This is a genomic window from Streptomyces sp. CNS606 (genome assembly GCF_000426325.1).
Window position 1 is genome coordinate 1 of record NZ_AUFD01000018.1, and the last position, 57,671, is coordinate 57,671.

General features: G+C 73.9%; 37 protein-coding genes (1 of these 37 running past the window's edge). 11 read left to right on the forward strand and 26 right to left on the reverse strand.

Annotated elements, in window-relative coordinates:
- The 20 genes from K304_RS31710 to K304_RS0114165 all read right to left on the reverse strand — a co-directional run.
- Nucleotides 1-8,011, reverse strand: an 8,011-nt coding sequence (locus K304_RS31710) for a type I polyketide synthase (RefSeq protein WP_051308446.1), incomplete at its 3' end; no start/stop codon positions are given.
- A gap of 200 nt (nt 8,012-8,211) precedes the next feature.
- Nucleotides 8,212-9,855: a family 1 glycosylhydrolase gene (locus K304_RS0114075; protein WP_158687346.1), complete on the reverse strand. Its 1,644-nt coding sequence runs from the start codon at nt 9,853-9,855 to the stop codon at nt 8,212-8,214.
- Between the two features lie 183 nt (nt 9,856-10,038).
- Nucleotides 10,039-11,244, reverse strand: a complete 1,206-nt coding sequence (locus K304_RS0114080; protein ID WP_027764265.1) for a cytochrome P450 — start codon at nt 11,242-11,244, stop codon at nt 10,039-10,041.
- Between the two features lie 236 nt (nt 11,245-11,480).
- Nucleotides 11,481-12,659, reverse strand: coding sequence for a macrolide family glycosyltransferase (locus tag K304_RS0114085; protein WP_037790432.1), 1,179 nt, complete (start codon nt 12,657-12,659; stop codon nt 11,481-11,483).
- A gap of 124 nt (nt 12,660-12,783) precedes the next feature.
- Nucleotides 12,784-13,737, reverse strand: coding sequence for a 3-hydroxybutyryl-CoA dehydrogenase (locus K304_RS0114090; RefSeq protein ID WP_078529085.1), 954 nt, complete (start codon nt 13,735-13,737; stop codon nt 12,784-12,786).
- Complete coding sequence (locus tag K304_RS0114095) at nt 13,734-14,738, reverse strand: ketoacyl-ACP synthase III (protein WP_027764268.1); 1,005 nt, start codon at nt 14,736-14,738, stop codon at nt 13,734-13,736. The genes K304_RS0114090 and K304_RS0114095 overlap by 4 nt, the downstream gene beginning before the upstream one ends.
- Nucleotides 14,738-16,069, reverse strand: coding sequence for a crotonyl-CoA carboxylase/reductase (ccrA, locus tag K304_RS0114100; protein ID WP_027764269.1), 1,332 nt, complete (start codon nt 16,067-16,069; stop codon nt 14,738-14,740). Before ccrA ends, K304_RS0114095 begins: the two co-directional genes overlap by 1 nt.
- Nucleotides 16,070-16,101: 32 nt before the next feature.
- A complete protein-coding gene (locus tag K304_RS0114105; RefSeq protein ID WP_027764270.1) occupies nt 16,102-16,635 on the reverse strand; it encodes a DinB family protein in 534 nt (177 codons plus the stop codon).
- A 79-nt stretch (nt 16,636-16,714) separates the two neighbouring features.
- Nucleotides 16,715-17,218 carry a DUF3291 domain-containing protein gene (locus K304_RS0114110; RefSeq protein WP_027764271.1) on the reverse strand — a complete coding sequence of 168 codons (504 nt, stop codon included), beginning with the start codon at nt 17,216-17,218 and terminating at the stop codon, nt 16,715-16,717.
- Nucleotides 17,219-17,251: 33 nt separating this feature from the next.
- Complete coding sequence (locus K304_RS28990) at nt 17,252-18,550, reverse strand: cytochrome P450 (RefSeq protein WP_051308447.1); 1,299 nt, start codon at nt 18,548-18,550, stop codon at nt 17,252-17,254.
- Between the two features lie 17 nt (nt 18,551-18,567).
- Nucleotides 18,568-19,425, reverse strand: coding sequence for an alpha/beta fold hydrolase (locus K304_RS0114120; RefSeq protein WP_027764272.1), 858 nt, complete (start codon nt 19,423-19,425; stop codon nt 18,568-18,570).
- A complete protein-coding gene (locus K304_RS28995) occupies nt 19,418-31,198 on the reverse strand; it encodes a hybrid non-ribosomal peptide synthetase/type I polyketide synthase (protein ID WP_037790435.1) in 11,781 nt (3,926 codons plus the stop codon). Before K304_RS28995 ends, K304_RS0114120 begins: the two co-directional genes overlap by 8 nt.
- A 73-nt stretch (nt 31,199-31,271) precedes the next feature.
- Nucleotides 31,272-32,312 (reverse strand): HAD-IIIC family phosphatase, encoded by a 1,041-nt coding sequence (locus K304_RS0114130; RefSeq protein ID WP_027764273.1) that lies wholly within the window; start codon nt 32,310-32,312, stop codon nt 31,272-31,274.
- Complete coding sequence (locus K304_RS0114135; RefSeq protein ID WP_027764274.1) at nt 32,309-33,460, reverse strand: acyl-CoA dehydrogenase family protein; 1,152 nt, start codon at nt 33,458-33,460, stop codon at nt 32,309-32,311. The genes K304_RS0114130 and K304_RS0114135 overlap by 4 nt, the downstream gene beginning before the upstream one ends.
- A gap of 16 nt (nt 33,461-33,476) precedes the next feature.
- Complete coding sequence (locus K304_RS0114140; RefSeq protein WP_027764275.1) at nt 33,477-33,731, reverse strand: acyl carrier protein; 255 nt, start codon at nt 33,729-33,731, stop codon at nt 33,477-33,479.
- Nucleotides 33,732-33,831: 100 nt separating this feature from the next.
- Complete coding sequence (locus K304_RS0114145; RefSeq protein WP_027764276.1) at nt 33,832-34,683, reverse strand: 3-hydroxyacyl-CoA dehydrogenase NAD-binding domain-containing protein; 852 nt, start codon at nt 34,681-34,683, stop codon at nt 33,832-33,834.
- Nucleotides 34,684-34,700: 17 nt separating this feature from the next.
- Entirely contained in the window at nt 34,701-37,232 is a 2,532-nt protein-coding gene (locus tag K304_RS31715; RefSeq protein ID WP_051308448.1) for an FkbM family methyltransferase, read from the reverse strand.
- Between the two features lie 149 nt (nt 37,233-37,381).
- Nucleotides 37,382-38,344 carry an aromatase/cyclase gene (locus K304_RS0114155; RefSeq protein ID WP_486591660.1) on the reverse strand — a complete coding sequence of 321 codons (963 nt, stop codon included), beginning with the start codon at nt 38,342-38,344 and terminating at the stop codon, nt 37,382-37,384.
- Between the two features lie 111 nt (nt 38,345-38,455).
- A complete protein-coding gene (locus K304_RS29005; protein WP_078529109.1) occupies nt 38,456-39,223 on the reverse strand; it encodes a thioesterase domain-containing protein in 768 nt (255 codons plus the stop codon).
- Nucleotides 39,224-39,314: 91 nt separating this feature from the next.
- A complete protein-coding gene (locus tag K304_RS0114165) occupies nt 39,315-40,136 on the reverse strand; it encodes an AfsR/SARP family transcriptional regulator (protein ID WP_027764278.1) in 822 nt (273 codons plus the stop codon).
- Nucleotides 40,137-40,344: 208 nt separating this feature from the next.
- Here K304_RS0114165 and K304_RS29010 point away from each other — a divergent pair, with 208 nt between their 5' ends.
- Entirely contained in the window at nt 40,345-41,091 is a 747-nt protein-coding gene (locus tag K304_RS29010; RefSeq protein WP_051308450.1) for an alpha/beta fold hydrolase, read from the forward strand.
- 67 nt (nt 41,092-41,158) lie between these two features.
- Here K304_RS29010 and K304_RS29015 read toward each other — a convergent pair whose 3' ends face one another.
- Genes K304_RS29015 through K304_RS0114185 form a run of 3 tightly spaced genes read right to left on the reverse strand, consistent with a single transcriptional unit; the run spans nt 41,159 to nt 43,565 of the window.
- A complete protein-coding gene (locus tag K304_RS29015; RefSeq protein ID WP_051308451.1) occupies nt 41,159-42,052 on the reverse strand; it encodes a 4'-phosphopantetheinyl transferase superfamily protein in 894 nt (297 codons plus the stop codon).
- Nucleotides 42,049-42,687 (reverse strand): ScbR family autoregulator-binding transcription factor, encoded by a 639-nt coding sequence (locus tag K304_RS29020; RefSeq protein WP_051308452.1) that lies wholly within the window; start codon nt 42,685-42,687, stop codon nt 42,049-42,051. The genes K304_RS29015 and K304_RS29020 overlap by 4 nt, the downstream gene beginning before the upstream one ends.
- Nucleotides 42,688-42,734: 47 nt before the next feature.
- On the reverse strand, nt 42,735-43,565 hold the full coding sequence (locus K304_RS0114185) for an AfsR/SARP family transcriptional regulator (protein WP_027764279.1): 831 nt from the start codon (nt 43,563-43,565) through the stop codon (nt 42,735-42,737).
- A 429-nt stretch (nt 43,566-43,994) separates the two neighbouring features.
- On the opposite strand from K304_RS0114185, the gene K304_RS29025 reads away from it, so the two are divergent.
- Entirely contained in the window at nt 43,995-45,632 is a 1,638-nt protein-coding gene (locus tag K304_RS29025) for an FAD-dependent monooxygenase (protein ID WP_486591661.1), read from the forward strand.
- On the opposite strand, the gene K304_RS32165 is transcribed toward K304_RS29025, so the two are convergent.
- Nucleotides 45,524-46,171 carry a ScbR family autoregulator-binding transcription factor gene (locus tag K304_RS32165; RefSeq protein WP_078529091.1) on the reverse strand — a complete coding sequence of 216 codons (648 nt, stop codon included), beginning with the start codon at nt 46,169-46,171 and terminating at the stop codon, nt 45,524-45,526. The two genes, K304_RS29025 and K304_RS32165, sit on opposite strands and share 109 nt — an antisense overlap.
- Before the next feature lie 119 nt (nt 46,172-46,290).
- Between K304_RS32165 and K304_RS0114200 the strand changes: the two genes are divergently transcribed.
- Complete coding sequence (locus K304_RS0114200; RefSeq protein ID WP_027764281.1) at nt 46,291-47,148, forward strand: NAD(P)H-binding protein; 858 nt, start codon at nt 46,291-46,293, stop codon at nt 47,146-47,148.
- A gap of 101 nt (nt 47,149-47,249) precedes the next feature.
- Here K304_RS0114200 and K304_RS29030 read toward each other — a convergent pair whose 3' ends face one another.
- Complete coding sequence (locus K304_RS29030) at nt 47,250-48,230, reverse strand: ScbA/BarX family gamma-butyrolactone biosynthesis protein (protein WP_051308453.1); 981 nt, start codon at nt 48,228-48,230, stop codon at nt 47,250-47,252.
- 234 nt (nt 48,231-48,464) lie between these two features.
- Between K304_RS29030 and K304_RS0114210 the strand changes: the two genes are divergently transcribed.
- The 8 genes from K304_RS0114210 to K304_RS0114245 all read left to right on the forward strand — a co-directional run bounded on the left by K304_RS0114210 (nt 48,465) and on the right by K304_RS0114245 (nt 56,552).
- Nucleotides 48,465-48,701: a chaplin gene (locus K304_RS0114210; protein WP_027764282.1), complete on the forward strand. Its 237-nt coding sequence runs from the start codon at nt 48,465-48,467 to the stop codon at nt 48,699-48,701.
- A 112-nt stretch (nt 48,702-48,813) separates the two neighbouring features.
- Nucleotides 48,814-49,785: a hydrogen peroxide-inducible genes activator gene (locus K304_RS0114215; RefSeq protein ID WP_486591662.1), complete on the forward strand. Its 972-nt coding sequence runs from the start codon at nt 48,814-48,816 to the stop codon at nt 49,783-49,785.
- A gap of 248 nt (nt 49,786-50,033) precedes the next feature.
- Nucleotides 50,034-51,479: a catalase gene (locus tag K304_RS0114220; protein WP_027764284.1), complete on the forward strand. Its 1,446-nt coding sequence runs from the start codon at nt 50,034-50,036 to the stop codon at nt 51,477-51,479.
- A gap of 117 nt (nt 51,480-51,596) precedes the next feature.
- A complete protein-coding gene (locus K304_RS0114225; RefSeq protein ID WP_027764285.1) occupies nt 51,597-52,121 on the forward strand; it encodes a PadR family transcriptional regulator in 525 nt (174 codons plus the stop codon).
- Nucleotides 52,118-52,819: an ABC transporter ATP-binding protein gene (locus K304_RS0114230; RefSeq protein WP_027764286.1), complete on the forward strand. Its 702-nt coding sequence runs from the start codon at nt 52,118-52,120 to the stop codon at nt 52,817-52,819. The genes K304_RS0114225 and K304_RS0114230 overlap by 4 nt, the downstream gene beginning before the upstream one ends.
- Nucleotides 52,816-55,236: an FtsX-like permease family protein gene (locus tag K304_RS0114235; protein ID WP_078529093.1), complete on the forward strand. Its 2,421-nt coding sequence runs from the start codon at nt 52,816-52,818 to the stop codon at nt 55,234-55,236. Before K304_RS0114230 ends, K304_RS0114235 begins: the two co-directional genes overlap by 4 nt.
- Nucleotides 55,237-55,344: 108 nt before the next feature.
- Entirely contained in the window at nt 55,345-56,292 is a 948-nt protein-coding gene (locus K304_RS0114240; RefSeq protein ID WP_027764288.1) for an SPFH domain-containing protein, read from the forward strand.
- Nucleotides 56,289-56,552 (forward strand): hypothetical protein, encoded by a 264-nt coding sequence (locus tag K304_RS0114245; RefSeq protein WP_027764289.1) that lies wholly within the window; start codon nt 56,289-56,291, stop codon nt 56,550-56,552. Before K304_RS0114240 ends, K304_RS0114245 begins: the two co-directional genes overlap by 4 nt.
- 63 nt (nt 56,553-56,615) lie before the next feature.
- Here the strand turns inward: K304_RS0114245 and K304_RS29035 are convergent, their stop codons facing one another.
- Nucleotides 56,616-57,671, reverse strand: partial view of an AI-2E family transporter gene (locus K304_RS29035; protein ID WP_051308454.1) — the 3' portion only. It continues 543 nt past the right edge of the window; 1,056 of the gene's 1,599 nt are visible here — the last part of the coding sequence; its start codon lies off the right edge, out of view — the gene reads right to left on this strand; its stop codon occupies nt 56,616-56,618.

The window sequence follows — 57,671 nt, forward strand, 5'->3', positions numbered from 1 at the left end:
ACCAACCCGTCAACGGCAACAACACCGCATCACACGCACCAACCGCCTCCGCAAACACCTCACTGGACTCAAGAAGCTCACGCCCCATCCCCGCCCACTGCGAACCCTGACCCGGAAACACAAACACCGTCCGACCACGACGCGCCGCAACACCAGACACCACATCCGAAGGCGACTCACCCCCAGCCAGCCCACGCAAAGCCCCCACCAACTCCGACGAACACCCGGCCATCACCACCGCACGATGCTCGAAATGCGTCCGATGACGAGCCGCCGTCACCGCCACATCGGAAAGCGACACACCCGGCCGACTCCCGAGCCAAGCCGCCCAACGCCCCGCCTGATCGCGGACTGCAGCCTCGTCACGCCCCGACAGCACGACGGGCAGCACTCCGGAATCGGTCTCCACCGCGGGAGCCTCGGCCCGAACCGCCGGCGACTCCTCCAACACCACATGCGCATTCGTCCCGCTCAACCCGAACGACGACACACCCGCACGACGCGGACGGCCCTCGGTGTCGTGCTTCCAGGGCTCGAGGGTGTCGACCACGCGCACGGGCAGCTCGTCCCAGGCGATGTTCGGGTTGCGGGGGCTGCTGTGCAGGGTGGCGGGAAGGGCGTCGTTACGGAAGGAGGCCAGGACCTTGCACACGCCGGCGATACCTGCGGCCGATTCGAGGTGTCCGATGCCGGACTTCGCCGAGCCGATGCCCAACTCCCGTCCGGGAGTGCGGCCTTCGCCGAAGACGGCAGCGAGTGCCTGCACTTCGATCGGGTCGCCCAGCGACGTACCCGTGCCGTGGCACTCGACGTAGTCGATGTCGCCGGGTGCCAGCCCCGCCGAGCGGAGCGCGGCGCGGACCACCTGCTGCTGGGAGGTGCCGTTGGGGGCGGTGATGCCGCTGCTCGCACCGTCGTGGTTGACGGCGGTACCCCGGACGAGGCCGAGCACCGTGCGCTGCTGGGCGATCGCGTCGGACAGCCGCATCACGGCGAGCACGCCGACGCCCTCGCCGCGGCCGTATCCGTCGGCGTCGGCGGAGAAGGTCTTGCAGCGGCCGTCGGGGGCCAGGGCGTGCGAGCGGCTGAGGGCGACGAACGACTCGGGGTCGGCGAGTACCTGGACGCCTCCGGCGAGGGCGAGTTCGCACTCGTCGTTGCGCAGGGCCTCGCAGGCGAGGTGCAGGGCGACGAGGGACGAGGAGCAGGCGGTGTCCACGGACAGCACGGGGCCCTGCAGCCCGAGGTGGTAGGAGATCCGGCCGGCGTTGAAGCTGGGCAGGCTGCCGGTCAGCGTGTACGTGTCGGCGGAGTCGTTGCGCCGGTGGGCGCCGTACTCCCCCACGCCTGCGCCGACGTAGACGCCCGTGCGGGAGCCGTGCAGGTCGCGCGGGCGGATGCCGGCGTGTTCGAGGGAGTGCCAGGCGGCCTCCAGGAGCAGGCGGTGCTGCGGGTCCATGGGTTCGGCCTCGCGTGGCGAGATGCCGAAGAAGGACGCGTCGAAGCCGGCGACGTCGTCGAGGAAGGAGCCGTGGCGGGTGTACGTCCTGCCCTCGGCGTCGGTGTCGGCCGCGTAGTAGGCGTCGATGTCGAAGCGGTCGGCGGGGACGGTCCCCACGGTGTCCCTGCCTTCGGCGAGGACGTCCCAGAGGCTGTCGAGGTCGTGGGCGTCGCCCGGCATGCGCAGTCCGACGCCGACGACGGCCAGGGGTTCGTCGTTGCCGCGGGTCCCGGTGCCGGGAGCGTCGGCGGGGTGGTGGGTGTCGGGCCCGGCGTCCGGGAGGAGCAGGGTGTCGAGGAGCCAGCGGGTGGCGGCGTCCAGGTTGGGGTGGTCGAAGGTGAGGGTTCTGGGGGTGGTGACGCCGGTGCGCTGCTGGACGCGTCCGCTGAAGTCGACGGCCATCATCGAGTCGAAGCCGAGGTCCTTGAAGCCGCGCGCCGGGTCGAGCACTCCCGGGTCCCGGGCGCCGAGGACGGTGGCGGCCTCGGCGGCCAGCAGGTGGCGTACATGCTCGTGGCGGGCGTCGTCGTCGAGGTCGGTGAGGTCGGCGCGGAGCGCGGCGGCGCCGTGTGCGGCCGGTCCGGCGCCGTCTCTGGCGTCCTGTGCTTCGGGAATGTGGTGCAGGAGGGGGCGTTCCCGGCCTCCGGCGTCGTAGGAGGGGGTGGCGCGTGTCCAGTCGACGTCGGCGAGCACGGTCGTTCGGCCCCCCGTGGGGGCGGGGTCCGGGGCGGCGTCCGGGTGGGTGTCCGCAGCGGGGGCGAGGGCCGCGTCGAGGACGGCGGCGAGTGCGTCGAGGGCGTGTGCGGCGGGCATCGGGTCGAGGCCGGTGGCGCGCAGCGCGTGCTCCGCGGTGCCGTGTGCCATGCCGCCGTCGGCCCAGGGTCCCCAGGCGACGGAGGTGGCGGGCAGTCCTTCGGCGCGGCGTCGCGCGGCGAGGGCGTCGGTCGCGGCGTTCGCCGCGGCGTAGTTGGCCTGGCCGACGTTGCCCAGGACGCCGACGACGGAGGTGTAGAGGACGAAGGCGTCGAGGTCCCGGTCGCGGGTGAGTTCGTGGAGGTGGGTGGCGGCGGTGAGTTTGGGTGCCGTGACGGCGGCCAGGGACTCGGGGGTCGTGCGGTCCAGGAGGCGGTCGTCGAGGATGCCGGCGGTGTGGAAGACGGCCCGCAGCGGGGACGTGTCGCGGTCCAGGGTGCCGAGGAGGTCGGCGAGCTGTCCGCGGTCGGTGACGTCGCAGGTGGCGAGGGTGACGCGGGTGCCGGTCGCCCGTATCTCGTCGGCGAGTTCGGCTGATGCGGGGGCGTCGGGTCCGCGTCGTGAGGCGAGGACGAGGTGTTCGGCTCCGCGTTCGGCGAGGTGCCGGGCGAGGTGGGCGGCGAGGGCGCCGCTGCCGCCGGTGATCAGCACGGTGCCTGCCGGTGTCCAGTGGCGGGTGCTCGGCCGGGGTTCCGCGCGGCGCAGCCGGCGGACGTGCCGGCCGTCGGGGCGCAGGGCGACGTGTTCCTCGGCGTCGGGACCGCCGTGTGCGGCGAGGGTGCCGAGGAGCTGCCGGGTGGTGCCGGGGTCGGGGCGGCCGGTGTCCTCGGCGGCGGGGAGGTCGAGGAGGCCGCCGCGGGAGGAGGGGTGTTCGAGGGCGGCGACGTGGCCGAGGCCCCAGGTGAGGGCCTGTTGCGGGTCGGGGGCGGTGTCGGCCGCGTCGACGGCGACGGCGCCGCGGGTGAGGAGCCACAGCGGGGCGCGTACGCCGGCGTCGGCGAGGGCCTGCACGAGTGCGAGATTCTGGACGGTGCCGTGCGTCAGCGTGGGCTGGTCGGGGTGCGGGGCGGTGTCGAGGGCGGCGAGGGAGAGGACGCCGGCGGGGGGTTCTCCGTGGGCGTCGGTGTGGGCGCGGAGGAGTGCGGCGCAGGCGGCACGGTCGGCGTCGTCGGTGGGCAGGAGGTGAGCGGTGGCCCCGGCGTCGGCCAGCGCGCCGGCGAGTCGTTCGGCGTACGCAGCGGCGGCGGTGGGCGCCGCGAGCAGCCAGTGGCCGTGCAGGGCGGGGGTGGTGCGGGGCGTGGGCCGGGGCTCCCAGGATTCCTCGTAGTGCAGCGCGGACACGTCGTGGGCCCGGTCCTGTCGGGACCGCCAGGAGGCGAGGTGGGGCAGCAGGGCGGTGACGGCGGCGGGGTCGTCGGTGCCGAGGAGTGCGGCGACGCGGTCGGTGCTGCCGTCGGTGACGGCCTCCCAGAAGGAGTCCTCGGCGCGGGAGCGTTCGTGGTGCCGTGTGCCGGGGCGGGTGGCGTCGAGCCAGTAGCGTTCCCGCTGGAAGGCGTAGGTGGGCAGATCGACGGGCCGGGCGCCGGGCAGGACGCGTTCCCAGTCCGCGTCCTGGCCTGCCACGTGGAGTGCGCCCAGTGCGCGGACGAGGTCGCGCACCTCGTCCACGCCGGGCCGCTCGTCCGCCCGGTCCGCCGCGGCCCGCGGGGTGCGCTGCGACGGCACGAAGACGGCGGGTGCGTCGAGGCAGGTGGCGCCGGCCGCGGACAGCGCACCGGACGGCCCGCATTCCAGGTAGCGGGTGACGCCGGTGCTCTCCAGGGTCAGCAGAGCGTCGTGGAAGCGGACCGCGTCGCGGGCCTGGCGTGTCCAGTAGGCGGGGTCGGCGAGTTCGGCGGCGGTGAGCGCGTGGCCGGTGACGGTCGAGATCAGGGGCAGGCGGGGGGCGGCGAAGTCGCAGGATGCGGCCTCCTCCCCGAACGCGGCCGTCATGGCGTCCATGTGCGGCGAGTGGAAGGCGTGGGAGACCTCGAGGCGCCGGGTGCGGCGTCCTCGGGAGGCGAAGAGTGCGACGACGGCGTCCACGGCGTCGGAGTCGCCGGAGACGACCGTCTGGGCGGGGCCGTTGACGCCCGCGACGGAGATCCGGCCGTCCACGTCGGCGAACGCTTCGAGCACCTCCCTCTCGGATGCGGCCACGGAGGCCATCGCCCCGCCGCGCTCGCAGGCCTGCATCAGCCGGCCGCGGGCGGCGACGAGCCGGGCCGCGTCGGCGAGCGGCAGCACGCCCGCGACGTGGGCGGCGACGAGTTCGCCGACCGAGTGTCCGGCCACGGCGTCGGGGGTCACGCCCCAGGCCTGCCACTGCCGGTACAGCGCCACCTCGTGTGCGAACAGGGCGGGTTGGGTGAACTCGGTCTCGTGGACGGAGTCGCCGCCGGCGCCGTCCCGGGCGTCGAACAGGACGGCGGTGAGCGGCTTCCGCAGATGGGGGTCGAGGGCGGCGCAGACCTCGTCGAAGGCCGCGCGGAAGGCGGGGAGCCGGGCGTGGAGCGCGCGGCCCATGCCGGGCCGCTGGCTGCCCTGGCCGGTGAACAGGACGGCGAGCCCGCCGTCGGCGGGTGAGCCTTCCCGCACGTCCGGGTGGGTGTGGCCGGCGGCGAGGGCGGTCAGCGCGTTCACGGCCTCGTCGGCCGTGGCGGCGGTCACCGCGGCGCGGTGCGGGCCGTGGGTACGGCGGCGGGCGGCGGTCCAGGCGATGTCGGGCAGTTCGTCGGGGTATGCGGTACGGATGCGGTCGGCGAGCCGGGCGGCGTTCTGTGCGCGTGCCTGTGCGGTGCTGCCGGACACGGTGAGGGCGAGGGGCCGTTCCGGTGCGGGCCGGAGTGTGGACGGTGCGGCACGCCCGTGGAGGGCGTCCCGGGCCACGGGGATTCCGTCGCACCACAGGGCGGCGGCGACGTCCTGGAGGGTGTGGCGGGCCGGGCGGTCGCGGTGGCAGGTGGCGAGCACGGCCGCGGCGGGGGGCGCGGACGGCGGGCATGCCGCCGACGGCGCGGCGGAGGCGGCCGGGGCGGCGGACAGGGAACGTTCCAGGGAGTGCCGTGCGACGGGGTGGGGTGCGACCTCGACGATGCGCAGTGGCCGGCCGGCGGCGGAGGCGGAACGGGCCAGCGCGTCGGTGACCTCCGTCAGCAGCATGGGGGCGCACATGTTGCGCGCCCAGTACGCGGCGTCGAGGCGGGTGCCGGCGGTCTCCTCGGCGTGCACCGTGGACCAGAAGGGCACGGAGGAGGGGCGGGTGCGCAGCGTGCCGAGGCGGCGTTCGAGTTCGGGGACGAGTGCTTCCAGCGCCGGGTGGTGGGAGGCGTAGTCGATGTGGACGCGGAAGGTGCGCACGCCGTTCTCGGAGAGTTCGCGCTCCAGGGCGGCGACGGCGTCGACGGGGCCGGAGAGGCAGACCTGGTCGGGTGCCAGGTGGCCGGCGACGCGCACGTCGCCGGCGCCGCCGTCGACGACGGCTGCGGCCTCGTCGGGGGTGAGGTCGCAGGCGAGGACGGTGCCGCGGCCGGATGCGCGTTCGGCGACGAGTGCCGACCAGGTGGTGAGGAGGCGGGCTCCCTCGTCGAGCGGCAGGGCTCCGGCCACGACGGCGGCGGCGACCTCGCCGATGCTCTGGCCGTAGACGGCGTCCGGTTCGGCGCCCCAGGCGGTCAGGGTGCGGGCGAGCGCGACCTGGAGGGAGAACAGCACGGGCTGCACGACATCGGTGCGGTGCAGCCGGGAGTCTTCCGGTCCGGCGAGCAGTTCCTCGGTGACGGACCAGCCGGTGCACCGGCGCACGGCGTCGTCGCAGGCGTCGAGCGCGGCACGGAAGTCGGGTTCGTGGAGCAGGTCGCGGCCCATGCCGAGCCACTGGGAGCCGTGGCCCGAGAAGCAGAACGCGAGGTGGGGGCGCGCGTCGGCGCGGGTGGGGCCGGCGACGAGTTCGGGGGCGGCGCCGGGGACGAGCGCGGCGACGGCCCGGTGGGCGCCCGGGGTGTCGTCCGTGTCCGCGGCGCCCGGGGTGTCGTCCGGTGCGAGTGCGGCCGCGGCAGCGAGCAGCGTCTCCTCGTCGGCGGCCGCCAGCGGCACGAGGAGGCGGTCGCGGCCGGGGGCCTCGGCGAGGGCGACGTGGGCGTTGGTGCCGCCGAAGCCGAAGCTGCTGACGCCCGCGTAGCGCCGGGCGGCGTCCGGCCAGGGGGCGGCCTCGTCGGTGACGCGGAGACGGTGGCGGGCGAAGTCGATGTGCGGGCTGGGCTGGTCGAAGTGGAGGCTGGCGGGGAGGACGCCGTGGTGCAGCGCGAGAGCCGTCTTGAGCAGGCCGAGGACGCCGGCGGCGGGTTCCAGGTGGCCGAAGTTGGTCTTCGCCGAGCCGATGCGGAGGGGTTCGGTGCGGCCGTCGGCGAACACCGCTCCGAGGGCTTCGGCCTCCACCGGGTCGCCCAGCGGCGTGCCGGTGCCGTGCGCCTCGACGTAGGACACCTCCCGCGGGTCGACTCCCGCGTCACGCCAGGCGGCGCGGACCACGTCGACCTGGGCGCGGGGGTTGGGGGCGGTGAGGCCGTTGGACGCGCCGTCGTTGTTGACGGCGGTGCCGCGGATCACGGCGTAGACGCGGTCGCCGGCGGCCAGGGCGTCGGACAGGCGGCGCAGGACGACGGCGCCGCAGCCCTCGCCGCGGACGTAGCCGGCGGCTCCGGCGTCGAAGGCGCGGCACTGGCCGTCCGGGTTCAGGCCGCCGAACTTGGTCATCGCGACCGTGGTGTGCGGGTGCAGCATGACGTTGACCCCGCCGGCGAGGACGAGGTCGCTCTCGCCGCGCCGCAGGCTCTGGACGGCGAGGTGGGTGGCCGTGAGCGAGGAACTGCAGGCGGTGGCGGCGGCGATGGCCGGTCCCTGGAGGCCGAGGGTGTAGGCGATGCGCGCGGGGATGACGGAGTTGTCCCAGCCGGTGGCGGAGTGCGAGCCGATGGACTCCGGGTCGGCGCCGGTGGCGAGGTGGTACTCCTGCGCCATCGTCCCGAAGAACACCCCGGTGCGGGTTCCGGCCAGACCGCCGGGGGCGATGCGTGCGTCCTCCAGCGCGGCCCAGGCGACCTCGAGTGCCATGCGCTGCTGCGGGTCCATGTGCCGGGCCTCGGTGGGCGAGATGTGGAACAGGTCGGCGTCGAAGTGGGCGACGTCGTCGAGGAATCCGCCCCGGCGGGTGGTGGTCCTGCCAGGGGTGCGGGGGTCCGGGTCGAGCCAGGCGCGGGCGTTCCAGCGGTCGGCGGGGACGTTCCGGATCGCGTCGACGCCGTCGAGGAGGCTCTGCCAGAGCGCTTCGGGGGTCTCGACGCCGCCGGGCAGCCGGCAGCCGAGGCCGACGACGGCGACCGGTTCCTCCTGGTGCCCGCTGCGGCCGGCGGGGGCGGCGGGTGCGGTGCCGGAGGACGGTGCGGGGTCGCCGGTGACGTGGTGGGCGAGAGCGTTGACGGTGGGGTGCTGCCAGACGGTCCAGCCGGGGACGGGGCGGCCGAGGCGTTCGGAGAGCCGCTCGGCGAGCGTGACGATCTGCAGTGATGCGAGGCCGAGTTCGCGCAGCGGGCGGTCGGCGGCCACCGCCTGCGGTGCGGTGCCGAGCAGTTCGGCGACGGCGCCGCGCAGCCAGGCGGCGACGTCGTGGGCGGTGGGCCGGGTGGCGCCGGTGTCGCTGTTCACCTGGGCGTCGCTCATCTGCGCATCCTTCTCGGGTCGTGGAGCCCCGCCGGCGAGTGGCCGGGGGCCGCCCGTGCGGGCGGCCCCCGGGTGGGGCGGGGACCGGCGTCACCGGTTCCGCGCTCGGCGGCCGGCTGGAGCCCGTGCGTAATCCCGGTCCCAACGTCCGCCGGTGTTCTGGAGGACCGCTCGAGTACCGGTGTGCGCGGCCGGTCGCGTCAGCCGCGTCTGCCGGATGTCGCCGCGTCGCGGGCTTGGCCGGCGGGCGGGTCTCCCGGCTCCGGGCTCAGCGGCCCGTCGCCGCCGTACTCGCGGCGCAGCGCGGGTGTCACCTTCCGCTTCCCGGCGATCTTCGCGTAGACGCGGACGGCCTCGCTGGGGGTGCGTTCCATCGTGCTGCGGTCCACGGTGTAGAGGCCGAACCGCGCGCCGTAGCCGTGCAGCCACTCGAAGTTGTCCAGCAGGCTCCAGTGGTAGTAGCCGCGGACGTCGGCGCCGTGGGCGCGCGCCTTGTGGACGGACTCCAGGGCGCGGACGACGAACTCGGCGCGGCGCTCGCCGGAGTCGGAGGCGATGCCCGACTCGGTGACGACCAATGGCAGTCCGGGGTAGCGCTCGTGGTAGTCCATCAGGACCGGGTACAGGCCGTGCGGGTCCGACTCGTAGCCCATGTCCGGCACGAAGTAGCTGGGGTCGAGAGCCGGGTAGCAGGGCTCGGTGCCGCACACGTCGACGTCGATGACGGGCAGCGTGTTGGGGCCGGGCTCGGGGCCCGAGGCGGAGACGCCGGTGCGGTCGTAGAGCTGGATGCCCAGCCAGTCGAGGGTGTCGCGCCACTCGGGGTGCCGCTCGTCGGGCTTGCCGTCGTAGTCGGCGTCGAAGGTGCCGGTGCGGAGGGCGTCGAGGAAGCCCAGTTCGAAGAACCGGCGGAAGCGGTCGCGGGCCGCGATGTCGCGGGGTTCGGTGCTGATCTCGCCGTCGCGCACGGCCACGTACTGCTTGACGCTGAGGGTGAGGCCGACGCTGGAGTCGGGGTCGGCCTTCTTGATCGCCTCGTACATGGCCGCGTGCGCGGAGATGTAGGTGCGGACCGCGGGCACGAAGCGGTCGGAGAAGTCCTCGGGGTTGAGGTGCGACTTGCCGGGCGGGCCGGCGCCGAAGGCGTGGGCGAACATCATGTAGACCATGGGCTCGTTGAGGGTGAGCCATTCGTCGACGCGGTCGCCGAAGCGGTCGGCGAGGAGTGCGGCGTGTTCGGCCATCTCTCGCACGACCATCGGGCCGCCCTCGGGGTGGTCGAGTCCGCACAGGTTGGTGTCGGAGGGGCCGCCCGGGCAGGCGCTGTCCGCAGGGTCGTCGACCCACACCGGGTTGGCGAAGTGGTGGACGGTGACGACCGGGCGGATGCCGCGGTCCCGCAGGGCGTCGATGAGCGCGCCGTAGTGGTCGAGGGCGGCCTCGTCGATGTGGCCGCGGCGGGGCTCGACCCGCGCCCACTCGATACCGAACCGGTAGGAGTCGACGTTGAGTTCGTCGAGCAGTTCGATGTCCTCCAGGGCGAGGCTGTAGCCGTCGACGGCGTCGCCCACGAACGGGCTCTTGCCCATGCCGCCGTCTTCGGCGGGCTGCGTCCACGTGTACCAGTCGGTGTGCGGGTTGCGGTCCTCGATCTGGGTGGCCGAACTCGACACGCCGAAGCGGAACGAGCCCTCGCCGGACGGCTGCGAGGGCGAGCCGATCCCGGGGAACTTCAGGACGCGCGGTCCGCCGCGGCCCTGCTCCGACGCGTCGCCGGCGAGGGCCACGGGGGCCAGCACGCCGAGCGTCAGGAGCACGGCCGCGGCCCCAATCAGTCTCTTCACGATGCTTTCCAGTCCGTTGACGGAAGGGACCGGACGTGCCGCACGGCGGCCGCCCGTCCGGTCACGATGGTCGGGCGGCCTCGAAGGCGACTCGAATGCATGTCCACCGGGCGCCCTGTCCACCGGGCTCTCGCCGCGTCCCGGGAACTGCCCGGGCGCCGGTCGGCGGCGCGCGGGCGCGGTTCACCAGGTCACGGGCATCCGGTGGACTCCGTAGATGGCCATGTCGCTGCGCAGCGGTACCTCGTCGGCGGGTACGGCCAGCCGCAGTCCCGGGAAGCGGCGCAGCAGCGCCGGGTAGGCGATCTGCAGTTCGACGCGGGCCAGCTGGGCGCCGAGGCACTGGTGGACGCCGTGGCCGAAGGCGAGGTGTCCGGTGGCCTTGCGCCGCACGTCGAGGCGTTCGGGGTCGCCCTCGAAGCGTTCGGGGTCGCGGTTGGCCGCGGACACCTGGAGCACCAGGCACTCACCCTCGCGCACGGTGCCGCCCGGCAGGTCGACGTCGGCCAGTGCGGTACGCATCACGCCGGTCTCGGACAGCGGCAGGTAGCGCAGCATCTCCTCGACGGCGCCCTCGGCCAGCGACGGGTCGTCGCGCAGCGCGGCGAGCTGTTCGGGGTTGTTCAGCAGGGCGAAGGCCCCGAGGCTGAGCATGTTGGAGGTGGTCTCGTGGCCGGCGATCAGGACGACGAGCGCGACCACCGCGATCTCCTCGTCGGTCAGCTCGTCCCCCTCGATGAGACCGCACAGCAGGTCGTCGCCACCCTGGGCGCGCTTGTGCGGCACCAGTTCGCGGAGGAACTCGTACAGGTTGCGGTAGGCCCCGTCGGCCTCCTCCCGGCTGGAGTCGAGGCTGAAGAAGGTCTCCGTCTCGTGCCGGAAGAGGTCGCGGTCGCCGTAGGGGATGCCGAGCAGTTCGCAGATCATCATCGTGGGGATGGGGACGGCGAACTCCTCGACCAGGTCGACGCCGCGCCCGGCCGCCTCCAGGGCGTCGAGGCGGTTCTCGACGATCTCCTCGATGCGCGGCACGAGCTGCTTGACCCGGCGGGCGGTGAACTGTCCGGCGAGGAGCTTGCGGTAGCGGGTGTGCTCCGGCGGGTCCATGCCGATGAACAGGCCGGGCTGGGCCGGAGCGATCGGTTCCTTGCCGAACGGGTGGTCCCACGGGGCGTGATGGTGCAGCTCCTGGCGGGCGCTGAAGCGGGAGTCGGCCAGGACCGAGCGCGCCGTCGCGTAGTCGGTGACCAGCCGGCCGACGTGTCCGTCGGGGAACGCCAGCGGCGTCAGCGAGTTCTCCCGGCGCAGCAGGGCGAGCTCGGTCGGGAGGCCGAGCGCGGAGGGGCGTTCGGTGGGCAGCCGGATCGGTTCGGAAACGGTGTGGGGCATCGTCTCTCCTGAGCCGTGACGTGGTCGGTCGGCCTCACACTGTCGTGACGGGCTCTGGAGGGACGCTCGAGGACGTCTCGCCGGGCGGACGCGGCACCCGGACGCGGCAGCCGGCAGGCGGGCGCGTGGCCGGCCCGAGGGTGACAGGGGGGCGCGTGGCGGGCCCGGGCACGCGCGGGCCCGTGCCCGCGGCGGAGGGGCCGGGAGCACGGGCCGGGTGGGGGGTGGCGCGGGTGTCAGCCGAGGCCGAGGCGGGCCTCGACGGTGTCGGCGGCGACCCGGGGGCCGTCGACGCCCCGGATCGCCTCCTGCATGCGGGCGACGTTCTGCTTGGTCTCGGAGCTGCCCGCCACGTCGGAGACCGTGCCGCGGAGCGTCTCGACGGTGGTCTCGTCGGTGCCGAGGTGACGGCCGAGGCCGAGCTCCTGGACGCGCATGCCGTTGGCCTTCTGCTCGTTCATCTGCGGCACGACGACCATCGGGACGCCGTAGTACAGCGACTCCATGGTGCTGTTCATGCCGCCGTGCGTGATGAACAGCGAGGCGTGCTCCAGGACTTCGAGCTGCGGCACGTGCCGGTCGACGGTGAAGTTGGCCGGGACGGCGGGGAGGTCGGCGGCGTCGACGTGGTCGCCGACCGCCATGACCACGTCCCACTCGGAGTCGCCGAAGGCTTCGACGGCCATGGAGAAGAACTCCGGCCAGCCGGTCGCGGCGGTGCCGAGGGAGATGAGCATCACCGGACGCTCGGTGGAGGCCGGCTGCCACTTCCCCTGGTAGGCGCTGCGGTCGTTCAGGCAGGGACCGGCGAACGTGAAGCGCTCGTCGAAGCTGTCGCCCTCGTAGTGGAATTCGCGGGGCAGGAAGATGATGTTGTGCTTCGCCACGTCCGGGAAGAACGCCATCGGGTCTGCCGGAAGGCCGAACGTGGGAAGCACCTCGGCGATCTTCCCGAACATTTCCACGACCTTGGGGTCGGTGTTCTGCGTCAGCGGGTACTTGTCCTGGACGCTGAACTTCTCGTGAACGCCGTAGGTGGGCCAGAGCCGGACGGTGGGGATGTCGTGCTTGGCCGCGTAGAAGCGGGCGCCCCAGGCCATGAAGTCGTGCACGATGAGGTCCGGCCGGTCGTCCCGGTAGCGCTCCTCGACCTGCTCGACCAGCGAGGTCGCCTCGTCGAGACACCGGAGGCCCTCGCCCTCGAGGGCTTCGGCGGTGTAGGGGCTGCGGTAGAACTCGCCGAAGATCGAGTCGTAGCGTACGGCTTCGGCTCCGGTCGCCTCGATCGCCGGCACGAAGTGGTCGGTGGCGGTGCCGGTCACACGGTGGCCGCGCCGCACGAGTTCCTCCACCAGCCCGAGCGTCGGATTCACGTGACCGATCGCCGGGAAGTTGAAAAACGCGATGTGAGCCATGGACTCTCCTAGTTCATCGATTCCGTGCACGCGGGCCGAAGCGCGACGACGCTAACTTCGCCGAACTCCCGCGTCCACTCGTTCTGTTGTTTCAGGCCATTCACGACCGTCGTTCCGCGGCCCTTCACCGGTATCTGTAGAATCCCCTTCCGCTCTTCTTTCCGTAAAGGCCGCCGTCGACCATGCGGGACAGCAGCACCGGAGCGGAGTAGAGCGGCTCCTTGGTCTCCTCGTACAGCCCGGCGGCCACCGCCGCGAGGGTGTCGAGGCCGATCAGGTCGGCCAGGCGCAGCGGTCCCATCGGGTGGGCGCAGCCGAGCACCATGCCGCGGTCGATGTCCTCGGCGGTCGCGTGGCCGGATTCCAGCATCCTGACCGCGGACAGCAGGTAGGGGACCAGTAGCGCGTTCACGACGAACCCCGGCCGGTCCTTGCTGCGGACGACCTCCTTGCCGAGCACGTCGGTCACGAACGCCTCGGCGCGTGCGGTGACCCGGTCGTCGGTCAGCAGCGACGGGGTGATCTCCACCAGTGACAGCACGGGCACCGGGTTGAAGAAGTGCATGCCGAGCACGCGTCCGGGACGGTCCGCGGCGCGGGCGAGCTTCGCGACGGGCAGGGAAGAGGTGTTGGACGCCAGCACCGCGGCGTCGTCCCGGACCACCGTGTCGAGCTGCGCGAACAGCTTCAGCTTGGTCGGCTCGTCCTCGGTGACCGCCTCGACGACGAGCTGCCGGTCGGCGAAGTCCGCGAGGTCGCGGGTGAAGGAGATGCGGTCCAGGCGCTCGTCGCGCTGGGTGCCGGTGAGCCGGCCCTTGTCGACGGCCCGGTCCAGGGAGGCCCGGATGCGGGAGCGGCCGGCGGTCCCGGAGCGTTCCGAGGAGACGGCCACCAGCACGTCGATGCCGGGCCGGGCGCAGGCTTCCGCCAGGCCGGACCCCATCACGCCGCAGCCCACGACACCGACGCGCTCGACGGGCGCGGGGCGTTCGGCGAGCGCCGGGCTGCTCGCCGGGAGGGGGCCGTGGGCCCCGGCGGGTGGGGGGTTCCCGGTGTGCGCCACGGTCGTCGCGGTCATGAGGTGCTCCTCTCGTGCCAGCGCAGCAGGCTGTTGCCCACGGCCATGCCACCGCCGAACCCCGACAGCAGGACGAGGTCGCCGTCCCGCAGGGCCCCGGAACGCGCGGCGTGGTCGAGCGTCACGGGCTGGGACGCCGCCCCGGAGTTGCCGTAGTGCTCCAGCGTGGTGTGGACGCGCGCCCCGTCCAGGCCCATGTCCTCGGCGAGCCGGCCCAGCAGAACGCCGTTGGCCTGATGGGGGACGAAGTGCGCGACCTCCTCGGGTCGTACGCCGGACCGGCCGAGCAGTTCCTTGACCGAGGGCGGCACCTGGCCGAGGACGAACTCGGTGACGGCGCGGCCGTCCATGCGCAGGAAGTGGCGGCGCTCGTCCACGGTGCGGTGCGAGGCGGGGAGAGCGCCGCCGCCGGCCTCGACGACCAGCAGCTCCGCCCGGTCGCCGTGCCCGACGAGGTCGGAGTCGAGGATTCCGTACGGTGCGGGCACGTTCCCGAGGACGGCCGCTCCGGCGCCGTCGGCGAGCAGCACGGCGGTGCTGCGGTCCTGGGGGTCGGTGAAGCGCGACCAGGCGTCGGCGCCCACCACCAGGGCATGGCCGCCGGGACGTGCGGCGAGCATCGCGTGCGCCACGGCGAGGCCGTGCACGAAGCCGCTGCAGCCGATGTTGAGGTCGAAGCAGGCCGCCCGCCGGGCACCCAGGCCGGCCTGGACCAGACAGGACAGCGGGGGCAGCGGACTGTCGCCGGTGGTGGTGGCGACGATCAGGACGTCGATGGCGTCGGCGCCGACACCGGCCGCCTCCAGTGCCCGTTCCGCGGCCCGCAGCGCCAGCCCGGACGGCTTCTGCCCGTCGGCGAGGTGGCGCCGGGTCAGGATGCGCGTCTTGCGGGCGATCCACTCGGCGGTGACGTCGAAGCGGGTGGCGAGGTCGTCGTTGGTCACCTCCTGGTCCGGCACGTCGGAACCGGTGCCGAGCACCCCGATCGGGCGGCCGGACATCAGTGTTCCCGCAGCAGGTTGAGGCGCTCCTCGCCGACGCGGGCGCGCTTGCCGGGGTCGGTGACGCCGAGGCCCTCCTCGGGAGCGAGGCAGAGCACGCCGACCTTGCCGACGTGGCCGTTCTCCTGCACGAGGCGGCCCGCCTCGCCGATCTCCTCCAGCGGGTAGACGCGCGAGAGCATGGGATGGATTCGGCCCATGTCGATGAGGCGGTTGCTCTCCCACTGCTCCTGGAGGTTGGCGGCGTGGCAGCCGAGGACCCGCTTGAGCTTCATCCACAGGTAGCGGTTGTCGTAGCGGTGGTGGTAGCCGGTGCTGGAACCGCAGGTGACGATGGCCCCGCCGCGGCGCAGCACGAACATGGAGATGCCGAACGTCGCCTGGCCGACGTAGTCGAACACGATGTGCGGGTCCTCGCCGGTCTCCCGTCGGATGATCTTCCCGAGTCGTTTTCCGGCCTCGACGACCTGGGCGGGGTCGGTGCCGTCGTCCTCGCCGATGCCGAGTTCGGCGCGGTTGATCACCACGTCGCAGCCCATTCGGCGGAGCAGTTCGGCCTTCTCCTCCGAGCCGACCACGCCGACGGGGATGCCGCCGCCGTGCTTGACGAGCTGCACCGCGTACACGCCGAGGCCGCCGGCCGCGCCCCAGATGAGGACGACGTCGCCCTGCTTCATCTGCGCGCCGCGGTCGCTGACCAGCATGCGGTAGGCGGTGCCGGCGCAGGCGGTGGTGGAGGCGGCCTCCTCCCAGGTCAGGTGGGCGGGCTTGCGGACGAGCTGGCTGGCGCGGACCGCGGCGTAGTGGGCGAGTCCGCCGAAGTTGGTCTCGTACCCCCAGGCCTTCTGGCCTTCGCCGAGCATGCCGTCGTGCTGGGTGGCGGGCTCCTGGTCGTCGACCTGGATGGGGCTGACGCCGACGTGGTCGCCGACGCGCCAGCGCCGCACGCCCTCGCCGACCCGGACGATCACGCCGGAGGCGTCGGAGCCGAGCACGTGGTACGGCTGGTCGTGCCGCGCCTCCCAGCGCCCGCGCCTGCCGTACGCCTTGAGGAAGTCGAAGGTCGGCAGCGGCTCGAAGGTGCCGGACCAGACGGTGTTGTAGTTGACGGAGCTGGCCATGACGGCGACCAGCACCTCGTCGGGGGCGAGTTCGGGCATCGGCACGTCGCCGACGCGCAGCGACTTCCGTACGTCCTTGTCCTCGACGTCGCGGAACATGTCGACGTCCTCGACGCGGGTGTGCGCCGCCAGGTAGGTGCCGGGTACCGGCAGGGCGGCCAGCTCCTCGGCGGGGGCTCCCCGCCGCACGGCTTCGGACAGAGCATCCATGACAGGCTCTCCTTCGCAGCTCGGTGGTGCGGTCAGACCGGGGATTCCATGCCGAGCGCGAGCCGCAGGGGCGCCATCTGGCCGGCGTGGAAGGAGTCGTGCATCTGGGTGAGGGCGAGAGCCTTGCCGAGGGTGGCGAACTGCTCGGCGTACTCGCCCATGTTCTCGTCGGGGAAGAGCGCGGAGCGGCGGCCGAGGTCCTCCGGCGACAGGCCGGCGGCGACGAAGTCGCGGATGCGGGTGTGCGCCGAGCGGTAGATGTCGATCATCTCGGCGAGCGGCGGGACGTGGGTGAAGTCCGTGTCGACGCCGTCGGCGAAGTTGTCGGAGAACTCCTCGGTGACGGCCTTCGGGGTGCCCTGGTGCAGGGTGGAGAAGTAGTCCTTGGCACAGGCGAGATGCCCCAGGAACCATACGAGGGGCTTGTGGCCGTCGGGGGCGGCGAGCGCCGTCTCGTCGTCGAATCCCTCGGTGAGCGCGAGGACCAGCTCGTACCCCACGTCGAGTGCCTGCACGAGGTGGTCGCCGACAGCCTGCGGCGCGGGGGCGGAGGGGGCTTGCGTCATGGTCGTGGCCGGTCCTTTCCAAAGAACGGATGCGCGGCTCGCCGGGGTGGGGCGCTGGGCGCCCGGGCGGCGAGGGCGCTCAGGAGGGTGAGTGGTAGGCGCTGCGGCCCGGGGCGCGGGCGGCGTCGAGGCGCGCGCGGGACTCGGCGAACGTCGGCAGCTCGGTGCGGGAGGTGCCGGTCCAGTTGGCGCCCTCCCAGTCGTACATGAGGTGCCGCGTGCGGCGGGCCGCCTCCAGATGGACCTCCGAGTACAGGAAGCCGTCGAGGGCCTCCTTGTCGCGCCAGAGCACCAGGTTGCGGGCGGCGTTGTGGTTGGTGACGGAGATGGCGAGGGCGGCGGCGAGGAGGCCGTCGCGCTTCCACAGCTCCTCGAGGATGGCCGCGTTCAGCTGTCCGCCGATCTCCTCGTGCCCGGGCTTGGGCCAGCCGACGGACGTGGCGACGAGGTAGGTCTCGGGCAGCGGTTCGCGGAGCGCGCCGGTGTCGGGGTCGATGGCGGGCCCCGTCCAGGGCACGACCACCTCCAGGTCCGACTCGTCGCCGGCGGCGAACTCGTGCAGGGAGGTGGGTACGTTCGGCACGTCGTCTCCGGTTGCTCGCAGCGTTCTTCGGGTCTACTTCTTGCGGCGTACGATCAGTCGCTTGATTTCAGCGACCTGCAGATGAAGAACGCTCGAGTCCGGCTTGCGCGCGACCTCGAGCTCGGGCAGCAGCGGCAGGACGGCCCGCAGTACGGCGCGCAGTTCCAGCCGGGCGAGGTGCGCGCCGAGGCAGACGTGCTCGCCGTGGCCGCCGAACGCGGTCTGCGGGTTGTGCTCCCGGGTGATGTCGAAGCGGTAGGGGTCGTCAAAGACTTCTGCGTCGCGGTTGGCGGCCGGATACCACAGGGCGACGGTCTCGCCCTTGCGGATGCGGGTGCCGCTCAGTTCGGTGTCCTCGGTGGCGGTGCGGACGAAGTGCACGGCGATGGTCGTCCAGCGGAGGATCTCCTCCACCGCGCGGTCGAGCAGCGAGGGGTCGTCGACGAGCTTGCGGAGCTGGTCGGGGTGTTCCAGGAGGGCCTGGAGGCCGCCGGTGGTGGCGTTGCGGGTGGTGCCGATGCCGGCGACGAGCAGGTTGAAGACGGTGTAGAGGATCTCGTGGAAGGCCAGCGGTTCGCCGTCGATGCGGCCGGCGGCGAGGCGGCTGAGTACGTCGGTGCCGGTGCCGTCGGCGGCCGCCATGCGTTCCTGCACGAGGTTGGCGACGTAGCCGTTGAGGGCGGTGATGTTGCGCCGGAACGCGGCCTCGGCGTCCTCGCCCTCGAGCTGGTACTCGGGGTCGGCGGCGGCCGTGGTGCCCTCGGTCCACTGGAAGATCGAGTCCCAGTCCTCGACCGGCGCCCCGACGAGTTCGCAGATGGCGGCGACGGGCAGGCGGGCAGCGAGGTGCCGGGCGACGTCGGCGTCGCCGTGCTCGTCGAGATGCCGGGTGAACTCCTCGGCGTAGGAGGCGGCGAGCTCGGCGAACCGGTCCTCCAGCTCGCTCACGGCCTTCGGCGTGAAGCACGGCGCCATGATGCGCCGCAGGTGGCGGTGGCGCGGCGAATCCATGTAGGACAGCGCTGGCGGGTCGTCGGGGCTGTGCCCGAACATCTTCGCCCGTTCCTCCAGTTCGGCCTCCAGCATCTCCACCGCGTCGGCGGTGTCGACGGTGACGCGCTGCGCACTGGAGAAGATCTTGGTGTGGCGGGAGACGTGGGCGACGTCCTCGTGCCGGGTGACGACCCAGAACGGTTCGAAGCCGGGGCGGACGTACCAGAAGACGGGCGCCTCGCGGCGCAGCAGGTCCCACTCCCGGTAGGGGTAGCCGTGCTCGGCGTAGGCCTGCTCGTCGGTGATGTCGAGGGTGTCGAGGGTGTCGAGGGAATTCATGGTGGCGAGGTCCTTCGTCAGCGGGAGTGGGTGGTGAGGAAGGCGGCGACGGCCGCGACGGTGTCCGTGCGCTTGTCCGGGGAGGCGAAGTCGGCCTCCAGGAGCGTCGCCCGGGGCGCCTCGTCGGCGATCCGCTTGGCGATCACCTCGGGGTGTGCGGGATCGTCGCCGGGCAGCACCAGCAGCGGCACGGGACACCGGGCCATCCACTCCTCGGGCACCGAGAAGTACGCGGAATCCGCGGGGTACAGGCCGTCGCGGAAGCGGACCACGCGGACGACGTAGCGTTCCCGGCGCAGCGCGAGGATCTCGTCGGCGAAGGCGGGGTCGTGATGGAGGCGGGCGGCGAACGGCCCGGCGCCGGGGTGGGCGGCGAACCGCCCGTCCCGCCGCGCGGCGTCGACGACCGCGGCCAGGCCGTCCGCCCGCGGCAGGCGCATGGCCTCGTCGAAGCGGCGCAGGTGCACGGCGAGTCCGCCGCCGGCCGGGTCGACGCCGGCGGGCTGCTGGGCGACGACCGAACGGACGCGCTCCGGCGCGTCGTGGGCCAGCCGCCAGGCCGACGCGGTGCCGTCCCCGGCCGCGACGACGTGCGCCTGCTCGACGCCGAGCACGTCGAGGACGGCGACCAGGTCGGCGGCCGTCTCCGCGTGGTCGAACGCCTCGGCGGGGGCGGTGCTGCGGCCGTCGTGCCGCCGGTCCACGGCGATGATCCGGAAGTCGCGGGAGAGTTCGGCCACCGGGTCGTAGGCGTTGTCCGCCCACGCGTCGCGGCCGCTGCCGGCGCCGCCGGGGGCGAGGAGCAGGACGGCGGGTCCGTCGCCGTGCACCTCGTAGTGCAGGCGGGCACCGTCCGGGCGCTCGATCTCAGGCATGGTCATCCTCCTCGGTGGTGGCGATCCGTGCGATCGCGGTCATGAGTGCGTCCGCCATGGCCGCGGCGTTCGTCAGCGGCGCCGCGTGCGTCCCGTCGATGCGGGAGGTGGTGAAGGGGCCGGTGGTCAGCTCGCGCCACACGCCGGTGGCGCCCTCGGGGAGCACCGGGTCCGCGGTGCCCTCCACCGCGAGGACGGGCAGCGTGAGCGGGGGTCGCTCGGCGTCGCGCACGGCGGTCCGGTGGCTGTCGGCGAGGGCGGTGTCCGCACGCAGCCGCTCGACGTACTCCGCGAGAAGTTCGTCGCTGCGGAGGATCTCCTCGGGCAGCAGCCCGTCGAAGATCTCGGCGAACGTCTCCAGCGCCGGGGCGTCGAAGTCGCCGGTGAGTTCGGCGAGCCGGCGCAGGCCGTCGGTGGGTTCGGCGAGCGGCGGCAGGGCGCAGGCCACGGCGAGCGCGACGGCGGGAACCCCGGGCCGGTGCGCGAGGCGGTGGGCGACCTCCCAGCACAGCCAGGAGCCCTGGCTGTGGCCGAAGAGCACGAACGGGACGTCGAGCCGGCCCGACAGGGCGGCCGTGACGTGGTCGGCGAGGGCCATCATGTCGCGCGCGGGTTCCTCGTCGGTGCGGGCCTCGCGGCCCGGCAGCTGCACCCCGACCAGTTCGACGTCGTCGGGCAGGTGCCGGACCAGGGGCAGGTAGCCGCCGGTCGTGCCGCCCATGCCGGGCACGCAGAACACCCGTGCCCGGGGAGCGCCGGACGGCTTCAGCACCCGCAGCCAGGTCTCGGCGTGACCGGCGGGACGCCGCGGTGCGGTCGGTGCGGCGTCCGGCTCGGGCAGCAGCTCGGCCAGCAGCTGCCGGGCGATGCCGGCGCAGGTCGCGTGCCGCAGGATCGTCTCGCTGGTCACGGCCAGGCCGGTGCGGCGGGTCAGCTCCCTGCGGATGGTCACCGCCATCAGCGAGTCCAGTCCCAGTTCGACCAGGGACCGCTCGTCCGGAACCTCCTCCGCCGGGAGGCCGAGAACGGCCGTCGCCTGTGTGCGCACCAGGTCGGCGACGGTGCGGAGCCGTTCACCGGCGTCCTGGGCGGCGAGCGCGGCGCGCAGGTCGCGACCGGCGGCGCCGTCGGCGGGGACGTCCGGCCCGGGGACCTCGCGGGCCTCGGGAAGATCGTCGAGCAGCGGGCGGGGCCGTGCCGCGCGGTAGGCGGGAGCGAAGCGCGTCCAGTCGATGTCCGCGACGCCGAGGGCCGGGGTGCCGGAGGCGAGGGCGACTTCGAGTGCGTCGAGGGCGGCGGCCGGGGCCATGGAGCGCAGGCCGCGGGCGGCGGCGGTCCGTTCGGCGTCGGCGTCGACCATGCCACCGCCGGACCAGCCGCCCCAGTGGACGACGGTGGCCGTCAGGCCCGCGGCACGCCGGTGCCGCGCGAGGGCTTCCAGTGCGGTGTTGGCGGCGCCGTACACGGCCTGGCCCGCGCCGCCCCACAGGGCCGCGCCGCTGCCGTAGAGCACGAAGGCGTCCAGCGGGTGCCCGGCGAGCGCGTCGTGCAGGTGGCGGGCGCCGAGGACCTTGGCTGCGGCCTCGTCCGCGGCGGCCTCCGGGGTGAGGCCGGTGACGGCGGTCATCCGTGACACCCCGGCGAGGTGGGCGACGAAGGACAGCGGGGCCTCGTCGTCCCGCAGCCGGTTCACCAGGGCGTCGACCTGCGTGCGGTCGGTGACGTCGCACGCCTCGACGGACAGGCGCACCCCGCGGTCGGCGAGGTCGGCGCGGAGCTGCTCGGTCTCCGGGGTGGCGTCCGTCCGGCGCGAGGCCAGCACGACGTGTGCGCAGCCGCGGGCGGCGAGCCGGCGGGCGAGGTGCCTGCCGAGTGCGCCCCGGCCGCCGGTGATCAGGGCCGTGCCCCGTGCCTCCCACGGTGTGCCGGCCGGGCCGGGCTCGGCGCGGCGGAGCCGCCGTACGAAGCGCCCGGCCGGGCGCAGCGCCGCCTGGTCCTCGTTGTCGCCGGCGGTGAGGGCTGCCGCGAGCTGCCCGGCCCACCCGTCGTGCGGTGCCGCGGGCAGGTCGACGGTGCCTCCCCAGCGCAGGGGTTCCTCCAGCGCGGCGACGCGTCCCAGGCCGGTGACGAGGGCCTGTGCGGGGTTCGGGACTCCTTCGGTGCCGTCGACGTCGACGGCACCGCGGGTGACCGCCCACAGCGGGGCGGTCAGCCCGGCGTCGGCGGCTCCCTGGAGCAGTGCCAGCGTGGTGTGCAGCCCTTCGGTGAGGCCGCCGGGGCACCGGGCGTCGTCGGGCGAGGCGAGGGTGACCATCCCGGCCGGTGCGGCCGGCAGGGCCGCGAGGGTGTCGCGCACGGCGGCGCGGTCGCGGGTGGCGCGCATGCGGTGCACGCGCGCCCCGGCGGCCTGCAGCGCCCGGTCGACGGCGTCGGCGGCAGCCGCCTCCCGCTCGGTGTCGACGACGACCCACGGGCCGTCCGTGCGGGCGGGGCCGTGCGGGGCGGGCTGCCAGGCGTCCTCGTAGAGCAGTCCGGCGAGTTCGGCGCGGGACGCCTGCCGCCGCCACCAGGCGCCGAGTAGCGGGCGGATCTCCTCGACGTGGCCGCGGAGGCCGTCCGGGGCGTCGAGGAGGTCGGCGAGCGGGCCGCCGTCCTCCTCGCGCACCGCGTGCCAGAACGCGCCGTCCACGGCGGCGTCGCTCGCCCTGGTGGGCGGGTCGATCCAGAAGCTGCGGCGCTGAAAGGCGTATCCGGGCAGGTCGACGGGCGCGGCCGGAGCGTGGCCGCCGAGCGCGGTGCCCCAGTCGACCCGGTGGCCGCCGGTGTGCAGCAGCCCGAGGTTGCGCAGCAGCGCGGAACGGCCGCCGTCACCACGCTGGAGGCTGCCGACGACCAGGGCCCGCGGGCAGCCCTCGGTGAGCGGCATGGCCAGCACGGGGTGGGGCGCGACCTCGACGAAGACGTCGTGGCCGGTGTCCAGGAGTCGCTGCTGGGCCAGGTCCAGGCGGACGGGCTCGCGCAGGTTCCGGCACCAGTAGGCGGCGTCCAGCTCGTCGCCGCGCAACGCCTCGCCGGTGACGGTGGAGTAGAAGGGGATGTCCGCGGGGCGCGGTGCGAGGCCGGCGAGTGCCGTCTCGATACCGGGCAGCAGGGTGTCCATGTGGCGGCTGTGGGAGGCCACGGGGGCTTCCAGCCTGCCGCACACCACGTCGTCGTCGTCGAGGTCGAACAGCAGTTCCTCGACGGCGTCGGCGTCGCCCGAGACCACCACGGAGCCGGGGGTGTTGACCGCGGCCACGGAGATCCGGTCGCCGTGGCCGGCGATGCGCTGCCGCACCACGTCGAGCGGCTGTTCCACCACTGCCATCGAGCCGACTCCCACGACGTCCTGGAGGGCGCGGCTGCGTACGGCGATGACGCGGGCGCCGTCGGCGAGGCTCAGCGCCCCCGAGACGACGGCGGCGGCCACCTCGCCCTGGCTGTGCCCGGTCACGGCGTCGGGGCGGACGCCGAGTTCGTCCCAGGCGGCGGCGAGCGCCACGTACACGGTGAACATCAGCGGCTGCAGCACGTCCTGCCGCTCCAGCTCCGCTCCGGACGCGTCGCCCTCCAGCAGCGCGGTCACCGAGTGGCCGACGAGCGGCCCGAAGACGGCGTCGCAGGCGTGCACGGTCCGGGCGAATGCGGCGGACTCGGCGAGCAGTTCGCGTCCCATGCCGAGCCACTGCGCGCCCTGGCCGGGGAAGACGAAGACGGTACGGCCGCGGGCGGCGGCGGTGGCGCGGAACAGGTCGGCGTGAGGCCGGTCGTCGGCGAGCGCGCGCAGCGCGGCCGCCGCCCGTGCCGGGGAGCCGGCGTGCACGACGGCGCGTTCGGTGAAGTGCGCGCGGCGCAGGGCGGCGGTGTGGGCGACGTCCCGGACCCGCGTGCCGGGCCGCTGGTCGAGCAGGTCGGCCCAGGCGGCGGCCTGTTCCCGGAGCGCGGTCGCGGTCTTGGCGGAGAGAACGACCGGCAGAGCCGTGTCCGCGGGGGCGGCGGATGCGGGCGCTGCACGGGATGCGGGCGCCGTGCCGTCGGCGGCGACGTCCGACCGGGACGGTTGTTCGAGGACGACGTGGGCGTTGGTGCCGCCGATACCGAACGAGGAGACACCGGCGCGGCGCGGGGCTTCCCCCTCCCAGGCGGTGTGCGCGGTGCCGACGTGGAACAGGGCGGGGTCGAGGCCCATCTCCGGGTTGGGGTGCTCGTAGTGGAGGCTGGGGACGAGTTCGCCGTGCCGGACGCAGAGGGCGGCCTTCACCAGTCCGGCGAGGCCGGCCGTGGCGTCCGCGTGGCCGATGTTGGTCTTCACCGAGCCGAGCACGCACGGAGCCGGCCGTTCGCCACCGCCGAAGACCTGTTGCAGGGCCTGGACTTCGATGGGGTCGCCGAGTGCGGTGGCCGTGCCGTGCGCCTCGACGTAGCCGATGTCGGCGGGCGTCACGCCGGCCTCCGCCTGGGCGGCGGCGACGGCGCGGGCCTGCCCGCCGACGCTGGGCGCGGTGAATCCGGCCTTGTCGGCGCCGTCGTTGTTGACCGCGCTGCCGCGCAGCACGGCGTGGACGCGGTCGCCGGCGGCCTCCGCGTCGGACAGCCTGCGCAGGACCAGTGCCACCACGCCGCTGCCGAAGACCGTGCCGTTGCCCTTCTGGTCGAAGGCGCGGCACTTCCCGTCCGGAGAGACGACCAGGCCTTCCTGGTGGACGAAGCCCTGGACGGTGGGGAGGGTGAGGGAAGAGGCGCCGACGAGGGCGACGTCGGACTCGCCGCGCAGCAGGCTCTCACGGGCGAGGTGGGTGGCGACGAGGCCGGTGGAGCAGGCCGTCTGCACGGTGAGCGCGGGCCCGCGCAGGTCGAGGCGGTGCGCGAGGCGGGTGGCGAGGTAGTCGCCCTTGGTGCCGATCATGGTGCGGTAGAAGGACGAGAGGTCGGTGGTCTCCTCCTGCGGGTAGCCGCCGTAGCCGGCGCCGGCGAAGACGGCCACCGGGCCGTCGACGGCGTGCGGCACGATCCCGGCGTCCTCGAACGCCTGCCAGGAGGTCTCGAGCAGCAGCCGGTGCTGCGGGTCCATGGCCGTCGCCTCGGCGGGGGCGTAGTCGAAGAAGTCGGCGTCGAACAGGTCGGGGTCGGCGACGACGGCCCGGGTGCGCACGTAGTCGGGGCGGGTGAGGTCGTCCGGCGAGACGCCCGCGGCGAGGAGTTCCTCGTCGGTGAACCGGGTCAGGGACTCCACGCCGCCACGCAGGTTCTCCCAGAACGTCGTCAGGTCGGGTGCACCCGGCAGGCGGACGGCGATGCCGACGATCGCGACGGCGTCGTCCCGGGCCGCCGCCCGGCGCACGGCGGGTGCGCCGGCCGGTGCGGGTGCCCCGCGCAGGTGGTCGGCGAGCTTCCGGACGGTGGGGTAGCGGAAGAGGGCGGACAGCGGGAACTCGCGGTCCAGGGCGTCGCACATGACGCGGTGCGCGCGCAGCGCCGTCATGGAGTCGGCGCCGAGCTCGAAGATGCCCCGGTCCGGGTCGATGTCGGTCCGGCCCAGCACGGTCGTCCACGCGGCGGCGATCAGGTGCTCGACGTCACCGGCGGGGGGCGGAGCGGGGGGTGCGTCCCCCGGCCCGGGGGCGGATGCGGCGTCGGGTGCGGTGGGTTCGGGCGCGGGGAGCCGGATGAGGGCGCCGCGGTCGATCTTCTCGTTGGGGGTGTGCGGGAGGGCGCCGAGAGCGAGGATCCGCGCGGGCACCATGGCGGCGGGCAGCCGCTCGCGGAGCAGGTCGGGCAGGTCGGGCAGGTCGGGCAGGTCGGCCGGATCGAACGCGGCGCCGGCGGGCGACCAGTACAGGAAGATCCGGGGTTCGCCGTCGGCGTCCGGGCGCACGACGGCCGCGCACTCGGCGACGGCGGGGTGCTCGGCGGCGACGGACTCGATCTCGCCCGGCTCGATGCGGTGACCGCGCAGCTTGACCTGCGCGTCGGTGCGGCCGCAGAACTCCAGGGTGCCGTCGGCGCGGTGCCGCACCACGTCCCCGGTGCGGTACATGCGGGCGTCGTCGCCGTCGGCGAACGGGTCGCGGACGAACCGTTCGGCGGTGAGCGAGGGCTGTCCGAGGTAGCCGCGGGTCACGGCCCGTCCGCCGATGTGGAGTTCGCCGCGGAAGCCGCGCGGCACCGGCCGGCCGCCGCCGTCGAGCACGTACAGCCGGTTGCCGTGGAGCGGCTCGCCGAGGCTGATCTCGCCGGGTGTCACCGTCCAGGCGGACGACCAGACCGTGGTCTCGGTCGGTCCGTACATGTTGGTCAGCTCGCCGCGCAGCAGGCCGGTGAGCCTGCGGGCAAGGGCGCGGTCCAGCGGTTCGCCGCCGACCAGCATCCGGTCCAGGTGCGCCACCAGGGCGCGGCCGTCGGCGTCGGCGAGCAGCATGCGGGCCAGGGACGGCGTGCACTGGAGGTGGGTCGGCGCCCAGTGGGCGTGGGCGGCCCAGTCGGCGGCGTTGCCGCCGGCCACGACGACGCGGTAGCCACGGGTCAGGGTCCAGAGCAGTTCGAGGGTCGAGATGTCGAACGACAGGCTGGTGACGGCCAGCCAGGTGTCGCCGGGGCCGCCGCCGACGCGTTCGTCCATGGCGCGGCAGAAGCCGGCGAACTGGTCGTGTCCGACCAGCACGCCCTTCGGCCGGCCGGTGGAGCCGGAGGTGTGGATGACGTATGCCAGGTCGTCCGGGACCGGGCCGGCCGACGGCTCCGGCAGCTGTTCGGCGGGCGGGTCCTCGGGGTCGGTGACGAGGACGTCGACGCCCTCGCCGAAGGGGCCTTCGCCGTCGGGCGCGCAGATCACGACCCGCAGGCCGCTGTCCTGTGCCACGTACTCGAGCCGGGCCCGGGGGTAGGCCGGGTCGAGCGGCACGTACGCGGCGCGGGCGAGCCAGGTGGCCAGCACCGCGACGACCAGGTCGACGGAACGCGGCAGGTGGACGCCGACGAACGCGCCCGGGCCCACGCCGCGTTCACGCAGCCGGTCGGCGAGGGCACCCGCCCGCAGCAGCGTCTCCCGGTAGGTGAGGCGCCGGTCGGAGTCGGCCAGGGCGACGGCGTCGGGGGTGCGGGCGGCCTGGGCGATGATGCGGTCGAGCGCGGTGTCGGTGCCGGGCCGGTCCGCCTGGTCGGCGGCGGAACGCCCGGTCCACTCCTCGAAGCAGGCGCGCTCTTCCGCGCCGAGCAGGTCGTAGCAGCTCAGCGGCCGGGCCGGGTCGCGCAACAGGTCGGCGAGCAGCGCGAGGTAGTTCTCCGTCATGCGCCGGGCGGTGTCGGCGTCGACCGCCTGGGACCGGAACTCCAGCTCGCCGAGCAGTCCGCCTCCGGAGGGGGCGAGGGTGAGCCCGAGTTCGGACTTGGCCACGCCGCGCGGGGTGCCGGTGAGGGCCGTGTCGTCCGAGGGCACCCACGCTTCCGCGTCCTCGCCGAGCACGGGCAGCGCGGTCGCCCGGTAGTTGAACAGCACCCGGAACAGCGGGTTCTCGTCGGCGTTGCGGGCGGCGTCCACGGCCGCGACCACGTCGGTGAGCGGCACGTGCTGGTGCTCGGCCGTGGCCTGGACGCGGGCGGCGGTGGCGGCGAGGAAGTCCTCGAAGGTCGGGTCGCCGGACATCTCGCAGCGCAGCGGCAGGGTGTTGACGAGAAACCCGACGAGGTCCTCGGTACCGGCGGGGCGGCGGTTGGCCCAGATGGTGCCCATGCCGAAGTCGGTGCTGCCGGTGCTGCGGCCGAGGAGCACCGCGAACGCGGAGGCGTAGACGGTGAACGGGGTCGCCCCGGTGCGCGCCGCCAACGCCTCCAGGTCGCGGTGGACGTCCTCCGGCACCGCGAAGCCGACGGTGCCGTCCTCCGCGGATGCGTCCTGCTGCTGGGGGAGTTCGAGACGGCCCAGGCCGTCCAGCTCCTCGGCGAAGTGGCTGAGGCCGGCCTCGAAGTGGCCTTCCGCGGCGGCACGCCGCTGCCAGTGGGCGTAGTCGCCGAGCTGCGGCGGGACGGTGCCCTCCGCCGGTTCCGCGCCACCGGCCAGCTCGCGGTACAGGGTGTGGAGCTGGTCGAGGAGCAGGGTCAGCGACCAGCCGTCCGCGATGGCGTGGTGCACCGTCAGGCACAGCAGCTGTGCGCCGCCGGCCAGGTCGAGCAGCAGTAGGCGCAGCATCGACGGGCCGGACAGGTCGAAGGGGGCGCGTTCCTCGGCGCGTATCCGTTCCGCCACGGCGCCGCCCGCGGGGTCGGCGCCGGAGAGGTCCTCGTGCCGGAAGGGGACGGCGGGGTCCTCGTGAACGACCTGAACCAGGTCGCCGTCGCGCATCCGGAGGCCGGTGCGGAGCGACTCGTGGCGGGCGAGGAGGCGGTGCAGCGCGGCGGCCAGCACGTCCGGGTCGAGCGGCCGGGCGACGCGCAGCGTCACCGGGGCGTTGTAGTGGCAGTTGCCGGGGTCGAGTTGCTCCAGGAACCACAGCCGGCGCTGCCCGTCGGTGGCCGGGTGGACGTCGCGGCGGGCCGCCCGCTCCAGCGGGGGGCCGTCGTCGGCCGCCTCGTGGTCGCCGCGGAGTACGTCGAGGACGTGCGCGGCGAGTCCGGCGGCGGTGGGGTGCGCGAACGCGACGTTGGTCGCGAGGGTGACGTCGGCGAGCCGGGCCAGCCGGTTGCGGAGCTGAAGGCCCATGATCGAGTCCAGCCCGAGTTCCTGGAGGCGGCGGTCGGCGTCGACCGGCTCGTCCTGCCCCAGCAGGGCTGCCGCCTCCCGGCACACCAGGCCGGCGAGCTGCTCCCGGGCCTCCTCGGCGGGCAGGACCGCGAGCCGGCGGCGCAGACCCGCCTGCCCGGCGGACTCCGTCTCCCCCGACGCGGCGGGGGCGAGGGACAGGCCGGGGTTTCCCGCGCCGTTCCGGGGCGCGTCGACCCAGAAGCGGCGGCCCTGGAACGCGTACGTCGGGGGGACCGGCAGCCGGTGCCGGGCGACGGTGCCGAGGACGCGGTCCCACGCCACCGGGTGGCCGTGCGCGTGCAGGGTGCTCAGTGCGCGCAGGAACTCGTCCATGCCGCCCCGGTCGCGGCGCAGCGTGCCGGTCACCACACCCCCGGAGGCGGCGGTGGCGCCGGTGAGCGGCATGCCGAGCACCGGGTGGGCGCTGATCTCGACGAACACGCCGTGGCCGTCGGCGACGAGCCGCTCCAGCGCGCGGTCCATACGCACGGTGTCGCGCAGGTTGCGGCACCAGTAGGCGCCGTCCAGTGCGGTGCCGGGCTGCAGGGCCCCGGTCACCGTCGAGTAGAAGGGGACCCGCCACTCCTGCGGACGCAGGCCGGTGAACCGCTCGGCCAGGCCGGGGAGGATCGGGTCGACGTGGGCGCAGTGGCCCGCCGCGGGGGCGTTGAGGCGTCTGCGGAAGACGTCCCGCCCCTCCATTCCGGCGAGCAGCGCGTCCACGGCGTCCGGGTCGCCGGACACGACGGTGGAGCCGGGGGTGTTGACCAGGGCGACGGACAGCGCGTCGCCGTAGGGGGCGATGAGCTCGGCCACCTCGGCGGCGGGCAGTTCCAGCAGGGCCATGGCGCCCTTGCCGCTGCAGTCGCGCAGCAGTGCCTGACTGCGCAGGGCGACGATCGTGGCGGCGTCCGGGAGAGAGAGGGCGCCTGCGGCCACGGCCGCCGGAACCTCGCCCTGGCTGCTGCCGACCACGGCGGCCGGTTCCAGGCCGAGCGAACGCCACACGGCGGTGAGGCCGACGGCCATGGTGAACAGCGCGGGCTGCAGCACGTCCAGCCGGTCGAAGGGCAGGCCCTCCGTGTCGTTCCCGGCGAGGAGGTCGCGGATCGACCAGTCCAGCCAGGGGCGGAAGGCCCGGTCGCAGTCGTCGACGGCACCCGCGAACACCTCGGACTCGGTGAGCAGGCGCCGGCCCATGTCCCGCCACTGGCTGCCGTGGCCGGGGTAGACGAACACCACGGTGCCGCGCTCCGCGGCCGTTCCCTCCACCACGTCGTCGTGCGGCAGGCCGTCGGCGAGCGCGCGCAGCCCGCTCTCGGCCTCGCCGGTGTTCGCGGCGAGCACGGCGGCGCGCGCGGGGAGGTGCGCGCGGCCGAGGGCCGCGGCGCGCGCGACGTCGGCGGGCGACGCGTCGGCGGTGGGCTCGGCGGGGTGGGCGGCGAACCAGTCGGCCCAGCGGGCGGCCTGGGCACGCAGCGCCTCGGTGTCGCGTGCCGAGAGCACGATCGGCACGGCGCCGGCCGGCGGCACCGTGTCCGCCGCGGGGGCGGCGGCGTCCGGGGTTTCGGCCGCGCCTTCCGGTGCCGCGCCCCCCGTCGCGGCGTGCGCGTCCTGCGGAACCGGTGGGGCCTCCTCGACGATCAGGTGGGCGTTGGTGCCGCTGATGCCGAACGAGGAGACCCCCGCACGGCGCGGGCGGTCCCCGCCGTTCCACGGCCGCGCGCCGTCCAGCAGCCGGATGCCGCTGGCCTCCCAGGCGATGTGCGGACTGGCTTCGGCGGTGTGCAGGGACTCCGGCAGGCGGTCGTGCCGGAGGGCGAGCACCATCTTCATCACGCCGGCGACGCCCGCGGCGGCCTGCGTGTGACCGAGGTTGGACTTGGACGAACCGAGCAGCAGCGGCCGGTCGGCCGCCCTGCCGGGCCCGAAGACCTCCGCGAGCGCGCCCGCCTCGATCGGGTCGCCGAGCGGGGTGCCGGTGCCGTGCGCCTCCACGGCGTCGATGTCCGCCGGGGACAGGCGGGCGGCGGCCAGCGCGTCGCGGATCACCCGCTGCTGGGCCGGGCCGTTGGGCGCGGTGAGCCCCTGGCTGGCGCCGTCCTGGTTGACGGCCGAGCCGCGGATCACCGCCAGCACCGGGTCGCCGTCGCGCCGTGCCGCGGACAGCGGCTTGAGCAGCAGCATGCCGCAGCCCTCGGACCAGCCGCCGCCGTCGGCCTGCGCGGAGAAGCTCTTGCACCGCCCGTCGGGGGCCATCGCTCCCAGCCGGCTGGACTCGACGAACAGCGCGGGCGAGTTCATCACGGTGACGCCGCCGGCCAGCGCGGTGTCGCACTCCCCGGCGCGCAGCGCGGCGCACGCCATGTGGACGGCCACCAGCGACGAGGAGCAGGCGGTGTCCACGGTGACGGACGGGCCCTGGAGGCCGAGGAGGTAGGACAGCCGGCCGGAGACGACGCTGCCGGATATGCCGGTGCCCTGGTAGCCGTCCAGCACCTCCAGCCCGGCCTGTCCGGTGCCGTAGTCGGAGCGCATGGCGCCCAGGTACACGCCGGTGCGGCTGCCGCCCAGCGACGTCGGCGGCAGCGACGCGCGTTCCAGCGCCTCCCAGGCCGTCTCCAGCACCAGCCGCTGCTGCGGGTCCATGGACAGGGCCTCGCGGGGCGGGATGCCGAAGAACTCCGCGTCGAACTCCTCCACCCCGGCGAGGAAACCGCCCTCCTGCGCGTAGCTCTTGCCGAACGCACCCGGGTCCGCGTCGTACAGGTCGAGTTCCGCCCACCGCTCCGGGAACGGCCCGATGGCGTCGCCGCCGCGCGCGAGGAGGTCCCAGTACTCCTCCGGGGTGCGGATGCCCCCGGGCAGCCGGCAGGACATCGACACGATGGCGACGGGTTCGGTCCGCCGTTCCTCGAGTTCCGCGTTGCGCTGCTGGAGTTGCAGGACGGCGGCCATGGCGCGGCGCAGCCGCTCCTCGTTCGCTTGAGCGTTCATCTCGGCCTTCCGTCTCTCTTCGGCGGTGCGGTGGCGGCGGGCGGAAAGGGGCGGTGGGGGACGGTGAGGACGGTCAGCGTTCGACGGTGACGTCCATGTACGGCGGGAAGCCCGGCACGTGGGAGCCGTCGTGCTCCAGCAGCCGGACGCCGTCGTGGGCCGCGATCTCGCGGAAGCCGGAGAACTTGTAGGTGACGAACATGGTCCGGTTGCGCTCGGTGGGGACGAACTCGGCGCGCAGGGCGACGCCGGCCGTGCGGGCGCTGCGGATCAGGTGGTTGAGCAGCACGGTGCCGACACCGCGGGACATCACCCGGCAGGACATCAGCAGCAGCTTCACGGTCCAGGCGTCCTCGCCGCGTTCGACGAGGGACAGGCCGATCCGGCCGTAGCTGCCGTACCGGTCGTCCAGGCCCGCGACCAGCAGGTCGTGCCGCGGGGAGCGGCGGAGGGTGTCGAGCTCGTCGTAGGAGTAGGTGTAGCCGGTGGCGTTGAGCTGGTTGGTGCGGACGGTCAGCTCCTCGGCCCGCTGGAGGTCCCGCTCGCGGGCGGGCGCGATGGTGAAGCGCATGCCGAGCGAGGCGAGGAACTCCTCGTCCGTGCCGTGGTGGGTCTCCTGCGCCTCCCGGCGCCGTTCGTCGGCGCGGTAGAGGTGGCGCCGTTCGCGGGAGTCGGGGGTGACGAACCGGGGCCGCATGCGAGGCATGTCCGGCATCCGGGCGGCGTCGACGGCGTCGATGCACAGCACCTGGGGGTGCGCGAAGGCGACCTCGTCGCGTTCGAAGGGCTGGTCGTCGACGAAGGCCAGGGTGTCGACGCCGATGTTGAGGGCCTCCGCGACGGCCCGTACGGAGGCGGACTTGTTGCCCCAGTTGATCTGCGGGTGGAGGAAGTACTCGGCGATGCCGAACTCCTCCAGCTTCGCCATCGCCGCGTCGTGGTCGTTGCGGCTGGCGACCGCGTGCAGGATGCCGCGCTCGTCGAGGGTGCGGAGCACGTCGACGACGCCGGGCCGCAGCGTGACGTCGCCGTCCTCGAGCAGCACCCCGTCCCAGACGGTGTGGTCGAGGTCCCACACCACGCACTTGACGGTGGTGACGGCGGTGGCGGTCATCGGTTCCTCCTCGGGGCGTGGTCCTGGAACGCGTACTCGGCCAGGCCGACCTGGTGAAGCTGGGTGCTGCCCTCGATGACCTCCATGACCTTGGAGTCGCCGAGAAGCCGCTGCACGGGGAAGTCGGAGCTGCACCCGTTGGCGCCGTGGAGCTGCACGGCGTCGGCGGCGGCGCGGCCGGCCGCCGATGCCGCGAAGTACTTCGCGGCCGAGGTCGCGCTCAGCGCGCCCGGGTCCCGTTCGTCCCGGAGCCGGCCGGCCTCCAGGCACATGAGGCGCGCCGCGCGGGCGTCGGTGTACATGTCGCTGATCATGCGGCGGACCAGCTGGTGCTCCCGGATCAGCGAGCCGAACTGCTCCCGGCGGCCCGCGTAGTCGACGCTCGCCTCCACGCAGGCGTCGAGGATGCCGACGCAGCCCCAGCCGACCGTGTAGCGGCCGAGGTCGAGTGCGGCACCGGTCACGTGCGAGACGCCCAGACCGGGCCGGGCCAGCACGTTGCCGGCCGGCACCCGGCATCCGTCGAGGTGGACGTCGGCGGTCATGGAGGCGCGGATGCCGATCAGGTCCTCGATCAGCTCGGTGCGCAGACCGGGGGTGCCGCGTTCGACGAGCAGCGCCGTGGGTCCCTCCTCGGAGCGGCCCACGACCAGGAACACGTCGGCGCTCGCCCCGTACGTCGTCCAGCGCTTGCGGCCGTCCACGATCCAGTGGTCGCCGTCCCGGGTGAGGCGGGTGGTCACCGCCGCCGCGTCGGAGCCGACGCCCGGTTCGGAGACGGCGAGGGCGCCGACGCTCTCGCCGCGGGCGAGCCGCGGCAGCCAGTGCTCCTGCTGGTCGCGGCTCCCCCACCGGGCGACGGCATGCGCCACCATCGTGTGCACGGTGAGCAGGCTGCGGACGGACGAGCAGGCCCGGCCCAGCTCTGCGGCGAGCAGGCCGAGGGTGACGGCGTCGCAGCCACCGCCCCCGTGCCGGGCGGCGACGGGCAGGCCGAGCAGGCCCTCGCCGGCGAGCAGCCGGACCACGTCCGGCGGGGTGCGCTGCGCGCGGTGCCAGGCGTCGGCGTGCGGCATGAGATGACGGTCGGCGAAGGCGCGGAACTCCTTGCGGGCCTGTGCCTGTTCGGCCGTGAGCGCTCCGGTCATGGTGGCGTACCCCCGTCTACTGCGGGACCGTCGCGGCGGACTTCCGCGCGACGAAGGCGTCGATGGCGCCGACGGACCGGAAGTTGTCCAGCTCCAGGTCGTCGTTCTCGACGGTGACGCCGAACTCGTGCTCCACGAAGGACACCAGCTGCATGGCGAACATCGAGCTGACGAAGCCGAGCGCGAAGATGTCGTCGTCGTCCTTCAGCTCGTGCACCGGGAAGAAGCGCGAGAGGTAGTCGGCGATCCTCGTCCTGCTGTCCGTGCTCATCGGGTTCCGTCCTGTCGTGTCGGAGTTGCGGGAGGGTGCGGAGGGTGCGGAGGGTGCGGAGCGGTACGGGGGTGCGGTGGCGTGCACCGGATCCCGCGTCTCAGCGGTAGGTGTGGAATCCCTCACCGCTCTTCCGCCCCAGCAGGCCGGCGGCGACCATCTTCTTGAGCAGCGGGCAGGGCCGGTACTTGTCGTCGTTGTAGCTCTCGTAGAGCACCTCGACGGACTTGAGGATGGTGTCCAGGCCGATCAGGTCGGCCGTTTCCAGCGGTCCCATGCGGTGGTCGAAGCAGGTCTTGAACAGCCGGTCGACGTCGGCGGCCGGGGCGACTCCGTCCTGGACGAGGAAGGCGGCCTCGTTGACGGTGAGCATCAGCACCCGGTTGGAGACGAAGCCGGGCATGTCCTCGACGACGATGCAGTCCTTGTCCATGCCCGCGAGGAACCGGCGCGCGGCCTCCACGGTCTCCGGCGTCGTGTGGTGGCCGCGGATCACCTCGACCATCGGCTTCATCGGCACCGGGTTCATGAAGTGCATGCCGATCACGCGCTCGGGGCGGGTGGTGGCGGAGGCGACGCGGGTGATGGAGAGCGCCGAGGTGTTGACGGCGAACACCACCTCCGGGCGGACGATGCGGTCGATCCGCTCGTACACCGCCTTCTTGGTCTCCCAGTCCTCGGTGACGTTCTCCACCACGAAGTCCGCCTTGGCCAGGAGCGCGTCGTCGGTGGTGAACTCGATCCGGCTCAGGACGTCGGCGTGGTCGAGGCGCGGGCCCTTGCCGAACAGCGCCTGCGCGCGCAGCCCGTCCCGGAGGTTCCTGCGGGCGCCGTCCAGCACCTCCTCGGACACGTCGACCAGCACGACGTGGTGCCCGGTCGTCGCGAGGCTCTGCGCGACGCCGACGCCCATCACGCCGGCGCCGACGACTCCTACGGTGGGGAACTCCATGTCAGGTCCGTCCTTCGTCAACGGTCGCCGCGGACGGCGTAGATGTTGTGGATGTCGGTGCCGACGTACAGCTCGTCCTGCTCGACGGTGACGGCGAAGCCGCGGTCGCCCAGGCGCCGCGCCAGGCGTTCGACCTCGCCGTCCGCGTCGTGCGCCTCCAGCACCATCTGCCGGATCAGGGGCCAGTGCTCGTCGTCGATGCCGTCGAGCACCTGGCGTTCGCTCTTCTGCACGTCGATCTTGATGAGGTCGATGCGCTCGATCCCCTGCTCCCGGATGACGGCGCTGAGCGGCCGCAGCCGGGCGGTGAACTCCATGGCGGCGAGGCGGACGCCGAGCAGTTCCTCGGAGCCGGCCAGCGAAGCGGGCTCCTCGGGCTCCGCCGTCTCCGCGGGCCGCACGGCCTCCGCGGGCTCCGCGCCGGTCTTCTGCTGGTTCGCGATGATGGTGCGCAGGTTGTGCTTCTCCTCCTCCTCGTCCGGGTGGAAGGAGGACATGCCCGAGCTGCGCGGGTAGAAGGTGAACGTCGCCTCGCCCTCGGCGTCGGAGAGGCCGGTCTCGAACAGCTCGGCGTTCACCCCGTGGTCGGCGACGTTCTGCCGGAGCAGCGCGAACATGGGCGGCGCCGGCTCGAAGGCGTACACCTTCACGTCGCGGGCCTCGTGGTGGGCGAAGAGGGTGAAGAGGCCGAGGTTGCCGCCGACGTCCACGACCGTCGCGCCGTCCGGCACGCTGATGCCGTTCTTGGCGTAGGTGCGGTGTTCGAAGATGTCCTCGTAGAAGTGGCGGGTCTCCGCCTCGTTCTGGTGGACGACGGTCATGCCGTTGGGCAACCGGAAGCGGGCCTGCGCGCGACCGGTGTGCGAGGTGCCGGCACCGTCCTCGGCGAGCAGGCCGCCGGCCCGCAGGGTGTCGATCGCGTCGGCCATCCGGTGCAGCGTCGCGTTCTCGTAGACCTGTCGCAGGGTCAGTTCCACGTCGAAGGCGCGCTTCACCCGCAGGGTCAGCCGGGTGGCGAGCAGGGAGTTGCCGCCGAGTTCGAAGAAGCTGGTGTCGTAAGGGAGTTCGTCCGTCTTCAGCAGCCTCGCCCAGAGCGCGTGCAGCTCCCGTCCGGTGCCGGTGGGTTCGTGGTCCGTACCGGGCTGCCGCACGGCGGTCGCCGCCGCGTCGGCCACGGTGTCCAGTTCGTCGGCGGGGAAGCCGCTCCAGTCGATGTCGGCACCGGCCAGCCAGAGCCGTCCCAGCGCCTTCAGCGCGACGGCGGAGTCCGAGCGGTTCTCCAGCGGGTGGCGCATGGAGGCGACGACGGTACGGTCCCGGCCGTCGGCGACGGCGATGCTGCTGAGGGTCTGGCCGGGGCCGGTCTCCAGCAGCAGCGGGACGTCGGCGAGCGCGCGCATGCCGTCGGCGAAGCGGACCGGGCTGACCAGGTGCCGGGCCCAGTAGGCGGGGTCGGTGGCGTCGGCGTCGGTGATCGGACGGCCGGTGACGTTGGAGACGTACGGGACGCGGGGCGCGTGCAGCGTCAGGGTCCGTGCCAGGGCGGTGAGTTCGGCCACGGCCGGTTCCATCATGGCGGTGTGGAAGGCATGGGTGGTCTGGACGCGTCGGCAGGTGACGCCGTCCGCGCGGAGGGCGGTCTCCAGCGCGGCCACGTCGGCCACGGGTCCGCCGACGACGCACAGCTCGGGGCCGTTCACCGCGGAAAGCGACAGCGTCCCGCCGAGTCGCGGCAGCACCGCCTCCTCGGGGAGCAGCACGGCGAGCATGGCCCCCTCGGGCAGCGCGTCGATCAGCGCGGCCCGCCGGGCGACCAGACGCAGCGCGTCCGTCTCGGACAGCACGCCGGCGAGCGCGGCGGCCACGTACTCGCCGAGGCTGTAGCCGATCATGAGGGCCGGCCGTGCGCCCCACGACTCCCACAGCCGCGCGAGTGCGTACTCGACGACGAACAGCGCGGGCTGTGCGAGACGGGTCCGGTCGAGGCGACGTTCCGTGGCGCTGCGGCCGGGCTCTCCGTCCGCGTCCTCGGCGGCCGGGCCTTCGGCGCGGCCGAGCATGCGGCGCAGGTCGATCGCGGGCGCGGCGCCGGCGGGCCGGTCGTCGTCGGACGCGGGGAAGACCACCTCGCGCAGATCGACGCCGAGTTCGGGCGCCAGGGCCTCGGCGCACCGGTCGACGGTCTCCCGGAAGACGGCGAAGTCGCGGTACAGGTCGCGGCCCATGTGCAGGTGGTGGTCGCCGAGGCCGGGGAACATGAAGGCCACCGGGGCGGCGTCACGGGTCCGCTCGGCACCGAGTTCCGTGGCGCCCTCCGCACCGGCGAGGACCGCCCCGCGGTGGCCGGTGTCCGCGCCCTGTGCGGTGCTGATGCGGACCGGCACCCGCTCGTCGCCGGTGTTCCGGGCGAACCGGCCCTTGAGACCCGCGACTCCGGCGTCCCGCGAGGCTCCGCTGGTCCCGCCGACGAGGGCGAGGTGCCAGCGCACCGGCTCGGACGACCGTGCCGCCCGCACCGTGTCCTCGGGCCTGATGATGTTGACGCTCATGCCTCTCCTCGAAGTCTCGGGCCCGCCGGAGCCGCGCCGGGCGACTTGGGCGCCCGCGCTGCTTCCGAGGTTGTCCGTCGGCAGCCGACTGTCGGCTCGTCGGCTAGAGCCGGGCCTGAGCTGCGGTGGACGGGACGGTCCGGGAGGCGTCACAGCCTGCGGATTCCGGACTCTGCGTGCTGCGCCGCGAGCCGCAGCAGGGTGGTGGTGCGGCGGCCGATCGACTCGCGGACGTGGTGGCGTGCCCGGGTCAGTCCGGCGCCGGGGCCGAGGATCTGCTCGACGGTCTCCTCGGCCAGCAGCACGCTGTGCCGGGTGACCACGGTCACGCCGGTCTCGTCCGGCACGAGCGACCACTCGCCGGCGTGCGCGGCCACCGGGCCGGGTGACCGGCCGGCGGTGTGCAGGATGCGGCCTGCGTGGGGGAAGCAGAGGCGCACCGACTCGGTGACCCGCGTTTCGTCGCCCGGCGAGCCGGGACAGGTCTCCTCGGTGACGACGAACTGCACGCCCGGCCGGTCCTCCCTCACCTCCGCGCGCACGACGTCCGGGACGAGGTCGGGCCAGTCGCCGACACGGTGGAGGAAGTCGAAGACCAGCTCGGCGGGACCTTCGACGCGTGCCGACTCCTCGATCTCCACGATGAGTTCGTCGAGACGTGGCAGGCGCTCGGCGACGTACCGCACGCCGTCGAGCGCGGTGGCCGCGTACGCGGCCACCGCCCGTTCCGTCCGTGTCGCCGTCTCGGCCGGGCCAGGGGGCACGGTGACGTCGCAGCGCAGGGTGAGCAGACTGCCTCCGCCGTCGCGCGGGGCGACGGCCCACCGGCCGGCGAGTGTCCGCACCGGCGCGGGCGGCCCGTCCAGGGCGAAGTCGACAGCCGGTACCGACGGGTCGGTCCGCCGCCGGGACACCCAGGAGCCGACCTCGCCCCCCATGACCGCCCAGGTGCGCACCCGTTCGGTGGCCCCGTCGACGTCCATGCACTCGACGTGCACCACGGGCGGCAGGAACAACGACCAGCGTGCGGTGTCGGCGACCAATCCGAAGACGTCGTCGACCGGCGCCTCGACGCCGACCGCGTGTTCGGTGCGCAGCACCTGATCATCCACTGCAGAAACCTTCTTTCTCCACGCACCGCCCCGCATCCGGCACCGTCAGCCGTCGGGCTCGAGGGGCCGTGGAAGAGCGCTCGACCGCTCCGTCCCGCGGCGCGGCCGGGCCTACCGGCCGCGCCGCGGCCCGGCCGGCGAGGGGACCTGCGCTCCGGCGAGCGCCGGGTCCGTGCAGGCCCGCCCGAGGAGCCGGGGCAGTTCGGGCCGGTGCGCGAACCAGTGATCGCCGGGAAGGGTCCGGAGAGCGACCGGTCCGCGGGTCCAGCGCCGCCAGCCCGCCACCGACGCCGCGCCGGCCAGCGGGTCGTCCTCGCCCGCCACCGCCAGCACCGGCACGCCCGGCTGCTCCTCCACCGACGGGCGGCATGCCTCGGCCCGCAGCGCCCGGGCGAGCCGGAGATCGTCGCGCAGTACCGGCAGCACGGCGCGGTGCCACAGACCGCCGGGGGCGGCCCGCTCCGGAACTGCGCCGACCGCCCGGAGACGCGGCAACAGTCGCTCGTCGGGCTCGTCGCAGGCATCGGAGAGGTCCGACGGTGCGTCCGGCGGCGGGCAGGCTCCGACCGCGAGCAGGGCCGGGCCCGGCCGCCCCGACCGGTGCAGGGCCCGGACGAGTGCATGGGCGACGAGCGCGCCGAGGCTGTGCCCGTAGAGCACGTACGGCGCCGCCGGCGGTACGGCGAACCGGGCGGCGAGGTCCGCGAGCAGGGCCGCTCCGTCGGTGACCCGCGGCTCGTGCCGGCGGGCGTCACGCCCCGGGAGCAGGTGGGACACCGTCTCGACTCCGGCGGGCAGGTGGGCGGGCCAGCCCTGGAACGAGGACACGCCTGCTCCGGCGTGCGCGAAGCAGTGCAGTTGTACGGGATGGGGTGGCACCGGGCGTCCTTCCGCGGGTGACCGGTCCGTGCGGTGCGGCCGGCCGGTCACGTCCGCCTCGGCGGAGGCCCGACCGGGCCGGTCCGCCCGGTCAGGCGGCGTAGAGGTCGAACGTGGAGGTCCGGCGCGGCCCGGTGGGGACGTCCAGCCCCGGGTCGACGGCCAACATCGCCTGGTGCAGCCTCTGCAGCTGCGCCGAGGGCTCCACGCCGAGTTCGTCGATCAGCCGGCCGCGCAGGCGGCGGTAGACGTCCAGTGCCGATGCCTGCCGACCGGAGCGGTAGAGGGCGACCATCGCCTGCGAATGGAAGCCCTCGTGGTGGCGGTGGCGTGCGGTCAGGTCGCTGAGCTCGGCGGTGAGTTCGGCGTGCCGGCCGAGACGGAGGTCGGCGTCGACCCGCCGCTCCAGGGCGACCAGCCGGCTCTCCTCCAGCCGGATCGCCTCGATCTCCAGCACCGGACCCAGCCGCACGTCCACCAGTGCCTGCCCGTGCCACATGTCGAGGGCGCTGCGGAGTTCGGCCGCCGCCCGCTCGTCGTCGCCCTCGTCGAAGGCGGTCTTGCCCTGCGCGGCGTGCTGCTCGAAGCGGTGCACGTCGACGTACTCCGGCCGTATCTGGAGCACGTAGCCGCCGTGCCGCGTGGCGAGCACGTCCTTCGCGGTGCTGGGCGCGTCCGGTCCCATGGCGGTGCCCAGACGGCGACGCAGCTGGAGGATGTAGGTCTGCATCGTCGTCATGGCGCTCTGCGGCAGCGCGGTGCCCCAGATCTCCTCCATCAGCATGGGCACCGGCATGATCCGGCCCGGGTAGCAGGCGAGCAACGCGAGCAGCTGCCGCGGCTTGCCCGCCGTCGGAACGATCGACATGCCGTTGACGCTCGCGGCCAACGGCCCGAGAACCTTGATCTCCACGGTCTCTCCTCCGCGTAGGGTCGAGTTCCCGAGGACGAGGGCCCTGCGGGTGGCACGAGGCTAGGCCGGGAACGGGCCCCGGCCGCGAAATCTCCAGCGGGATTCAAGCGGCCTTCCAACCGCACCCCGTTCACTGCGGAGGTCAGCGTGGGAGGATGCCCGGTGAGCGCGGGAGACCGCCCGCGACCGCGAACCGACGGAAGCCCTCATGGAACTGCGCCTGTTCGTCTTCCACCACGCCGGTGGCTCGCAACTCCCCTACCGTGGCTGGCCCGCGCTGCTGCCGTCCTCGTGGGACGTGCGGCTGGTGGACGCACCGGGCCGCGGCCTGCGGTCGGACCTGACCCCGATCGGCGACGCAGAGCGCCTGGTGGACCACTTCCTGGAGTACCTCGGGCCCGAACTCGACGGCGACTACGCCTTCTTCGGCCACAGCATGGGCGGGCTGATCGCGTACGAGCTGACGCGCCGCCTGCTGGACGACGACCGCCTGCCGCCCCGCTGGCTGGGGCTGTCCGCCCGGGGCATGCCCCGGGCGCAGGGCGAGGGCACGCGGCGGCACCTGCTCTCCGACGCCGAGCTCCGCCGCGAGCTCGCCGCCATGGGGGGCACACCGGGCGCCATCCTGGAGAACCGCGACGTCTGGGAGCTGTTCGCCCCGGTCATCCGCAACGACCTGCGCCTGGTGGAGACCTGGCGCCCGCGCCCGGAGAGCGCGCCGATGCCCGTGCCGCTGTCGGTGTTCGGCGGCAGGGACGACACCGTGGCCCCGCCGGAACGGCTGGCGGGCTGGGCGGACCGGGCGGACCGCTTCCTGGGGCTGCGCCTGTTCGAGGGCGGCCACTTCTACTTCCAGCCCGACCCCGCTCCGCTGCTCCGGCAGCTCGTCGAGGACGTCCACCGGGCGCTGTCCCCGGCCGAAGGCCTCCGGACGGCCGCACCGGTCACCGGCTGACGCCCCGGACCCGGACGTGGCGTGGGCCCGGACATGGGCCCGGACGTGGCGTGGGCGGGGGCCGGCGCTACGGCAGCGGCGGGGCGGCGGGCAGCGGGAGGGCGCGGCCGGCGCCGGTCCGGCCGCCCCAGGGGAAGTCGTGCAGGTGGAGGTGCAGCGCCAGCGGCGCGGCGGGCGCCCGCCCGGACGCGAGTGCGGGTCCCCTCGCGGGTGCGGGAAGCACCGCCACGGCGGCCTGCAGGCCGGGTACCGGCTCCAGTTCGGCGAAGCGCCACGGCCCCTGTGGGTCGTCGGGTGGCGGGCGGAAGGCCGTCACCCCGGTGTCGTCGGCGAGGGAGAAGGCGAAGGAGTCGAAGGCGAGACCGAGTCCGAGACCGCGCGCCTTGGCGTAGGCCTCCTTCAGCGTCCACAGGCGCAGCGCGCGGCGGCCGCTTTCACCCGTCGTCGCGGCGCCGGCGACCCACTGCCGCTCGGACGGCGTGAAGGCTCTGTCCAGGCCGCCGAGGTCGTGCGCCGCGCTCCGGTCCAGCCGTTCGACATCCACGCCGATCCGGCCGCCGCGGACGACGCCCAGCAGGTTGTGGCCGCGTGTGTGGGAGAGGTTGAAGTCCAGACAGCCGGGACCGGCCGGGCGGGAAGCGTCCAGGTACGGCCGGCCGTACGGCGTGCGGCGGAGGGTGGCCGCCGCCTCCGGGACGCCGGTCTCCTGCGCCAGGACGCGCCGCACCAGCAGGTGGGCCACGACGAACTGGCGGCGGTCGGCATCGAGGTGGAAGCGGGCGGCGGTCCGGCGTTCGTCCGCGTCCAGCCAGCGCATGGCGAGCACCGAGGCGTGGCGCGCGGAGAGCGCGCCACCGGTGCAGTGCCACAGCCGCACCGGCCCGGTGACCTCACCGTCGCCCGCGTCGCCGTCCGCCGCAGGGACGGTCGCCCCGCCGCGGGTGCCTGCACCGGCGGTCACGTGACCGGCACGAAGTCGGCGGGGTCACAGCCGGTGCGGTAACGGCCGATCTGCTCCTCCGGCACCAGGGCCGGCAGCAGCGCCTCCCACAGTGCGGCCACGCGGCCGGCCAGGTTCGGGTGCGCCAGGCCGGTGCCGTGCAGCGCCTCGATGCCGCACACCACCACGGACAGCAGCACCTCCGGCCCGTCCTCGTCCGCGGCGTCGGGCATGTCGCCGGACTCCCGGGCCGCTCGCACCAGTCGCTGCACCTCGGTGATCCACACCCGGTAGAAATCGACGACCGGCGGCTGCCGCCAGGTGCACTCGTTGGTGATCCGGAACGCCGCGCGCATCACCGGGTCCTCGTACAGCGCGGTCACCAGCCAGTGCGTCATGTCGATCAGCGCCTGGACGGGCCTCAGCCCGGCGCTGCGCTGGCTCGCCACCAGGGCGCTCAGCATCTCGCGGCCCTGCTCCTGCACGGCGTCGGCGAGCCCGTCCTTGGAGGCGAAGTGGAAGTACAGCGCCCCCTTCGACATCCCGGCCGATTCGGCGATGCGGCCGAGCGTCGCGCTGGCGTAGCCGTTGCGGTCGAACATCTCCGCTCCGGCGCGTACCAGTCTGCGCCGGGTCTGCTCCGACCTCTCCTGCATTGCGGGATTCCCCTCTTTTCCTCGGGTGAGCGGTGCGGCGAGGGCTGTCACCCGAGCGGAACGCGACGGTCGCCGGCCAGGGCACCCGCGGGCTCGAGGACGGGTTCGCTCGCCAGGATCGACTGCTGCAGGCGGCGCAGGGACAGCGAGGGCTCCAGGCCCCGCTCCCGCACGAGCGCGTGACGCAGGCGGCGGTACACGTCCAGCGCCTCGCTGCGCCGACCCGAGCGGCGCAGGGCCAGCATGAGCTGCCTGTGCAGGTTCTCGTGGGTGCGGTAGCGGCGCACCAGCATGCTGAGTTCGCCGAGCAGTTCACGGTGGCGGCCGAGGCGGAGGTCGGCGTCGAAGCGCTGATCCAGGGCGCACAGCCGGCTCTCCTCCAGCCGGCGGATCTCCATCTCCAGCAGCGGGCCGGTCTGCACGTCGGCGAGGGCGGGTCCGGTCCACAGCTCCAGGGCCGCGCGCAGCCGCCGGGCGCAGCCGGGGACGTCCCCCGCGTCCGCCGCGCGGTAGCCCGCGGTCGCGAGACGTTCGAACTCCCGGACGTCGCTGGTGCCGTCGGCGCCGGCCAGCAGGTAGCCGCCGGGGGAGGTCACCAGCACGTCCTTGGCGTCGCGGGGGCGGGAGCCCTCGTGGCCGGTCCGCTCCAGGGCGGGGGCGATCATCTCGCGCAGCTGCAGGACGTAGGTCTGCATGGTGGTGCGGGCGCTGCGCGGTGGATGCTCCCCCCACAGCTCTTCGATGAGCGAGGCGATGGGCACCACCCGGTCGGCGTGCAGGGCCAGCATCGCCAGGACCTGCCGCGGCTTGGGCGCGGTCGGGGCGATCGAGACGTCGTTCAGTCTCACCTCGAGCGCGCCCAGTACGGAGATGTCCATGGCTGTCCCCTATCTCAGAGAGTGAGCCGGTGGTCGTTTGTCGGGCTCGCGGGCCGGCTCTCGACATCACGCAGTTAAAAACAGGACGGACGGTTTGTCAATATCAAACCGTCCGTCCTGTTTTTAAATCCGGGCACATCAGTTCTCCCGAGGACTACCCCTCCCCGTTTCCGCAGGTGCTCCCCTCCTCCGCCGGGCTCCCGGGGGCACGCCACCCCCTCACCGCCACCAGGCGAGCGGACGAACGGAGGATCCGTCACCACCGCGCCTCACGGCGGAGGAAGGGCATCCGGTCGGTTTCTGGAGGGCCAGCCCCCCGGGACGTCGACGCCCCCACGGCACGAGCTGACGACCCGTTGCCTGAACCGGCCGACCGGTATATTTTCGGCTCCCCAGGGCTCGGGCCGGCCGACAGGAAGGGACGCCAGGGTGGGCGAGCAGACGGACGCAGAGGTCATCGTCGTCGGAGGAGGGCCCGTCGGCATGCTCGTCGCCGCGGAACTCGCGGAACGCGGCGTCGACACGCTGGTCTTCGAGTCCGCGGGCGGCATCTCGGAGAGACCCAGAGCGACCACACTGCACGCCAGGACGGCCCAGTGCCTCGCCCGGCGCGGCTACTCCCTGGGCGCCGCACCGCCCGCATCGCCGCCCGCATCGCACGCCGGGCACCCGGGCGACACCGTCAGCGCGCCCTTCCACTTCGCCGGCATGCCCGGCCTGTCCATCACCGCGCCGGCCTCCGAACCGCACCCGTTGGTGAAGGTCCCGCAGGCCGCGCTGGAGCGGATGTTCGGGGAGCGTGCGTGCGCGGCCGGGGTGCGGCTGCACCGCGAGCACGCGGTGACCGACGTGCGGCAGAACTCCCACGGCGTCCGGGTGCGGGTCACGGGCGCCTCGGGCACCCGCACCCGCACCGCCCGGTACGCCGTCGGCGCCGACGGCGCCCGCAGTCTCGTCCGGGCCCGCGCGGGCATCACCTCGGCCTTCTTCCCCACGACCGTCTCCGCGCTCACCGGCCTGGTGCGCCTCACCGGACCGTGGCGGCCCCCCGCCGGGTGGCACCCCACGTCCCGCGGCTGGCTGGTCGTCAAGGACATCCCCGACGGCATGTCGCACGTGCGCACCGTCACCGCCGCCCGGCCCTGCGAGGACCGGCACGTCCCGGTCACCGTGGAGGAGTTCGGCCGGGTGGCCGGCTGGATCGCCGGCCGCACCGTGGAGATGGCCGACCCGCGCTGGCTCGGCAGGTTCAACGACTTCTCCCGTCTCGCGGACGGCTACCGCGCGGGTCGGGTGTTCCTGGCCGGGGACGCCGCCCACGTGCACTTCCCCATCGGCGGCCAGGGGCTGAGCACCGGCCTGCTCGACGCGCTCAACCTCGGCTGGAAACTCGCCCTCGCGCTGCGCGGCACGGCCGGCGCGGGACTGCTCGACAGCTACGACGAGGAACGCCGCCCGGCGGCACGACGGGTCATCGACAACACCCGCGCCCAGGTGGCCCTGATGCGTCCCGACCCCCGGCTGGACCCGGTGCGGGAGCTGATCGCCGGACTGCTGGACTCCGGGCACGGCCACGGCTACCTCGGCGCGATGATCAGCGCCCAGGACACCGTGCACCCGTCGGCCGGGCGGGACTCCCGGTGGCAGGGACGTTTCCTGCCCAACACCCCCGTCACGACGCCGGACGGCCCGACGGACGTGGTGGCGCTGCTGCGCGCGGGCGTACCCCTGCTGCTGCTCTCCGGCACGGCACCGGAGGAGTACGCACACACGGCCCGCACCTGGGAACCGGCGCTGCGCGTGGTGCGGTGCGCCGAGGGGGATCTGACGTGCCCGGCCCTGCTGCTGCGCCCGGACGGCTACATCGCCTGGACACCGGAGGACGGCCCGCTGCGCGACGTGCTGACCCGGTACCTCGGCGAGAGGGACGGGGCAGCCGCGCGGCGGGCGGGCGAGGGCTATCCGGCGCGGCCCCGGCTCAGTTCCTCGAACACCTCGGGGCCGCGCCCCGGGGAGAGGTCCACCGCGGCGAGCACCGAGGCCAGCACCAGGTTGGGCAGGAGGTGACGCAGCAGCGCGCAGATCCGGTCCGGCAGGTCGTCGTAACCGCTGACCGTCTCCGACATCGCCTGGATGCCGGCGAAGGAGCCCACCAGGACCTCCGCGCTCTCCCCGGGCTTCACGTGCGGCAGGAGTTCGCCCTGGACGGCGGCCTTGGCGAGGAGTTCCTCCACTATCCGCTGCCAGCGCCGGAACGGGCCGCTGCGGTCGAGGCCCTTCGCCTGCTGGTCGAGGGAGAGGCGCACCCCGGCCCGCACCATCGGGTCGGTACGGAGGCGGTGCGCGTGCAGCACGATCACGTCGACCAGCTGCTGGACCTTGGACTGGCGCTCGGGCACCTGGAGTTCCTGGTCCTGCGCGGCGAGCACCCCATGCGCCAGCTCCTCCTTGGACTGGAAGTGGAAATACAGCGCGCCCTTGGTGACGCCCGCTGCGGCGAGGATCTCCGTGATGGTGGCCGCCTGGTAGCCGCGCCCCTCGAAGACCTCCGCCGCCGCCGTCAGGATGGTGGCGCGCGTCCGGATCGCCCGGTCCTGCTTGACCACTTCTGCTCACTCACCCAACCGTGTGCCCGCACCCGACCAAAAACCGTCTGGTACGTATCTTACAACCCGAGCCCGTCGCGGCCGCAGGCCGCGACCGCCGGGTACGGAAGGAGGAACTCGTGATCCTCGTGACCGGGGCGACCGGGACCGTAGGGCGCGAGGTCGCCCGCCTGCTTCCCCCGCACACTCCCGTACGCCTGCTGACCAGGGACGCGGCACGCGTGTCCGTCGCCACCCCCGCCGCCCAGGTCGTGGTCGGCGACTTCGCGGACCCGCCGTCGCTGCGCGAGGCGCTGCGCGGGGTGCACCGCACCCTGCTCGTCACCCACCCGCTCGCCGACGACCACGACGAGGTGTTCCTGCGCGCCGCGCGCGAGACGGGCGTCGCCCACGTGGTGAAGCTCTCCGCCGCCGCCGTCGAGGACCCAGGCGCCCGGGACGCCGTCACCCGGCGGCAGCGGGAGAGCGAGGAGCTGCTGCGCGCCGCCGGCCCCGCGTGGACCCTGCTCCGGCCGCGCGCCTTCATGTCGAACACGCTCTCCTGGGCGCCCTCCCTGCGCGCCCGCGGGGTGGTGTCCGCGCTGTACGGCGCCGCGCCCCACTCCTGCGTGGATCCCCGCGACGTCGCCGCCGTGGCGGTCCGCGCCCTCACCGGGGACGGCCATCGCGGGCGCGCCTACACCCTGACCGGCCCCCGCGCCGTCACCGCCCTGGAGCAGGTGGAGCAGCTCGGCCGCGTCGTGGGCCGGGACCTGCGGTGCGAGGAGCTGACCGAGGAGCAGGCCCGCGCCTCGCTCACGGCGCGCCACGGCGAGCGGGCGGCAGTGGCGCTGCTGGAGAGCGCACGGCGACAGCGGGACGGGGCCAAGGCCGCCGTCACGGACATCGTGCGCCGGGTGACCGGCCGTACGGCGCGGCCGTTCGCCGTATGGGCGCGGGATCACGCCCACCTCTTCACCAAGGCAGGGCCGGCCTGAGCGGGCGGTCGTGGGACCACCGGGCCGGCCCCACGGCCCGCCCGGGCGCCGCGGCCGGTGCCGGCGCCGCATTCGGCGCCGGGGCCGCCCGGCGGCCGGGCTCAGCGCCGGCCAGGCCGGGCCAGCACGGTGGAGCGGAAAACCGGCACCCCGTCCTGTTCTCCGGTGACCTCGACCCGTTCCTCGCCCGCCACCCCTCGCGGCAGGCGCCGGGCGGCGATCACACACGGCTGGTCGAGTTCGGCGTACCGGTCGAACTCCGTACGGACGCCCACCGGGCGGAACCCGGGGCGGCCCAGGACGGCTGCCGACGCCTGCCGGGCGGCCTCCATCAGCAGCATGCCCGGCACGTGGTCGACCGGGTGGTCGAAGAGCACGGGATGGCCGGTGTCGACTCTCAGCCGCCAGCGGTGCGGCGCACCCCCGGGCGAGAGCACCACGTCGGTGGGCGACAGGCGCCCGACGCTCTGCGGCGGCACCGGCGCGGTCAGCGGCAGCGGACGTATCCCGGCGGGGTCGTGCCGCCCCTTGCGCAGGCGGCGGTAGACCGCCGGCGTGATGCAGGTGAACGAGGCGGCGCCGGTCACCGCCGTGCGGCCGTCCCGGCGGACGACCGTCTCGTAGCGCATGCCGGTCAGGTCGTCGCCGCGCTTCTGGACGTCGGTGCAGGTCACGTCGATGTCGAGGGCCGCCGGCGCGCCGCCGACCCGCAGTTCGCCCGGCTCGGTGTCGAAGGCGAGTTCCCACATCAGGAAGTGGCGGCCGAAGGGGACGCCGAAGACGGCGTGGGCGAGGAGGGAGCCGGCCTGCCGGATGGTCTCGGCGGCGATCAACGGGTCGTGGTGGTCCGACACGGGACTGAAGAAACTGTGACCGCGCGGCCACTGCGCCGTCACCCGGAATCGCGCCTCGTCGCCGGTTCCGTGCCAGCCGGTGAGCATGACCTCCGCGACCGCCGCCCGGTGCACGAACTCGCGCGGCACGGTCGTGGTGAGCGACGGGAAGAGGTCGCCCGGCGGGGTGGCGAAGGGGTGCTGGGTGGCCGCGGGGCCGAGGTCGGCGGACAGCGTGGGCGTGCTCATTCTTTCCTCCCGGTGACGGTGAGAGGGAGCGTGTGTGCGGAGACTCTGCCGAAGATACCTACCAACCGGTTTTATTTCTAGGCCGTTGCGGGCACCCCTGGGTTCCCCCGATCCGATCTCTTCTCGGCGCAGGTGAAGAGCGGCACGCCACTACACCGAGGATCTCCGGCGCACGGACCCGCCACGCCTAAGCTGTGGCTCTCTGCGACCCCTCCACTACACAAAGGAGTCACCATGCGCGTTCGTACCTCGCTCGCCGCCGTCGCCCTCGCCGCCGTCGGCGTCCTGGGCGCCACGGGCACCGCCTCCGCCGACAGCATCGCGCGCGGCGCGGCCGCCAACTCGCCGGGCCTGCTCTCCGGCAACGTCGTCCAGCTGCCGATCCACGTGCCGGTCAACGCGTGCGGGAACAGCCTCAACCTGGTCGGCGCCCTCAACCCGACGTTCGGCAACGCCTGCGTCAACGACTGACGCCGTACCGGGTGAGCGCCGAGGGGGGCGGGCCAGGGCCCGCCCCCTCCGGCCGCACGGAGGACGCACGGACCGGCCCCGGTTAGCATCGGCTCCAGACCGACCGGAAGCCGTGTACCGGAGGCCCGAGATCACTTCGCCCAGGCGCGGCGCCCCCCGCCGGCCCACTCTGTCCCAGCTCCGCGCGTTCGCCGCCGTCGCGGAGCATCTGCACTTCCGCGACGCCGCGGCCGCCATCGGCATGAGCCAGCCGGCCCTCTCCGGCGCCGTCGCCGCGCTGGAGGAGTCCCTGGGCGTCCAGCTGCTGGAGCGCACCACCCGGAAGGTCCCCCTCTCCCCCGCCGGTGAACGGCTCGCCGCACGCACCCACCGGGTGCTGGAGTGCTTCGCCGAACTGCTGGACGAGGCGGAGGCCGCCCGCGCACCCTTCACCGGCGTGCTGCGGCTGGGGGTCATCCCCACCTGCGCCCCCTACCTGCTGCCGACCGTGCTGCGCCTGGTGCACGAGCGGTACCCGGCGCTGGACCTCCAGGTGCACGAGGAGCAGACCGCCTCGCTGCTGGACGGACTCGTCGGGGGGCGGCTGGACGTGCTGCTGCTCGCTGCCCCGCTCACCACCGCCGGGGTGACCGAGATCCCGCTCTTCGACGAGGACTTCGTACTGGTCACCCCGCAGACGCACGCGTACGCCGGGCAGCGCGACGTGCCGCGCAGCGCGCTGCGCGAGCTGGATCTGCTGCTGCTGGACGAGGGTCACTGCCTGCGGGACCAGACCCTGGACGTCTGCCGCGAGGCCGGCCGGTCGCCCGGCGGTTCGCTGACCACCAGCGCGGCCGGGCTGTCCACGCTGGTGCAGCTGGTCGCCGGCGGCATGGGCGTCACCCTGCTGCCGCGCACGGCCGTCCGCCTGGAGACCGGGCGAAGCGAGCAGCTGGCGACGGGCGACTTCGCCGAGCCGGCCCCGTACCGGCGGATCGTGCTGGCCATGCGCGGCGGCGCGGCCCGCGGCGAGGAGTTCGCCGCCTTCGCGGACGCGCTGCGCGAGGCACTGTCCGAGCTGCCGGTGCGCCCGGCCCAGGGCTGACGGACGCCCGACCGGCGCAGCCGCGACGCCTCCGCGCGCCGCCCCGCGCCTTCACACCCGCCGGAGCCGGACGGGACGTGACCCGTGCGCGGTGACGGGGTACCCGGCGGCACGCCGGTCCCGCACACTCCGCGTCCGGCGCCCGGACCACCGCCGAACGGCGGACGGACGGGTTGCCCGCGGCGCCGGAGTGGAAGGGCCGGATCCGCATGGAGAACCGCACAGTCACGCGGGACGGGAGAGGTTTCATGACCGGCTACACGACCAACAACGCGGGCATCCCGGTGGAGAGCGACGCGCACTCGCTGACCGTCGGCCCCGACGGACCGATCCTGCTCCAGGATCACTACCTGATCGAGAAGATGGCCCAGTTCAACCGGGAGCGGGTCCCCGAGCGGGTGGTGCACGCCAAGGGCGGCGGTGCGTACGGCGTCTTCGAGGTGACGAACGACGTCAGCCAGTACACCAAGGCGGACCTCTTCCAGCCGGGACGCCGGACCGGGATGCTGGCCCGGTTCTCCACCGTCGCGGGCGAACAGGGCAGCCCGGACACCTGGCGGGACCCGCGTGGCTTCGCGCTGAAGTTCTACACCGAGCACGGCAACTACGACATGGTCGGCAACAACACCCCGGTGTTCTTCGTGCGCGACCCGTCGAAGTTCCAGGACTTCATCCGCAGCCAGAAGCGCCGCCCGGACAACGGGCTGCGCGACCACGACATGCAGTGGGACTTCTGGACGCTCTCCCCGGAGTCGGCGCACCAGGTCACCTGGCTGATGGGCGACCGGGGCGTCCCGCGCTCCTGGCGCCACATGAACGGGTACAGCTCGCACACCTACCTGTGGGTCAACGGCGGCGGCGAGCGCTTCTGGGTCAAGTACCACTTCAAGACCGACCAGGGCATCGACTTCCTGCCCCAGGAGGAGGCGGACCGGCTCGCCGGCGAGGACGGCGACTTCCACCGGCGGGACCTCTTCGACGCCATCGAGCGGGGCGAGGATCCGGCCTGGACGATGTACGTGCAGGTCATGCCGTTCGACGACGCGCCGGACTACCGGTTCAACCCGTTCGACCTGACCAAGGTGTGGCCGCACGGCGACTACCCGCTGATCGAGGTCGGCCGGATGACGCTGAACCGGAACCCGGAGGACTACTTCGTCCACATCGAGCAGGCGGCGTTCGAGCCGGCGAACCTGGTGCCGGGCATCGGTCCGTCGCCGGACAAGATGCTGCTGGGACGGCTCTTCTCGTACCCCGACACGCACCGCTACCGGATCGGGCCGAACTACGCCCAGCTGCCGCCCAACCGCGCGCACGCGCCGGTGCGGTCGTACGCGAAGGACGGTCCGATGCGCTACGAGCCGCCGAACACCGCCCGGCCGTACGCGCCCAACTCCTACGGCGGCCCGGAGGCGGACACCGCGCGGTTCGGCGAGCCGGCCGGCTGGGCCACGGCGGGCGAGATGGTCCGCGAGGCGTACACGCTGCGCAGCGAGGACGACGACTGGGGGCAGCCCGGGACCATGGTCCGGCAGGTGCTGGACGACGCCGCCCGCGACCGCCTGGTGGGCAACGTCACCGGACACCTGCTCGACGGGGTGAGCCGTCCGGTGCTGGACCGCGCGCTGCAGTACTGGCGCAACATCGACAAGAACGTCGGCGACCGGATCGCCACCGCCGTCAACGGCGGCTGACCCGCGCCGCCGCGTCACACCACCGCCACGGCCCCCGTCCACCGGCCCGTCCGGACGGGGGCCACGGCTCTCCCCGGGTATACATCGCGTGTATACACATGGTGTACAGTCCCGGCCATGTCCATCAGTCACACTCTGCTCGGCCTTCTGGAGTCCGGGCCACGTCACGGTTACGACCTCAAGCGCGCCTTCGACGAGCGCTTCGGTCACGACCGGCAGCTGCACTACGGGCAGGTCTACTCGACCATGTCCCGGCTGCTCAAGAACGGCCTCGTCGAGGTCGAGGGGATAGAGGCGGGCGAAGGTCCGGACCGCAAGCGCTACGCCATCACCGACGCCGGGGTCACCGACGTCGACACGTGGCTCGGCCGCCCGGAGAAGCCCGAGCCGTACCTGCAGAGCGTGCTCTACAGCAAGGTCGTGCTCTCGCTGCTCACCGGCCGGGACGCCGCCCACCTCCTGGACGTACAGCGCACCGAGCACCTGCGGCTGATGCGGGAACTCACCCGCCGCAAGCGCGAGGGCGACCTCGCGGACCAGCTGATCTGCGACCACGCCCTGTTCCACCTGGAGGCCGACCTGCGCTGGCTCGAACTCGCCGCCGCCCGGCTCGACAAGCTCGCCACGGAGGTGCGGTCATGACCGAGCACGCCACGACGGCGCACGCCCTGCTCACCGCCACCGGCCTGCACAAGACCTACGGCACCACGCCCGCCCTCGCCGGCGCGGACTTCTCGCTGCACGCCGGCGAGGTCGTCGCCGTGATGGGGCCCTCCGGCTCCGGCAAGTCCACCCTGCTGCACTGCCTGGCCGGCATCGTGCCGCCCGACGCGGGCTCGGTCCGCTACCGCGGCCAGGACCTCTCCGGGCTGTCCGACGCCCGCCGCAGCGCCCTGCGCCGCTCCGACTTCGGCTTCGTCTTCCAGTTCGGCCAGCTCGTGCCGGAGCTGACCTGCGCGGAGAACGTCGCCCTGCCGCTGCGGCTGACCGGCACCGGCCGCAAGCAGGCGGAGGCGCGCGCCGTCGAGTGGCTGGAGCGGCTGGAGGTCGCGGACGTCCGCCACCACCGTCCCGGCCAGGTCTCCGGCGGCCAGGGTCAGCGCGTGGCCATCGCCCGCGCGCTGGTCGGCACCCCCCGGGTGGTGTTCGCCGACGAGCCGACCGGCGCGCTCGACTCGCTCAACGGCGAGCACGTCATGGAGCTGCTCACCGACGCCGCACGGGACACGAACGCCGCCGTCGTGCTGGTCACCCACGAGTCGCGGGTCGCCGCCTATGCCGACCGCGAGGTCGTCGTGCGGGACGGACGGGCACAGGACCTGGCGGGTGCGACCCGATGACCCGGACGACACTCGCCCCGCCCCCGCCGGCCCCCGAAGCGGACCGGGACCGTCCACAGCCCGGCACGCTGCGCCGCTGGGCCGCGGACCTCGCCATGGGCGCCCGCTTCGCGGTCGGCGGCGGACGCGAGGGCTGGGCGCGCACCGTGCTCACGGCGTTCGGCGTCGGCCTCGGGGTGACGGTGCTGCTGGTGGCGGCGTCCGTGCCGAACATGATCGGTGCCCGCGAGGCACGCACCGACGCCCGCGAGAACTACGGCTTCACCCCGGGCGGGGCGGCGATCCAGAAGTCCGACCGGTCGGCGCTCCAGCTCACCACCGACACCACCTACCACGGCGAACGGGTGCGCGGGCGCATCCTCCAGCCCGAGGGCGACCGGCCGCCGGTGCCGCCGGGCATCGATGCGTTGCCCGGCCCCGGCGAGATGCTGGCCTCCCCCGCGCTGCACGACCTGCTCGACTCGCCCGACGGCGCGCTGCTCCAGGAGCGGCTGCCGTACGAGATCGTCGGCACCGTCACCAAGGAGGGCCTGGCCGGCCCCGGCGAACTCACCTACTACGCGGGCAGCGACGAACTGGCCGAGGTGGACAACGCCTACCGCATCGACCGGTTCGACGTCGTGGGCCCGCCCGAACCGCTGCACCCGGTCCTGCTGCTGCTCATCGTGGTGATCTGCGTGGTGCTGCTGCTGCCCGTGGGCGCCTTCATGGCAGCCGCCGTACGGTTCGGCACCGAACGGCGCGACCGGAGACTCGCCGCACTGCGCCTGGTCGGCACCGACGGCCGGGCGACCCGCCGTATCGCTGCGGGCGAGGCCGGAGCGGCCGCGCTGCTCGGCCTCGCCGTCGGCACCGCGGGCTTCCTGGCCCTGCGCCCCGCCCTCAGCGGGCTGCGCATGCAGGAGCTGAGCGTCTTCACCTCCGACGTGGTGCCCGACCCGTTGATCACCGTGCTCATCGCGCTGGCCGTCCCCGGCTGCGCGGTGCTGGTGACGCTGCTGGCGCTGCGCGGCGTGGTGATCGAGCCGCTGGGAGTGGTGCGCAGGTCGGAGCCGCGGCGACGCCGCCTGTGGTGGCGGCTGATCCCGCCGGCGCTCGGACTCGCCCTGCTCGTCCCGCTGTTCGGCGACTTCGCCGAGGAGGGCGGACAACTCGAGACCGCGATGGTGGCGGGCGGCATCGTGCTGATCCTGGTGGGCGTCACGGCGCTGCTGCCGTGGCTCGTGGAGTTCGCGGTACGGCGCCTGCACGGCGGCCGTCTGCCGTTCCAGCTCGCGGTGCGCCGGCTCCAGCTCGACAGCGGCACGGCGGCCCGCGCGGTCAGCGGCATCACCGTCGCGGTGGCCGGTTCGATCGCCCTGGCCGGCCTTCTCGGCTCCGTCGCCGAACAGGAGACGCGGGAGACCGGGCAGGACCCCACGCGCGCCCAGATGGCCGTGCACGCGGACCCCTCCGCCGTGGGCGGTGCGGACGCCTTCGCCGCCCGGCTGGCGGACGCCCGGGGCGTGCGGGACGCCTGGGGCGTCACCCGCGGCTACGTGTTCGAGGCGGGCGAGAACCCGGACGACTCACCCTGGGTCGGCGTCAACGTCGCCGACTGCGCCACCCTGCGACGGCTGGCGCCGCTGCCCTCCTGCGAGAACGGAGACGTGTTCCTCGCTCCTGCCCGCGAACAGCACTCCTCGTACACCCTGGACGTCGAGCCGGGCACGCGGCTCGACCTCGACAACCCGGCTCAGGAGGACGGCCGGAAGCGCACGGAGCCGGACCCCGGCATCTGGACCGTGCCCGAGGACGCCCGCACGGTGAAGACCCTCGAGGACCCGTCGGGGTGGCTCACCGAAGGGGTGCTGGCGACGCCCGGGGCCTTGGACGCCGGGCGGTTCCCGTCCGCCACCGCCGCGCTGTTCGTCCGCCTGGACCCGGGCGAACCGGAGGCCCGGGAGTACGTGCGCAACGCGGTCGCCGCCGTGGGGCCAGACCCGTACGTCATGGACCTCACCTCGGAGAACACCAGCCGCGAACTCGAGATGATCCAGCGCGGCCTGTACGTGGGCGCGGTGGGGATCCTGGTCCTGATCGGCGCCAGCATGATCGTCTCGGTGCTGGAACAACTCCGGGAGCGCAAGCGGCTGTTGTCGGTGCTGGTCGCCTTCGGCACCCGGCGCTCGACGCTCGCCTGGTCGGTGCTCTGGCAGACCGCGCTCCCCGTCCTGCTGGGCCTCGCACTCGCGGCCCTCACCGGTGCCGGGCTCGGCGCGGTGCTGCTGCGGATCGCCGGCCTGCCGATGGGCGTCGACGGGGCGGCGCTGGGGGCGATGACCGGGCTCGGCGGTGCGCTGATCGTCGTGGTGACCCTGCTGAGCCTGCCGGTGCTGTGGCGGCTGATGCGGCCGGACGGCCTGCGCACGGAGTGAACGGGCGGCGGTCCGGGCCGGCACGGGGGGCTGGACCGGACCGCCGCCGTCCCTTAAAGTGATATCACTTTGCTAGACCAGCACCGAATGCGAAACGGGGGAACCTCCATGCCCGACCACGACATGACCGCCCAGCCCGACGAACTGCCCGACATGCCGGCACCCCAGGTGCGGGAGAGGGCCGCACACAGCATCGGCGGCGGCCTCGCGCTCCTCTTCGGCCTCGTCGGCTTCCTGCTCGGCGCGGGCGGCATCGCCCTCGGCGGCACCCTCATCGGCAACGGGACCGCGGGCGTCGGCGCACCGCTCCTGATCATCGGCATCGTGCTGCTGATCGGCTCCGTCTTCGCCATGGCCGGCCTCAACATGGTCGCCCCCGGCGAAGCGCGCGTGGTGCAGTTCTTCGGCCGCTACACCGGCACCATCCGCGCCGACGGCCTGCGCTGGGTCAACCCGCTGACCACCCGCACCAAGATCTCCACCCGCGTCCGCAACCACGAGACCGCCGTGCTCAAGGTCAACGACGCCTACGGCAACCCGATCGAGCTGGCCGCGGTCGTCGTGTGGCAGGTCGCGGACACCGCGCAGGCCACCTTCGAGGTGGACGACTACGTCGAGTTCGTCTCCACCCAGACCGAGGCCGCCGTCCGGCACATCGCCATCGAGTACCCGTACGACGCCCACGACGAGGACGCGCTGTCGCTGCGCGGCAACGCCGAGGAGATCACCGAGAAGCTCGCCGTCGAGCTGACCGCGCGCGTGCAGGCGGCGGGCGTCACCATCATCGAGTCCCGCTTCACCCACCTCGCCTACGCCCCGGAGATCGCCTCCGCGATGCTCCAGCGGCAGCAGGCCGGCGCGGTGGTCGCGGCACGGAAGACCATCGTCGACGGCGCATGCGGCATGGTCGAGGACGCGGTGAGCCGGATCGCGGCGCAGGACTTCGTGGAACTCGACGAGGAGCGCAAGGCGGCCATGGTGAGCAACCTGCTCGTCGTGCTGTGCGGCGACCGGTCCCCGCAGCCCGTGCTGAACACCGGGACACTCCACCAGTGACCGCCGACGGCGGCGCCGCCGACGACGACGACGACGAGGGTGCACGGCCCCCGAAGCGGCGGGCGCAGCAGCGCAAGCAGGTGCTGCTGCGCCTGGACCCGGCGATGCACGACGCGCTGGCGCGCTGGGCGGCGCACGAACTGCGCTCCACGAACGCGCAGATCGACTACCTGCTGCGGGAGGCGCTGCGCGCGGCGGGGCGGCTGCCCCGCGACGCCCGGCCCCACCCCCGCCGCGGCCGCCCGTCCTCCGACTCCTGACCCGCGCCGCCCGCCGCGACGGCCGCACCAGGGTGCCGGTGCGGCGGCCCGGAGGCGGGAGGGTCAGCGCGGCGGCGCTTCGCTGCCGGTGCCGGGGCCGTTCCCGCTGCCGCCGGGGCCGTTCCCGTCGGCGCCGTTCCCCTCGCCGGAGGCACCGGGGGCGCCGGGGGCGGCGTCCGCCGCGTCGTCGGCGATGTCCCGCTGCTCCGGTGCGGGGGGCGCGGTCGCCGGCTCGGCCGGTCCCGCGGCGCTCGTCGACGCCGACGGCGCGGACGTGGGCGCGACCGACGCGACCGTCGCGCCGTACGGTCCCGGACCCCGCCCCTCCGTGGAGCGCCGCACCGCCTGCTCGTGCGCGTACGCCCGCAGGTAGCCGACGGCCGTGTTGGTCACCGCGACCAGCGGCACGGCCACCACGGCGCCGGGGATGCCGGCGATGAGGCCGCCCGCGGTGACGGACAGGACCACGCCCAGCGGGTGCACCCGCACCAGCCGGCCCAGGATGAAGGGCTGCAGGATGTGGCTCTCGATCTGCTGGACGGCCAGCACCACCGCGAGCACGAGCAGCGACGTGAACAGGCCGTTCGTGACCAGCGCGACCAGAACCGCCAGCGCACCGGAGGTCACGGCACCCACGATGGGCACGAAGGAGAAGAGGAAGATCAGCACGGCGAGCGGCACCGCCATCGGCACGTCGAGGAAGTAGAGGCCGATGCCGATGAAGAGACCGTCGATCAGAGCGACGATCACCGTGCCCCGCACGTACCCGGTGAGGGTGACCCACGCCCGCGGACCGGCTCCGGCGACGCCCTCCCGCGCGGCGGCGGGGACGAAGTTGAGGGTCCAGTCCCACACCCGGCGGCCGTCGTACAGCAGGAACAGCGTCACGAACATGGCCAGCAGCGCGCCGGAGAAGAACTCCAGCACCACGGTCACACCGGTGAGGCTCGCGCTGGTGATGGTCTTGCTGTTGTCGCCGATCCAGTCGCTGACCGTGCCGGCGATGTTGTTGACCTGGTCCTCGGAGACGTGGAAGGGACCGTTGACGGCCCACCGCTTGAGCTCTTCGATGCCGTCCTGGATGCGCTCGGTCAGGGTCGGCAGGTTCTCCATGATCTG

What these genes read in the sequence shown, in the direction of transcription:
- K304_RS0114080 (WP_027764265.1), bottom strand. Translation starts at nt 11,244, where the DNA reads ATGCCCCACACCGTTTCCGAACCGATCCGGCTGCCCACCGAACGCCCC.
- K304_RS0114085 (WP_037790432.1), bottom strand. Translation starts at nt 12,659, where the DNA reads ATGGCTCACATCGCGTTTTTCAACTTCCCGGCGATCGGTCACGTGAAT.
- K304_RS0114090 (WP_078529085.1), bottom strand. Translation starts at nt 13,737, where the DNA reads ATGACCGCGACGACCGTGGCGCACACCGGGAACCCCCCACCCGCCGGG.
- K304_RS0114095 (WP_027764268.1), bottom strand. Translation starts at nt 14,738, where the DNA reads ATGTCCGGCCGCCCGATCGGGGTGCTCGGCACCGGTTCCGACGTGCCG.
- ccrA (WP_027764269.1), bottom strand. Translation starts at nt 16,069, where the DNA reads ATGGATGCTCTGTCCGAAGCCGTGCGGCGGGGAGCCCCCGCCGAGGAG.
- K304_RS0114105 (WP_027764270.1), bottom strand. Translation starts at nt 16,635, where the DNA reads ATGACGCAAGCCCCCTCCGCCCCCGCGCCGCAGGCTGTCGGCGACCAC.
- K304_RS28990 (WP_051308447.1), bottom strand. Translation starts at nt 18,550, where the DNA reads ATGAATTCCCTCGACACCCTCGACACCCTCGACATCACCGACGAGCAG.
- K304_RS0114120 (WP_027764272.1), bottom strand. Translation starts at nt 19,425, where the DNA reads ATGCCTGAGATCGAGCGCCCGGACGGTGCCCGCCTGCACTACGAGGTG.
- K304_RS28995 (WP_037790435.1), bottom strand. Translation starts at nt 31,198, where the DNA reads ATGAACGCTCAAGCGAACGAGGAGCGGCTGCGCCGCGCCATGGCCGCC.
- K304_RS0114130 (WP_027764273.1), bottom strand. Translation starts at nt 32,312, where the DNA reads ATGACCGCCACCGCCGTCACCACCGTCAAGTGCGTGGTGTGGGACCTC.
- K304_RS0114135 (WP_027764274.1), bottom strand. Translation starts at nt 33,460, where the DNA reads ATGACCGGAGCGCTCACGGCCGAACAGGCACAGGCCCGCAAGGAGTTC.
- K304_RS0114140 (WP_027764275.1), bottom strand. Translation starts at nt 33,731, where the DNA reads ATGAGCACGGACAGCAGGACGAGGATCGCCGACTACCTCTCGCGCTTC.
- K304_RS0114145 (WP_027764276.1), bottom strand. Translation starts at nt 34,683, where the DNA reads ATGGAGTTCCCCACCGTAGGAGTCGTCGGCGCCGGCGTGATGGGCGTC.
- K304_RS31715 (WP_051308448.1), bottom strand. Translation starts at nt 37,232, where the DNA reads ATGAGCGTCAACATCATCAGGCCCGAGGACACGGTGCGGGCGGCACGG.
- K304_RS29010 (WP_051308450.1), top strand. Translation starts at nt 40,345, where the DNA reads ATGGAACTGCGCCTGTTCGTCTTCCACCACGCCGGTGGCTCGCAACTC.
- K304_RS29020 (WP_051308452.1), bottom strand. Translation starts at nt 42,687, where the DNA reads ATGCAGGAGAGGTCGGAGCAGACCCGGCGCAGACTGGTACGCGCCGGA.
- K304_RS0114185 (WP_027764279.1), bottom strand. Translation starts at nt 43,565, where the DNA reads ATGGACATCTCCGTACTGGGCGCGCTCGAGGTGAGACTGAACGACGTC.
- K304_RS29030 (WP_051308453.1), bottom strand. Translation starts at nt 48,230, where the DNA reads ATGAGCACGCCCACGCTGTCCGCCGACCTCGGCCCCGCGGCCACCCAG.
- K304_RS0114210 (WP_027764282.1), top strand. Translation starts at nt 48,465, where the DNA reads ATGCGCGTTCGTACCTCGCTCGCCGCCGTCGCCCTCGCCGCCGTCGGC.
- K304_RS0114220 (WP_027764284.1), top strand. Translation starts at nt 50,034, where the DNA reads ATGACCGGCTACACGACCAACAACGCGGGCATCCCGGTGGAGAGCGAC.
- K304_RS0114225 (WP_027764285.1), top strand. Translation starts at nt 51,597, where the DNA reads ATGTCCATCAGTCACACTCTGCTCGGCCTTCTGGAGTCCGGGCCACGT.
- K304_RS0114230 (WP_027764286.1), top strand. Translation starts at nt 52,118, where the DNA reads ATGACCGAGCACGCCACGACGGCGCACGCCCTGCTCACCGCCACCGGC.
- K304_RS0114235 (WP_078529093.1), top strand. Translation starts at nt 52,816, where the DNA reads ATGACCCGGACGACACTCGCCCCGCCCCCGCCGGCCCCCGAAGCGGAC.
- K304_RS0114240 (WP_027764288.1), top strand. Translation starts at nt 55,345, where the DNA reads ATGCCCGACCACGACATGACCGCCCAGCCCGACGAACTGCCCGACATG.